The organism is Flavivirga amylovorans (assembly GCF_030540875.1).
Taxonomy (GTDB): Bacteria; Bacteroidota; Bacteroidia; order Flavobacteriales; family Flavobacteriaceae; genus Flavivirga; species Flavivirga amylovorans.
Genome location: NZ_JAUOEM010000001.1, coordinates 1,152,781 through 1,210,451 on the forward strand (window position 1 = coordinate 1,152,781; position 57,671 = coordinate 1,210,451).

General features: G+C 32.9%; 55 protein-coding genes (1 of these 55 running past the window's edge). 35 read left to right on the plus strand and 20 right to left on the minus strand.

What is annotated here, in order from left to right:
• A protein-coding gene (locus Q4Q39_RS04615; protein ID WP_303281204.1) for an STAS domain-containing protein crosses the window boundary here: on the minus strand, positions 1–164 show its 5' portion. It extends 115 nt beyond the left edge of the window; the window shows 164 of its 279 coding nt (coding positions 1–164); the start codon lies at positions 162–164; its stop codon lies off the left edge, out of view.
• Positions 165–301: 137 nt separating this feature from the next.
• Positions 302–1,432: a response regulator gene (locus Q4Q39_RS04620; RefSeq protein ID WP_303281311.1), complete on the minus strand. Its 1,131-nt coding sequence runs from the start codon at positions 1,430–1,432 to the stop codon at positions 302–304.
• A gap of 328 nt (positions 1,433–1,760) precedes the next feature.
• On the opposite strand from Q4Q39_RS04620, the gene Q4Q39_RS04625 reads away from it, so the two are divergent.
• The 8 genes from Q4Q39_RS04625 (at position 1,761) to Q4Q39_RS04660 (ending at position 8,887) form a co-directional block, all read left to right on the plus strand.
• A complete protein-coding gene (locus tag Q4Q39_RS04625; RefSeq protein WP_303281205.1) occupies positions 1,761–3,005 on the plus strand; it encodes an oligosaccharide flippase family protein in 1,245 nt (414 codons plus the stop codon).
• A 43-nt stretch (positions 3,006–3,048) separates the two neighbouring features.
• On the plus strand, positions 3,049–4,254 hold the full coding sequence (locus Q4Q39_RS04630; RefSeq protein ID WP_303281206.1) for a glycosyltransferase: 1,206 nt from the start codon (positions 3,049–3,051) through the stop codon (positions 4,252–4,254).
• A 196-nt stretch (positions 4,255–4,450) separates the two neighbouring features.
• Positions 4,451–5,554: an AbiH family protein gene (locus Q4Q39_RS04635; RefSeq protein ID WP_303281207.1), complete on the plus strand. Its 1,104-nt coding sequence runs from the start codon at positions 4,451–4,453 to the stop codon at positions 5,552–5,554.
• A 426-nt stretch (positions 5,555–5,980) separates the two neighbouring features.
• Positions 5,981–6,382 (plus strand): hypothetical protein, encoded by a 402-nt coding sequence (locus tag Q4Q39_RS04640; RefSeq protein WP_303281208.1) that lies wholly within the window; start codon positions 5,981–5,983, stop codon positions 6,380–6,382.
• Between the two features lie 482 nt (positions 6,383–6,864).
• Entirely contained in the window at positions 6,865–7,083 is a 219-nt protein-coding gene (locus Q4Q39_RS04645; RefSeq protein ID WP_303281209.1) for a hypothetical protein, read from the plus strand.
• The gene (locus Q4Q39_RS04650) at positions 7,083–7,385 is read left to right on the plus strand and encodes a type II toxin-antitoxin system RelE/ParE family toxin (protein WP_303276762.1); all 303 of its coding nucleotides are present in this window, start codon (positions 7,083–7,085) and stop codon (positions 7,383–7,385) included. Before Q4Q39_RS04645 ends, Q4Q39_RS04650 begins: the two co-directional genes overlap by 1 nt.
• Before the next feature lie 8 nt (positions 7,386–7,393).
• The gene (locus Q4Q39_RS04655; protein WP_303281210.1) at positions 7,394–7,582 is read left to right on the plus strand and encodes a hypothetical protein; all 189 of its coding nucleotides are present in this window, start codon (positions 7,394–7,396) and stop codon (positions 7,580–7,582) included.
• A gap of 357 nt (positions 7,583–7,939) precedes the next feature.
• Positions 7,940–8,887 (plus strand): hypothetical protein, encoded by a 948-nt coding sequence (locus tag Q4Q39_RS04660; protein WP_303281211.1) that lies wholly within the window; start codon positions 7,940–7,942, stop codon positions 8,885–8,887.
• A 253-nt stretch (positions 8,888–9,140) separates the two neighbouring features.
• Here the strand turns inward: Q4Q39_RS04660 and Q4Q39_RS04665 are convergent, their stop codons facing one another.
• From Q4Q39_RS04665 to Q4Q39_RS04675, 3 genes are read right to left on the minus strand one after another with little or no spacing between them, the layout of a single operon-like run.
• Positions 9,141–10,658, minus strand: a complete 1,518-nt coding sequence (locus Q4Q39_RS04665) for a glycoside hydrolase family 2 TIM barrel-domain containing protein (RefSeq protein ID WP_425555738.1) — start codon at positions 10,656–10,658, stop codon at positions 9,141–9,143.
• Positions 10,655–11,884, minus strand: coding sequence for a hypothetical protein (locus Q4Q39_RS04670; protein WP_303281213.1), 1,230 nt, complete (start codon positions 11,882–11,884; stop codon positions 10,655–10,657). Before Q4Q39_RS04670 ends, Q4Q39_RS04665 begins: the two co-directional genes overlap by 4 nt.
• Positions 11,884–14,973 carry a putative glycosyltransferase family protein gene (locus Q4Q39_RS04675; RefSeq protein WP_303281214.1) on the minus strand — a complete coding sequence of 1,030 codons (3,090 nt, stop codon included), beginning with the start codon at positions 14,971–14,973 and terminating at the stop codon, positions 11,884–11,886. The genes Q4Q39_RS04670 and Q4Q39_RS04675 overlap by 1 nt, the downstream gene beginning before the upstream one ends.
• A gap of 181 nt (positions 14,974–15,154) precedes the next feature.
• Here Q4Q39_RS04675 and Q4Q39_RS04680 point away from each other — a divergent pair, with 181 nt between their 5' ends.
• Positions 15,155–16,339, plus strand: coding sequence for a response regulator (locus Q4Q39_RS04680; protein WP_303281215.1), 1,185 nt, complete (start codon positions 15,155–15,157; stop codon positions 16,337–16,339).
• A 13-nt stretch (positions 16,340–16,352) separates the two neighbouring features.
• Positions 16,353–16,841 carry a glycosyltransferase gene (locus Q4Q39_RS04685; protein WP_303281216.1) on the plus strand — a complete coding sequence of 163 codons (489 nt, stop codon included), beginning with the start codon at positions 16,353–16,355 and terminating at the stop codon, positions 16,839–16,841.
• Between the two features lie 64 nt (positions 16,842–16,905).
• Here Q4Q39_RS04685 and Q4Q39_RS04690 read toward each other — a convergent pair whose 3' ends face one another.
• The 5 genes from Q4Q39_RS04690 to Q4Q39_RS04710 form a co-directional block, all read right to left on the minus strand.
• Positions 16,906–17,466, minus strand: a complete 561-nt coding sequence (locus Q4Q39_RS04690; protein WP_303281217.1) for a hypothetical protein — start codon at positions 17,464–17,466, stop codon at positions 16,906–16,908.
• Between the two features lie 158 nt (positions 17,467–17,624).
• Positions 17,625–18,449, minus strand: coding sequence for a carcinine hydrolase/isopenicillin-N N-acyltransferase family protein (locus Q4Q39_RS04695; protein ID WP_303281218.1), 825 nt, complete (start codon positions 18,447–18,449; stop codon positions 17,625–17,627).
• Positions 18,450–18,645: 196 nt separating this feature from the next.
• Positions 18,646–19,041, minus strand: coding sequence for a hypothetical protein (locus Q4Q39_RS04700; RefSeq protein ID WP_303281219.1), 396 nt, complete (start codon positions 19,039–19,041; stop codon positions 18,646–18,648).
• A 2-nt stretch (positions 19,042–19,043) separates the two neighbouring features.
• A complete protein-coding gene (locus tag Q4Q39_RS04705; RefSeq protein ID WP_303281220.1) occupies positions 19,044–19,319 on the minus strand; it encodes a hypothetical protein in 276 nt (91 codons plus the stop codon).
• 583 nt (positions 19,320–19,902) lie between these two features.
• Entirely contained in the window at positions 19,903–20,697 is a 795-nt protein-coding gene (locus Q4Q39_RS04710; protein WP_303281221.1) for a universal stress protein, read from the minus strand.
• Positions 20,698–21,110: 413 nt separating this feature from the next.
• Between Q4Q39_RS04710 and Q4Q39_RS04715 the strand changes: the two genes are divergently transcribed.
• The 13 genes from Q4Q39_RS04715 to Q4Q39_RS04775 all read left to right on the plus strand — a co-directional run bounded on the left by Q4Q39_RS04715 (position 21,111) and on the right by Q4Q39_RS04775 (position 34,087).
• Positions 21,111–22,253, plus strand: coding sequence for a universal stress protein (locus Q4Q39_RS04715; protein WP_303281222.1), 1,143 nt, complete (start codon positions 21,111–21,113; stop codon positions 22,251–22,253).
• A 30-nt stretch (positions 22,254–22,283) separates the two neighbouring features.
• Positions 22,284–24,029 (plus strand): V-type ATP synthase subunit A, encoded by a 1,746-nt coding sequence (locus tag Q4Q39_RS04720; protein ID WP_303281223.1) that lies wholly within the window; start codon positions 22,284–22,286, stop codon positions 24,027–24,029.
• Positions 24,010–25,341 carry a V-type ATP synthase subunit B gene (locus Q4Q39_RS04725; protein WP_303281224.1) on the plus strand — a complete coding sequence of 444 codons (1,332 nt, stop codon included), beginning with the start codon at positions 24,010–24,012 and terminating at the stop codon, positions 25,339–25,341. Before Q4Q39_RS04720 ends, Q4Q39_RS04725 begins: the two co-directional genes overlap by 20 nt.
• Positions 25,334–25,933, plus strand: a complete 600-nt coding sequence (locus tag Q4Q39_RS04730) for an HrpE/YscL family type III secretion apparatus protein (RefSeq protein ID WP_303281225.1) — start codon at positions 25,334–25,336, stop codon at positions 25,931–25,933. The genes Q4Q39_RS04725 and Q4Q39_RS04730 overlap by 8 nt, the downstream gene beginning before the upstream one ends.
• Positions 25,930–26,511 (plus strand): DUF2764 family protein, encoded by a 582-nt coding sequence (locus tag Q4Q39_RS04735; protein ID WP_303281226.1) that lies wholly within the window; start codon positions 25,930–25,932, stop codon positions 26,509–26,511. Before Q4Q39_RS04730 ends, Q4Q39_RS04735 begins: the two co-directional genes overlap by 4 nt.
• A complete protein-coding gene (locus Q4Q39_RS04740; RefSeq protein WP_303281227.1) occupies positions 26,501–27,112 on the plus strand; it encodes a V-type ATP synthase subunit D in 612 nt (203 codons plus the stop codon). Before Q4Q39_RS04735 ends, Q4Q39_RS04740 begins: the two co-directional genes overlap by 11 nt.
• Positions 27,113–27,120: 8 nt before the next feature.
• Entirely contained in the window at positions 27,121–28,956 is a 1,836-nt protein-coding gene (locus tag Q4Q39_RS04745) for a V-type ATP synthase subunit I (protein WP_303281228.1), read from the plus strand.
• A 30-nt stretch (positions 28,957–28,986) separates the two neighbouring features.
• Positions 28,987–29,454: an ATP synthase subunit C-like protein gene (locus Q4Q39_RS04750; RefSeq protein ID WP_303281229.1), complete on the plus strand. Its 468-nt coding sequence runs from the start codon at positions 28,987–28,989 to the stop codon at positions 29,452–29,454.
• A 78-nt stretch (positions 29,455–29,532) separates the two neighbouring features.
• Positions 29,533–30,795 (plus strand): hypothetical protein, encoded by a 1,263-nt coding sequence (locus Q4Q39_RS04755; protein ID WP_303281230.1) that lies wholly within the window; start codon positions 29,533–29,535, stop codon positions 30,793–30,795.
• Between the two features lie 73 nt (positions 30,796–30,868).
• Positions 30,869–31,474, plus strand: a complete 606-nt coding sequence (locus Q4Q39_RS04760) for a YceI family protein (protein ID WP_303281231.1) — start codon at positions 30,869–30,871, stop codon at positions 31,472–31,474.
• A gap of 88 nt (positions 31,475–31,562) precedes the next feature.
• Complete coding sequence (locus Q4Q39_RS04765) at positions 31,563–32,147, plus strand: YceI family protein (RefSeq protein ID WP_303281232.1); 585 nt, start codon at positions 31,563–31,565, stop codon at positions 32,145–32,147.
• Between the two features lie 12 nt (positions 32,148–32,159).
• Positions 32,160–32,834 (plus strand): response regulator transcription factor, encoded by a 675-nt coding sequence (locus Q4Q39_RS04770; RefSeq protein WP_303281233.1) that lies wholly within the window; start codon positions 32,160–32,162, stop codon positions 32,832–32,834.
• 2 nt (positions 32,835–32,836) lie between these two features.
• Positions 32,837–34,087, plus strand: a complete 1,251-nt coding sequence (locus Q4Q39_RS04775) for a sensor histidine kinase (RefSeq protein WP_303281234.1) — start codon at positions 32,837–32,839, stop codon at positions 34,085–34,087.
• 296 nt (positions 34,088–34,383) lie between these two features.
• Here the strand turns inward: Q4Q39_RS04775 and Q4Q39_RS04780 are convergent, their stop codons facing one another.
• The 3 genes from Q4Q39_RS04780 to Q4Q39_RS04790 form a co-directional block, all read right to left on the minus strand.
• Complete coding sequence (locus Q4Q39_RS04780) at positions 34,384–36,840, minus strand: leucine-rich repeat domain-containing protein (RefSeq protein WP_303281235.1); 2,457 nt, start codon at positions 36,838–36,840, stop codon at positions 34,384–34,386.
• Positions 36,841–37,008: 168 nt separating this feature from the next.
• Entirely contained in the window at positions 37,009–37,923 is a 915-nt protein-coding gene (locus Q4Q39_RS04785) for a helix-turn-helix domain-containing protein (RefSeq protein WP_303281236.1), read from the minus strand.
• A 52-nt stretch (positions 37,924–37,975) separates the two neighbouring features.
• The gene (locus Q4Q39_RS04790) at positions 37,976–39,013 is read right to left on the minus strand and encodes a LacI family DNA-binding transcriptional regulator (protein ID WP_303281237.1); all 1,038 of its coding nucleotides are present in this window, start codon (positions 39,011–39,013) and stop codon (positions 37,976–37,978) included.
• A 272-nt stretch (positions 39,014–39,285) separates the two neighbouring features.
• On the opposite strand from Q4Q39_RS04790, the gene Q4Q39_RS04795 reads away from it, so the two are divergent.
• The 10 genes from Q4Q39_RS04795 (at position 39,286) to Q4Q39_RS04840 (ending at position 49,572) form a co-directional block, all read left to right on the plus strand.
• Positions 39,286–40,101 (plus strand): SDR family oxidoreductase, encoded by an 816-nt coding sequence (locus Q4Q39_RS04795; protein ID WP_303281238.1) that lies wholly within the window; start codon positions 39,286–39,288, stop codon positions 40,099–40,101.
• A 24-nt stretch (positions 40,102–40,125) separates the two neighbouring features.
• Entirely contained in the window at positions 40,126–41,307 is a 1,182-nt protein-coding gene (uxuA, locus tag Q4Q39_RS04800) for a mannonate dehydratase (protein ID WP_303281239.1), read from the plus strand.
• Positions 41,307–42,722, plus strand: coding sequence for a glucuronate isomerase (gene uxaC / locus Q4Q39_RS04805; protein WP_303281240.1), 1,416 nt, complete (start codon positions 41,307–41,309; stop codon positions 42,720–42,722). The genes uxuA and uxaC overlap by 1 nt, the downstream gene beginning before the upstream one ends.
• Before the next feature lie 3 nt (positions 42,723–42,725).
• Positions 42,726–43,700: a TRAP transporter substrate-binding protein gene (locus Q4Q39_RS04810; protein ID WP_303281241.1), complete on the plus strand. Its 975-nt coding sequence runs from the start codon at positions 42,726–42,728 to the stop codon at positions 43,698–43,700.
• Between the two features lie 2 nt (positions 43,701–43,702).
• Positions 43,703–44,194, plus strand: a complete 492-nt coding sequence (locus Q4Q39_RS04815) for a TRAP transporter small permease (RefSeq protein ID WP_303281242.1) — start codon at positions 43,703–43,705, stop codon at positions 44,192–44,194.
• A 2-nt stretch (positions 44,195–44,196) separates the two neighbouring features.
• Positions 44,197–45,501 carry a TRAP transporter large permease gene (locus Q4Q39_RS04820; protein WP_303281243.1) on the plus strand — a complete coding sequence of 435 codons (1,305 nt, stop codon included), beginning with the start codon at positions 44,197–44,199 and terminating at the stop codon, positions 45,499–45,501.
• A gap of 523 nt (positions 45,502–46,024) precedes the next feature.
• Positions 46,025–47,254, plus strand: coding sequence for an Nramp family divalent metal transporter (locus Q4Q39_RS04825; protein WP_303281312.1), 1,230 nt, complete (start codon positions 46,025–46,027; stop codon positions 47,252–47,254).
• Complete coding sequence (gene pxpA, locus Q4Q39_RS04830; RefSeq protein ID WP_303281244.1) at positions 47,254–47,994, plus strand: 5-oxoprolinase subunit PxpA; 741 nt, start codon at positions 47,254–47,256, stop codon at positions 47,992–47,994. The genes Q4Q39_RS04825 and pxpA overlap by 1 nt, the downstream gene beginning before the upstream one ends.
• On the plus strand, positions 47,991–48,722 hold the full coding sequence (pxpB, locus tag Q4Q39_RS04835; protein ID WP_303281245.1) for a 5-oxoprolinase subunit PxpB: 732 nt from the start codon (positions 47,991–47,993) through the stop codon (positions 48,720–48,722). Before pxpA ends, pxpB begins: the two co-directional genes overlap by 4 nt.
• Positions 48,715–49,572, plus strand: a complete 858-nt coding sequence (locus Q4Q39_RS04840) for a 5-oxoprolinase subunit C family protein (protein ID WP_303281246.1) — start codon at positions 48,715–48,717, stop codon at positions 49,570–49,572. Before pxpB ends, Q4Q39_RS04840 begins: the two co-directional genes overlap by 8 nt.
• Before the next feature lie 54 nt (positions 49,573–49,626).
• Here the strand turns inward: Q4Q39_RS04840 and deoD are convergent, their stop codons facing one another.
• The 7 genes from deoD to clpB all read right to left on the minus strand — a co-directional run bounded on the left by deoD (position 49,627) and on the right by clpB (position 56,389).
• Positions 49,627–50,325: a purine-nucleoside phosphorylase gene (gene deoD, locus Q4Q39_RS04845; RefSeq protein WP_303281247.1), complete on the minus strand. Its 699-nt coding sequence runs from the start codon at positions 50,323–50,325 to the stop codon at positions 49,627–49,629.
• A 1-nt stretch (position 50,326) separates the two neighbouring features.
• Complete coding sequence (gene deoC, locus Q4Q39_RS04850; RefSeq protein WP_303281248.1) at positions 50,327–50,992, minus strand: deoxyribose-phosphate aldolase; 666 nt, start codon at positions 50,990–50,992, stop codon at positions 50,327–50,329.
• A 205-nt stretch (positions 50,993–51,197) separates the two neighbouring features.
• Positions 51,198–51,842, minus strand: coding sequence for a deoxyribose-phosphate aldolase (gene deoC, locus Q4Q39_RS04855; protein WP_303281249.1), 645 nt, complete (start codon positions 51,840–51,842; stop codon positions 51,198–51,200).
• Positions 51,843–52,043: 201 nt separating this feature from the next.
• On the minus strand, positions 52,044–52,538 hold the full coding sequence (locus Q4Q39_RS04860; RefSeq protein WP_303281250.1) for an acyl-CoA thioesterase: 495 nt from the start codon (positions 52,536–52,538) through the stop codon (positions 52,044–52,046).
• Positions 52,539–52,588: 50 nt separating this feature from the next.
• Positions 52,589–53,185 (minus strand): TetR/AcrR family transcriptional regulator, encoded by a 597-nt coding sequence (locus Q4Q39_RS04865; protein ID WP_303281251.1) that lies wholly within the window; start codon positions 53,183–53,185, stop codon positions 52,589–52,591.
• A 93-nt stretch (positions 53,186–53,278) separates the two neighbouring features.
• A complete protein-coding gene (locus Q4Q39_RS04870) occupies positions 53,279–53,662 on the minus strand; it encodes a hypothetical protein (RefSeq protein WP_303281252.1) in 384 nt (127 codons plus the stop codon).
• Positions 53,663–53,785: 123 nt separating this feature from the next.
• Entirely contained in the window at positions 53,786–56,389 is a 2,604-nt protein-coding gene (gene clpB / locus Q4Q39_RS04875; RefSeq protein ID WP_303281253.1) for an ATP-dependent chaperone ClpB, read from the minus strand.
• 202 nt (positions 56,390–56,591) lie between these two features.
• Between clpB and ytxJ the strand changes: the two genes are divergently transcribed.
• Positions 56,592–56,981, plus strand: coding sequence for a bacillithiol system redox-active protein YtxJ (ytxJ, locus tag Q4Q39_RS04880; RefSeq protein WP_303281254.1), 390 nt, complete (start codon positions 56,592–56,594; stop codon positions 56,979–56,981).
• 27 nt (positions 56,982–57,008) lie between these two features.
• Positions 57,009–57,620 (plus strand): methyltransferase domain-containing protein, encoded by a 612-nt coding sequence (locus Q4Q39_RS04885; protein ID WP_303281255.1) that lies wholly within the window; start codon positions 57,009–57,011, stop codon positions 57,618–57,620.
• The last annotated feature ends 51 nt before the right edge of the window (positions 57,621–57,671 follow it).

Below are 57,671 nucleotides of genomic sequence, written 5' to 3' on the forward strand. Positions count from 1 at the left end.
ATGCCACTGGCATCTATTTCTGTGACATTCTCAATATCAATAGTCAATGTTTCTTGTAAATTTAATATGGATTCTAAATGCTCTTGAAAATTTAATGCTGTAGAAGCGTTAATAGTTCCTTCAACTAAAAATGTTCCGTTTTGATTGGTAATTCTAAATGCCATAATTTTGATTTTTTATGTGTTAGTAATTAAAAGCAATCTTTTTGCTCCATTTTATTAATGAAACAAAAATATTTTCTTGAATATTTTTGTTAGAGAAGTTTCTTTAGTTTTTAATATATGTATAATGATTTAGACCATTATCTATAGTGTACAGCTATTTGTCCTAGTTGTCCAACAATCTTAATAGAGTCTTTCATAGACAATTTAGAACCGTCGGCATGGATCCATCTTTTAAGTGGTTGTTCGCAGATATAAGAAATGGCTTTTTTCTTTCCGTAATGTTTTCGCATTCTTATAAAAATCTCAACATCAAAGAGCCAACGAGTAATAAATTTGTCTTTAAACATATGTTTTGTAATGTCTTTATCCATAATTTTTGCACCACATTGAGTATCATTAAACGGCATACCTAAAATGGTTCTTATAATCAGGTTTATTGTTTTACTAATGATTTTACGAGCAGATTCTTTCGTAATATTGGCGCCCATTCTACTCATTCTGGAACCACTAATAATTTTAAAATCGGAAGTCTCTATGGTTTTAACCAAATCATCAAAATCCCTAAAATCTGTAGATAAATCAGCATCTAAATAGCCTATATAATCTAATTGGGGGTCTTTTGCTAAATGCAACACACCCTGTCTAACAGCTTCACCTTTCCCACCATTCTTTTCACAATTAAATACACTAATATTAGCTTCTCTATTCTTGCATAAGTTGTTTAACACTTCTAAGGTATTATCTGTACTACCATCATTTACAAAACACAAATGATAGCCTAAGTTACTATCAACAAAATCAAAAAACTCTTTACTTAAAAGCCTTTCCTCTTCATTATAACAAGGAATAACAACGCCAACACAGCGTTTTTGAAGCATTTGTGCTTTTTTGTTCTCTGATTTAGCTGTTTTTATTCCAAATATTCTGGAGATTCTAACAGTTACTTCGCTAAGAGATACCGGTTTTTTCATGTAATCATCGATGCCCAAATCGAATCCATCAATAATGGTATCTTCATCTGTATTTCCAGAAAGCACTAAGATTTTGGTTTTAGACTTTTTTTCTAATCTAATGGATTTTACGACTTCTAATCCAGACATACCACTCATGTTTATATCTACAATAACGATGTCCGGTTTAAATGTGTCAAAAAGATCTAGGCCTTCTTTTCCATTGTTAGCACATTTTATATCATAACCTAAATCGGTTAAATGTTTTTCTAATGATAACAGTATTAACTGTTGGTCATCTATTGCTAAAATTTTTATCATAACTAGCGTGTTTTGATGTCTGATTTTTTTTTGAAAAAACACCTTAAAAGGTAAGTTTTTTTGAATTGTTTTGTAGTAAATATATTCTTTTTTTTGAAAGAAATGTAATATTTTTAATAAAAAAACAAGATAAAGTGTTATATTTATCCGATATAATGCAATATTTTATGAGGTAATATGGCTAATAATGCATTTTTCAAAATTATAGCTTAACCCTTAGTGTCATTAGATTAAATAGTATAAAAAAATGCGTTTTTTTTACAAAATAGACAAGTCCGTTTGATACAAAAATTATGTAGGCGAAATGTTATTAAATTATTAACCAATGCAAATAAAATCGTTTATTATACCAAAAAAAGTTAGCCCAGAGCAGTTATTTATGCTAAGTGTATTACTAGTTAATGGCGGGAATTATTTATATAATTTAATTCTTGGACGACTTTTAGGACCAACACAATTTGCAGATGCCGCTGTATTGGTCACATTTTTACTCGTATTATCCTTTGTAGCGATGACGTTTCAATTAGCAACAGCAAAATTTTCCGTGCTTTTTGAGTCTAACTTATTTACAACCTTTATTATAAGGGTTTATAAAAATGCTGTTTTAATAGGGATACTCTTAGGAATAACGATTATAATATGTGCACCTCAGTTACAAATCGTATTTAATACTTCAACATCACACATGTTTGTCATCTTTGGTATTGGTGTGCCTTTTTATTTTTTGATGAGTGTTAACAGGGGCATCTTTCAAGGAAAAAAAGAATTAAAATCACTTTCTATTACGTATCAGGCAGAAATGCTTAGTAGGCTTATAATAACACTGGCTTTAATTTTTATACTATCCGATATAGCAAGTTCCACACTAATTGCCTTAGGGATCTCCATATCCTTTCTATTTGGTTTAATACCCTTCAGATATAAAGACATATCATTTAAAACAAAAACAGTCATTGGTAAAACAGAGCTTAAATCAATACGAAGTTTTTTTTTATTAACCGCATTTTATGAACTCACCCAAATTATCATTAATAACAGTGATATCTTATTAGTGAAGCATTATTTTGAACCTTATGAAGCAGGTTTATATGCCTCGTTAGCACTCATCGGCCGTATTGTATATTTTGTTGCCTGGATGTTTGTGATGTTATTATTACCAAAGGTCGTACAACTAAAAAAGGAAAATAAAGACACATCAAAAGTGCTATTTAATTATGTGTTATATATAATTATTATTTCCTTGACAATAATACTAGGTTGTTCTTTATTTCCTGAAACAATTATTATCATTCTTTTTGGAGAAAGCTATATATCAATGGCTGGTTTGCTTTGGAAATATGCATTAGCAACCTCCATGTTTGCCATATCAAACATATTTGCCTACTACTATTTGTCTTTAGATAGATATGTACCAGTCATCATATCTGGAGTATTTGGGATGTTGCAAATGGCATTAGTCATATTTTTTCATGATAGCTTAAAACAAGTCGTTTATATGCAAATAATAGCGATGGTTTTATTGCTATGCATCCAGCTTATATTTTACAAATTTGATTATAAAAACAGATAAACCCATTATTTAATGAGTACAATAATTATTTAACCCCAATATTATGAAATTAGCCATCGTAACTGCATATCCGCCTAGTAAAGTCACATTAAATGAATATGCATATCATTTAGTAAAGCACTTTAGACAAAGGGACGCATTAACAGAAGTTGTATTATTAACAGATAAAACCGAAGAAGACAAAGAGTTACAATTTGTAGAAGCAGGTTGTAAAGTCACTGTTAAAGAATGTTGGTCATTTAATAGTTATACTAATATAATAAATGTGACCAAAGCCATTAATAAAACACAACCTGACGCTGTATTATTCAATTTACAGTTTATGAAGTTTGGCGACAAAAAGATTGCTGCAGCCTTGGGCTTGATGTTACCTTGGGTTTGTAAACTAAAAAAGATCCCGACAATAGCTTTATTACACAATATAATGGAAGAAGTCGATTTAGAAAGTGCTGGTTTTACATCGAATAAAATCATGCAAAAGATTTACGGGTTTATAGGATCGACTTTAACCAGATTAATTCTTCAGGCTGATGTTGTTGCTGTTACCATGGAAAAATATGTCGGTATTTTAGAAGCAAAATATAAAACTAAAAATGTGAAACTCATACCACACGGTACGTTTGAAATTCCCGAAAAACCAGATTCTAAAATAGCAACAGACCCTATGCAAATTATGACCTTCGGAAAGTTTGGTACTTATAAAAAGGTAGAGGAAATGATTGAAGCAGTCGAAAAGGTAAGACAATTTACAGGATTAAATCTAGAGGTTGTAATTGCAGGAACCGATAACCCCAATGTACCTGGCTATTTAGAAAAAGTGAAAACCGATTATAAACATATAAAACAAGTGCGTTTTACTGGCTATGTAGAAGAAAGTGACGTGCCCGTACTATTTAATGAAAGTGCCGTTGTTGTATTTCCGTATACATCCACAACAGGAAGTTCTGGAGTATTACATCAAGCAGGTAGTTACGGTAAAGCCGTTATTATGCCTGATTTAGGGGATTTAGCCTTACTTGTTAAAGATGAAGGCTATCGAGGCGAATTTTTTGAACCTACTTCTGTGGATAGTTTAGCAAAAGCTATCGAAAAGATCGTGACAGACGATGATTATAGAAAAGAACTTGGACATGCCAATTATAAAGCAGCAACCGCATACCCCATGTCTAAAATCACAGAAATTTATTTAGATACGTTTAAAGAGATAAACAACGGAGATACTAAAAAAGTCATACTGTATAAAAGTTGATACGGATTTTACTAATTTTTAAAAGGTGGTTAAAACAACTAAAATTACAATTCCTTGTTGCTAAAAGTAGTTTTGGCTTTATTAAAAATGATCTAGATTTGTAAGTATTATTGTATATTTGGTATATATGATATGAGTATATACACCAGAGTATATATCCGTACATTGTAGATAATTATCAAAGAACATTTCATATATGAATCAATACAATAGAGTCGTCATAATAGGAAATGGTTTTGACAAAGCTGCTGGACTTAAAACTAGCTATAAAGACTTTATTGATTATTATATAAAAAATGCTGTCGGATATTTTTTTTCTGAAAATGAATATGATTCAGAATTATTATCTATAAGAGAAGTAAAGGTAAATTACAGAGAGCCTTTAATGGATCGTCTTAAAGCTCTTGAAAACAAAGAAAGTGCAATTGCCGCTTTAAAATTCATAGAAGGTGTTAGTAAGATTACATATAAGCATACTTATTTCGAAGAAATAATAAAAAACAATAATGAAAGATGGGTAGATATTGAACAATACTATTTTGATAAGCTAATGAGTATTTATAATCTAAGAGGTCATGGTAACTCAATAGCTCACAAAGTAAGTAGGATAAAACAGCTTAATAGTTTTATGGATATATTAACCTTTAAACTAAACGATTATATATCATATATAGACTCAAACGCTAAAATTTCTTATTCAAACTCACCACTTAGCTCTTTAATTGAGAAATCGCAAACAAGTTTAAGTAATGAAATATCTAGTTTAGTTACTAGACATAGCCGAATAGAAGATCCAAATAATGTCATTTTTCTTAACTTCAATTATACCAATACTGTTAGATCATTAACAAATAATAGTTTTGTTAAACCAAATATAAAACATATCAATATACACGGTCAAATAAACAACTCTAACAATCCAATAATATTTGGCTATGGAGATGATACAAATGAATCATATTATAAATTGGAATATGAAGATAATAACGAATTAATAAGAAAAATTAAATCATTCCAATATCCTCGAACAAGAAATTATCATCATTTACTGAATATTTTGGAATCAAAAGAATTTGATGTTTTTATAGTTGGCCATTCTTGTGGACTGTCGGACAGAACACTGTTAAAGACGATTTTTGAGCATAATAACTGCCTAGCAATTCAAAATTTTCATTATAAAGGAGAGTCTGATGATTTTAATAAAAGAATGCAGATTTCAAGACATTTTAGTGATAAGGCATTAATGAGAGAAAGAGTCTTGCCATTTGATTCTAATGCCACAATACCACAAACCCAATAACGATCTACAACAACGGTAATCGTTGCACAAGGCTCTAAAAAACATAAAATTTAACTCGAAAGCCCCCGCTGCTCCATAGTATGCGCTACCGCTAGTATTTACTAGTGGCGTACTGAGTAAGTTTTAAGTGTAAGAAAGAAAAAGAGAAAGCTATTACAGAGAAGCAAAAGCTTTTCTAAATTATTTTTTATCGGACGAGACAAGGCTTACCGTTACTGGTAAATACTAACGGTAGCAGGGGTGTACTTACAAAGTTGCTTACTAAATCATGCAATTACTCATGGTTGAGAGCATTGGTCCAAAAGTAATTCTAACTCTATAAAAACGATCTATACTTGTAATCATTATTGTATATTTGAGTGTATATATACGCCAGTATATATACCTTTATGTTGTAGATGATTAATGATGAACTCAGAAAAAAAATTGGAAAAACAAGAAAAAGATATCAAGAAAGCCGTACTCAAGGTTTTCATCCTAATAATTGCCATTCTAGCCCCAATTATTTATTACCAAGAAAATGACGTTGACCGTGTAAAGAAAGAATATGAGAAAATAAAAAATGAAGAATATTACGGTCATGTAATAAAAAAGAAAGAAGATGGAGATTACCTTAGGGCGTCTAGATATATATTCTTGAAAGACTATAGGAAAATTTATGTATCAAATGACCTCTACTCGAGAATTTCGGTAGATGATTCAGTTTCAAAAGTTAAAGGTTGTGATTCTATATATTTCTATTTAAAAAGTGGAGAAATCGTAATTGAAGATAATAATGAATTTAAAAGAGAAAAATATTTTAATCTTTTGGAAAAGAAAAAAGAATAACGACATGTAAAATCATATATAACAAAAAAAGCATTAAATAGAATCTAATCGTACTATTTATAAACACTGTCAAATCGTTGATTTGGCTTTTAGGAATGAAAAAATTAGAAATAAAAGCCAGCAATAACAATTTATATATTGCATATCCCCGCTGCTCCATAGTATGCGCTACCGCTAGTATTTACTAGTGGCGTACTGAGTAAGTTTTAAGTGTAAGAAGGAAAAAGAGAAAGCTTTTACAGAGAAGCAAGAGCTTTTCTAAATCATTTTTTATTGGACGGGACAAGGCTTACCACCACTAGGAAATACTAGCGGGAGTGTTACCAAGAAGTAGTTTTGGCTCTATTAAAAACGATCTAGATTTATAAGTATTATTGTATGTTAGAGTGTATAAATATATACTCAGGTACGTTATACTTCATACGCACTCAGGCGATTGAATGAAACTCTTTTTGTATATTTGTTTTATTAATTTAAAGATTATGGATATTCAATCAACAAAAATAGAATTAGTAAAGGCTATTTTAGCTATAGACAACAATGATTTTATTCAAAAAGTTGCTGAATTCATTAAGAAAGAAAAAGTTGACTTTTGGACAGAATTAAGTGTTTCTGAGCAAAATGAAATCAGAGAAGGAATTAATGAACTTGATAAAGGAAAAAGAGTCTCTTATGATTCATTTTTGAAGAAAATTTCTTAATGAAAGTGTTTTTATCAGAACTAACTGAAAACAAACTTCTAAAATTGTCAGACTATATTTTAGAAAATTGGAATTTAAAAGCACGTGATAAGTTTATTGAAAAACTGACAGAAAAAATCAAACAGATTTCAAAACAACCAGAAAGCTGTCCTCAATCTTCTGAATTTAAAGGTCTTTATAAGTGTGTCGTAACAAAGCAAACTACTTTTTATTATCGAATATCAACAGAATTAAACGAAATTGAAATAATTACAATTTTTGACACAAGACAAAATCCTAATAGGTTGAAAAAAGACATTTAACCTAAAATATGAGACAAACAGTTCAAAATAAGATTACTAACCTTAAAGCTTTAGCTAAAGGTAGTAGTACTAATTCTTCTGCTAAAAGTTCTAATAGAATGGTTAATGATAACTTATCTAAATCTATTCGAACTGAAAGAGATGCAAAAGTTTTTAGAAAAGAACTTTCTATTGCTTTTAAACTAGCGAAAGAATAAATATTAAATATATCTTTATAATATATGTAGCTCACTTTTTTAAGTGGGCTTTTTTTATAAATAATTACTGCCAATAAAGGGACTAAGATTAATCAAGGACTATAATATACTTATAAGCTTCTTTCGAAAGACCGTTCTATTAAAACAACTAAAATTACAAACCTTTGTTATCAAAAGTAGTTTTGGGGCTATTAAAAAGTAAGTATTATTGTATATTTGGGGTATATATAATATGGATATATTCATTAGTGTGTGTCCGTACGTTGACTACAACTATAAATTATAGAAACTCAAATAAATGCTATGAAACAAACAGGGTTAAAAAGATTAAAATCCCATTTTAAAATTGTAATCTTAATGACATTAACTCTATTACAATTTAGTTGTAGCGATAATGATGGAAATGAAAACACTCCAAGTCGGGCAACAACAAAGTTATTTGCGATTGCTGGAGTAGGTAGTAATTTAAAAATTGTTGAAGTAGACCCTACAAGCGGGCTTTCAATTTCTACATTTTTAGACTTTGAACCAATGCAGGCTAGTGTAAATTTTGATTTCACGTATTTTAATAGTGCCAATCAATTATTGATTAGAAGAAATGTTTATGAAAACGGAATAGGGCCTCAAATAATAAAAGTTAATATTGATACCAAAGAAGAAAATATCATTAGTTCTGAAGACTTTAGTACAATAATTGCCGGAAATGGAAAATTATTTGGTTTCAAACGAATAGTTGTCAATACTTCACTTCAATCAATTGATCTCGTTGAGATTAACCCAGAAAATGCTTCAACAATTTCCACAATAGAAATATTTGAAGCTATAGAGGATGCTCCAAGTAATGACAAAACGGGTGTATCAAGTGTTTTTTATTCTTATGATACAAATGAATTATTAATTCCGAGAAGGACTTCGTTTTTATCAAATGCAATTGACAAATTAATAAAAATTGATGCTAATTCAGGTGCAAAAGCTATTGTTAATATAAGTCATTACGAATCTATTGCAGTTGGGAGAAATGGACGTTTATTTGCTGTTAAGAGGATTTATGACTCTAATTTAGGAGAAATTACTTTTTATGGAGTTGTTGAAGTCGATATCAATAATGGAGAAGAAATAGGGATCTTAAAAGCGTTTGATAATCCGAATTCATTTTCTGATTCAGAAATTATTTTTTTAAGTGAAACCAACGAAATATTAGTAGATACAGGAACTATATATAAAATAAATGTTGATACTAAAAGTGAATCTATCTTGAGCAATACTAGTGGGTTTTATAGTTATAGAAGTGTAAATATTTACTAAAAATAACAAACAATATTAGTAAATATCTATGTTATTAATTCTAAAATTAAATTTGACTTGTAATGTTAAATATTAACCAAAATGATAACATTTGGTATTATTATTGTAAATTTATTCTCTGAAAGTGCCCGTCTATACACTCCGCTATATGTGAGCACTATAAAATAAGAAAAATCGACCTAGACGTTTTTACGCTCTAGGTTTTTTTTGCTTCCGACTGTCAGCAATTTGCCTTCCTTAGAGAAATAAAGTTTCAAGGATGGTTAATATACTCATAAGCCTCTTTTTCAACCCCATGTTCATCTATAAAACCAAAACGCTTTTGAGCATTTTTACGCCAAGGCAGTCTACCAACAACTTCTTTTGGTATCTCTGTAAAGTCGTATAAAGTCCAGGACATAAAAGGGATGTTATTTTCAGAGAAGATGGTTTGGGCGTCTTTATGATAGTCGGCTTGGTCTGTTTCCGAGTTTCCAAACGGATTCCATAAACCACTGTAGGATGACATACCAAATTCGGTAATAGCAATGGGTTTGTCTGGTATGTCCGTTTTTAAGGTCTTGTATGTCACTTCTAAATCGTCCAACGCTTCATAATAGTGAAAAGATACAACATCAACCTTGTCTTTTAAAAGTGTTGCACTTTCTGCATTAGACCAACCAATGGTTACAGGGTGTTCCGAATCTAAGGACTTTACCAAGTTAATCATATGGTCCAACCACGCCATCACATTGACCTGGTTACGCGATTCAAAATCTAAATTGGGCTCATTTTTAATATCCCAGGCAAACAAGGCGTTATGGTTTTTTAATGCCGAAACGATGGTTTCTGCGTGACGCTGGTTTAAAGTCCAGTCTAAAACTGCATAATCGCCATAAAAATCAAAAAGTGTGACCATGACTTTTATGTGCTCCGCTTCAGCGACATCCATAACCTGTACTAACTTTTTAAGTTTTTCAGAATCGACATTCGCTTTACCAAACGCTTCATAAGGCACAAAAATACGAATGCTATTTAGGCCTGCGTCTTTAATGCGTTTAAAGTCTTTAGAAATGATGTCCGCATCAAACTGCTCACCAAACATATCCCAGGGCGAGGCTTGGGGATAATAATTAATACCTTTAATATCTAAGTTTTCATTTGAAACCGTCTTATTATCAGGTTTAAAATCTGCACTTGATTCTTTTACCATATGCCGAATGCGCCAAAAACCATCTTCTAAGAGCAAAATAACCTTATAGGTGGATACATCGGTGGTTTCTAAAATCAAGGTCTCATTTTTGTAAATACGTTTGTATTCAACCACATTTTTATCAGTAAGAACCACTAATTGACCATCCTCACTAAAAAACTCTAAATTAAGATCGTGTTGCAATGTGGTACTTTCAATCGTGATACCAGCATCAAGGTTTTCATCAATAATAGCATAGATGTTTTTACGTGCATTTTCTGTGTAATAATCATCAATGCCTTTTTTAGTATTAGTTTGATACCCTAAATGTTTTACATACCAGGCATCTAAATAATTAGTTTCAATACACCCTAAAGTTTGTTCGTCCATGGGCCTGCCTTCATTTTTAAGGGTTTCCCAAGTGATTTTTGGTAGGTATTGATCGATTTTTTTCACATCGGTATGTAGCATGCTACTTCTATCTGCACCAGTATTCAGATAGCTATATAAGGCACTAAAACCATAGATAATAAAGCCAATAACGAGTACATAAGAAAGTACTAGAATACTACGCAATATGTTTCTGTTAATGTTCATTATAGCTTTATGTTTTCAAATGATTTTTCAATACGGGCGGTCTCTATGATGATTTTAAAGGTGTCATTTATAGCGTTTGGTACAGGGATAATAGCTTCGTTTAATTTGAAGGTTACATACCCTTCAAAAGAACTTTTAGAAAGGGTTTTAATTTTTGTGTCGTTTTGGTAAAAATGCAGTTTTACTTGTAAGCCATCTGGTATCATTTGTTTCATAAAACTTTGCAAAGGGCCAACAGTGATGGTTCTGGAATTATCTGAGAAAACCACCTCAAAATCGGTAATCACTTGTTTAAAATTAAGAGCTAGGGGAGCGCTTTCTGCCATACCTTCAATAAATGCTTTCACAGTCCATGCGTCTTCATGGTCTGGGTGAATCATTTTAGCGGTTGCAATACCATTAATGGTTGTACCAGATGTTTTAAGAATGTTGTTGTCTTTGTTTGTAATAAAGACATCGACATAGGTACCATCGCTAACGATGTTATCATATTTATCCCGAATTACGGAGGTTGTAAATGTTGTAATTTGATTGCCGTCAGCATAATTATGATGTTGTTGATACGAGATCTCAAAATTAGTAGGGATAGCAGGCAATACATTAAGAGTATACTCTTTAGAATGGGTGCCTAAAGCTTCCGAACTAATAAGCATGCGACCAGATTTAGTCTCAGAATACAGGTTTTTATAAGCTATTAAATAATTAGTATACAAAACGTTATTGTATTCTGAAGTCAAAAACTGATGTTTTATGTTAACCTGTGTGCTGTCTTGTAATGGATTATCGAGGGGGTCTGTTGGAATCACGACCAGCATCGCATAATCGGTTCCTCCAGCTTCAATACTTGGTGGTCCCAGATAGGTTTCCATGGTAATGACCTCTTGTTTAGGAGTGATATAAAATTTACCAGATAGGTTAGTACCCTTAGTCAATAGTTTCCAATTGACGAATCCCGTTTTGTTTGCTATACTTTTAGGCATTTCAAACGTTAAGATGGTGTTCTTATTCGTGCCCTGAATGACAACAGAACCATAACTATTGGAACAATATAATAAAGGGTTCGTTTCGCTGTACCCAGAAAATTTTAATAGGATGTTTTGACCAGCTTCAAATTCAGTTTCATGGGTTAAAAGCTTGAAAGGATCCTTTATTTCAGATTGCGCTATAAGTAAAAAAGACGCTATAAACATCAAAACAGAGACTAGTATGTATGTGTGTTTATGCATCATTAATTCGGATTTCCTATATATGTGTTAACTTCAATTTTCACATAACTATAATCAGGGTGCGATATGGGTTGTAAAACAGATTGTGTCTGATTTTCAATCCTATTAGGTACCACTTTATTTGAAATAGCTTCATTTGGTAAGCCGTTTACAAAACAGTTTTTCATATCGCTATTAATGAGTTTTATGGTATTATTTTGAAGTAATTTGTATTCAAAAGGTTGCTGTCTTTGTTGTCTGATGCCTTCTTTAAGAAATAAATGGTCTACCCAAATCATGGTTTTATCAGCATCGTAAAACGAAATAATCAACTGTGGAATGGTGACTTCTTCTAATCCTGAATTAAACAGACTTCCACTGATAGCTTCTGAAGTGATGTTTAATGCACTTAGTGTCGTTGCCTTATATAAATCGGATCCTGAGACATTACCAGCAACTTGCAAATTGAATTTTGTGGGTTGTTCTTCAAACGCTACTGGTGTAAATTCATCTGGATTAAAAGTTTTTGGAATAGAATCTTGTGTTTTAGACCATGCGATGCCTTCAAAATTAATTCTAAACGAACTCACTTCTTTAGGCATTAATTTATGTTTTACCTGATGTTTGGCGTTATAGGTCGCTAATTCTTTATTAGCATCATTATAAAGCGTTCCTTTAAGGACCACATCTGCAGGAACATTATCTACATTCTGTACCTCTCCAATAATAGTATAGTGATTGTTCTGTTTTACTAATTTAGCCGAAAGGATTTCTAAAACAGGCTGTTTTAAAACATCCTCGTGGTGAGTTTGCTCGGTGGTGACGCGTCGTCTGCCTTGGTTGAAATAACGTGTCGAATTATCTGAATATAACTGATCTGGAGGCAAGTCCAGATTAATGTCTTCGGGTTGAATAAACCATTTGCCATTCCTTTTTACAAGCGATTTATAATCCACTTTATTAATTCTCTCTAAAGGAGTAATCCAATCAGTGATCACTTTGACACTAGCCAAACTATCCGTTTTACTGGTTACAATCGTTTTAAGCGCATCTAATTTTGCATAGGAACTTAATACACCGTCTGTGACCGATATTTCAAGCATGTATTGCGCTATGGGTAAATTGCTTTCGGGATTGATCAGACTATGTGCTTTTTCAAATGCTTTAAAATCTAAGGCATCGTAATAGGCCATGATCACATTTTCGGGAGACCGATGTGAATCATTCTTGATGTAGAACAGATAAATACCATAACTAACGCATATGGCAAGAATAACAGACCAAATATGAGTGATTTTTAAAACGCCTTTAGAAAAGCCTGTGTAATTGTTTTTAAAATTTAAATATGCTGGAATTAGCTTTTCTTTGGTTTTTAAAGCACGGAGCCATAACATTTGAATGTTCAGCATAAAAGCAATAAGTACCGTTAAAAAATGCATAATACCCCAAAGAATTTTTAGCCATAGTGCAACATCGTCTTTTGGTAATATGGAAGGCATGGGAGGAACATTCAATTTTTCCCAAACCATAATACCATTTTCTAATTGCCGTAAGCGCTGCCAGCCACAGAAATATAAAATAGGATCGTAAAATTTATCATTAGAGAAAATATATTTTAAATGATATTTTTCGGGTGTCGTTAAAAACTGCTGCAAAGAACCAATACCTTCAACCCCTTTAAATTTTGAGTTTTCTAAGCGTTCAATAGGGCGTGTAGTAAGTTCGGGCAATCGTCTTGCAGAATGATAATTACCATCCACAGACTTGGCCTTAGTTTGTGCCGATAGCCATGCCATCTGGTCTCCAAAACCTAAAGTCATATACCGCCAAAGGTCATGCTGATCCTGATTAAGGAAATTAACAATAGGAAGCATCTTTATTTTCTGCGGTTGCGATGGTCTAAAATAGCCCAGACTCATTGTGAAGATGGTCATAAATAAAAATAGACTAGCAAGAATACCCCCTATAATTCTATGATATATAGCCCCAAATGTATCTTGAATAAGCGTTTTTAGATCCCCTTCAATAAAACGATAGGCAAATTCACCAAAAAGGGGCAAAGACATAATAGAGGCCCATAGTGTGAACCGATCTAATGTCAATATATTAAAAGCAGTATCTCCCAATGCCATTTTAGGAATAGGAGTTGTACCTCCTGTACCTAAAATAGTTAAAAGCGTTATGGACAGTCCGAAAAATAGATAACGTTTGCTATAATATCTATAAAATATATAGGGTAATAGAATGAGTAAAATGCCCCAAGGGATTAAAAAGAAGACCAATCCGGACGAGGTGACCTCAAGGAAGTTATCTCTGGAACCATGAGGAATTGGAACTTGTGTAATCGGGTTATTCTTGGAATTAATCCAGTAGGGAAGGATGCACCCCACAATAATAACGAGTGAAAGGAATCCAAAATTAACAATGCGTTTAAAAAGTTTAAAGAAGCTTCTTAGGAACACCTTAAATGTGACGTCTTTCATGGTATTTACCTGCTCTCTTGACGCATCCATAATTACCATACCTATTAATGGGAATATAAAAAAGATCATTCCGAAAATAGGAGTGACATGATGCGAGGTGACTGTTACAGCTATTAGAGACAAACTTGTAAGCAAGTAGCGGTATTTACCAGTCTTTAACCATAAGTAAATTTCTGGTAAAGCATGCATTAATATGGAGATTCCTATAATACTGGGTAATTGACCAAACACATGCAGCGTTTCTACAAAAGACGATGATAATACGGCTAAAATTGCAGCATAACCCGCTGCGGTTCTATTCGAAGTAATTAATAGTGAGAACCTATAGACGCCCGTTATAAATAATACAATGCTGATAAGCGCAACGGTGAATAATCCAAACTTTAAACCTCCTATAAATGATAAAGCTGCGATGGCTTGATGCACTAGCGGCGGATAACTCATAACCGTAAAGCCAGTATACCATTTATAGTTCCAGGGTTCAAACCAACTAGTAGAATAATGCTCTGCAAAAAACAAATGAATTAATGCGTCATAGGTACTCTCTAAAGTAAAAAAGATGGCTGTACCATGAAATGCTATACCTATAAGTAAAGCCGCAATTAAGTATTTATTAGACGTTTCTTTCATTAATTTTTGTAGTAACAATCTTATAATGTAAATATATATAATTAAAGTAAAGGTTCCATTTTTAATTATCTACAGAAAATGACCATTCGTCTAAACAACTCTTGTGGTTTATCTAAATATCAATTTTAACAAGCGTTAGCTACATACATTTGTTATATAAATAATCACAAAATATTTAGTTATGAAGGTGTTAGCTATAGATGATCAACAACTCGTATTGTTACCATTACAAAAAAGATTAGAGGAGTTAGGTTATGATGTGAGAATCGAAACAGATGCAAATAAAGGCATAAAACTATATGATGCTTTTAATCCGGATTTAGTCATTGTTGATATTAACATGCCTGAAATTTCAGGGTTGGAAATTGTAAAGTATATACGCGCTTCAAAAAAACCAACAACGTCAGTTATGGTATTGTCGGGTAATACAAATGATACTGTAATCACAGCAGGTTTCGATTTAGGAATTAATGATTACATGAAAAAACCACTAAGCTTAAATGAAATTTGTGCCAGAGTAAAACGCTTAATCGGAGCTCCAGAAATTAGTAATCCAAACACTAAAAGTAATGTTATGATTCAGCAACGTTGTGTTGGCGTGGTAATACCATGTTATAATGAGGAAGAGCGCTTGTTAAGTAAAGAATTTATAGATTATATAGATAAAAATACGGGTTACCATTTATGCTTTGTAAACGATGGCAGTAAAGACAAAACGTTAGAAGTTTTAGAAACATTACAAAAAGGGAGAGACCATTTTATAACAGTTTACAATTGTAAGAAAAATGGCGGAAAAGCAGAAGCTGTACGTTTAGGTATGTTGCATATGGCTAAAAAATCAGACTTAGATTATATAGGGTTTTTAGATGCCGATTTATCTACAGATTTATCCGATTTTGACGATTTAGTTAAAACTATTGAAACCTCAGATTTTAAAATAGTTAGTGGATCTCGTATTGCAAGAATGGGTGCCAATATTACTAAAGAATCCGCAAGAAAAATAATTAGTTTAACAATCAATTTTATCATCAGAAAGATTCTAAAAATGGATTTTAAAGACACACAGTGTGGTGCTAAAATTTTCCACAAAGAGGTTATAGAAATTGCTTTTAGTAAAAAGTTTGTTACACAATGGATTTTTGATGTAGAAATCTTTAAAAGAGTATCGCAGTATTATGGTTTAAAAAAAGCTAAAACAATGCTTTGCGAACAACCACTAAAACGATGGATTCATGCTGATGGGTCTAAACTATCTATGAAAGATTCAATTAAAATCGTTGGTAAGTTAGCACAAATAGCCTGGGTTTATAGAGGGAATAAGACTCCTGTTAAATATGAAAAAGAAGGTAAGTTAAAAATCGTATAATCAAAATAATAAGATGAAAATTGGAATTATAATAATATGTTATAACAATGCTGTAGATATAGGTAAAAGCTTATTTAGTGGGGTTTCTAACCTTACCGATGTTGATTTGTGTCTTGTGAATAACGGCAGTAAAGATGCAACCCTAGAAAAATTACAAGAATTAAAAGAGGCATCGGGATTAAAAAGTACCATTATAGATATTAAACACAACAAAGGATATACTGTAGCTATTAAAGCAGGAGCAAGATATCTCTCCAATCATAACGATTTAAAACTTATAGGCTATATTAATGTTAATAAAATGAATGATGTTATGTCTTTGTTAGATTTGTTAAATGCAGTACAGCATCATAAAGAAGCAATTATTCAGCATCACCTGAACGTTATTAATAAGCATTTTGAGCAAAGGGCTCTTTTAAAAAATACATTCTCGGTAATAGACTATTTAAATCGTTTGAATATTAAATTGGGGCATACACAAATAAATGTGATTGGTCATTAATTGTAACTATTAAATATTACATTTCTAGAACCAAGCAATTACTTTTCGTATTCGTTATGCAACGTTATATATTTTCATTTATACAGGTTGCTCCTTTTTTGATTGCTTTTATTTTCTGTCTTGTTCTTCCTTTTGCTTTTAAGTCGACATGTTCTCCTTCATCTGTGTCAGGAATTCTAATAATGTCAATTTTAGATTCTGTCAAACTTTTCAATTCCGTTTTGTTTAGTAAAAAAGTAAAGGAATAAGCTGTAAAGTTTTCAGAACTTGTTGTGTTAAATCCACCACCAAATCCAGGGAAGAATGGACCGTTCGATGAAGATGTTATACTTTCAATTTTAGGTTTAGCCTTTTTAATTGTTTTTAAATTAATCTTAGAACCATTTTCAAGTTTTATTAATATTTCTGCTCCCTCGTCAAACTCATGTTCTCTTTCTCCCCAATAATTAAATTTGATATCAAATCTTATTGTGTCATTTTTTATTTCAAAATAGACAGTTTTATTATAAAAATCGAATGATGTTATTTTTTCATTTGTAAATGGGTCTTTATCAGTTTTACACTTTTGAGAATATGTTTTTATTGATATTAAGATTAACAAAATAATGATTGTTTTTTTTTGCATGTCTGTTTTTCATAATGTTGCACAATGGTCTCGGCTATGAGTAGTTGTGTTGCTTAGTGGTTAACTTAGCAAGTACGCACCAAACTGAAAATCCGCAAGGATTTTCAGAAATAGGAGAGAACAAGCAATTACTTAGAGCCATTGTTGGCAGTTCGTTGTTATTCCTTAAGTTTAATTTTCTGTTGTTTAGATTTTTCAAATTCTGTGTTCAAGTCAAGTTGTATTACATTTTTATTGCTCAATTTATAGGATAGAAAAAATTTGTTGTCAGTAATGTCAATAAATGAAGTGTAAACTGTTCCTCCAACTCGTCCATTTTCAAGCTCTCTTGCTGGTTGCCCAGCTTGTCCGAAAGTATTTCCAACTTTTAAAAGGTTGATTTCAGCTTCATTATTTTCCAATTCAAGAATTCTGTTTTCAATGCTTTCATAGCGATTACAAGGATAGTTCCCAGCTTCTGGTTCAGACAAAAGATAGTTGGTCATAATTAATTTGTTGTCCTCAATCCAGTGAAGCATTCTTTCTCCATTTATCCATTCTACCACAACTGCTTTTCCTGTTTTATCGCCAAACATCATATGACTTTTATTCAAAGCTATTTTTTCTTTTTCTAAAAATACCAAGGCTTCTTCTACTGTTGAGCAATGAGCTAAAATTTTATCTCCCAAATTGTTTTTTGGGTTCCTATAGCCTTTTATTTTTTTTTTTTCAGGTGTTACGGCAGCATCAAAAAAAAGTCCTTTATCATTGATTCCTCCTTGTGCAAAATTATCCCATCCGTACCACAGTCGGGCAAACTCATTTTTTGATCTGGGTTCAATTTGGATATATGCATCAACATCCAACCAATAATCTTCACTATTGACGACATATATTTTACCCGTTTTTGAGTCAACATAGTAAAGCACTGAACAAGCAGTTGATTCCATGGGTGTCATTAAGAACCCGAAAAATGCCACCAGTAAAAGTTTAATCTTTTTCATTCCTTGTATTTTAATTTCTTCATAATGAATGCCAACGGTTTTATATAAGAATAGTAGAGTGGAAAAACGCTGTTACTATTCTGTTTAACACAAGCCAAATTTTTAAATTTAGCGACTTAGCAAAAGTACCCAAATATTGGGTTAAGCACTAATTGCACTATTATTTTTATACGTCTTAGTTAGAAACTGGCAATCTTCAATCATAGCTCCATCCCTTGTCAATTTTCGTAACTTTATCTTTTGAGTCAAAGTAAACATTTGAACGATACCAAGCAAAATCATTTATATCATATTCTCTATTGCTTTTTCGTCTTAGAAAGCCATCATTTGTATAATGAAATTCAGTTCGATTTGTAATCGTATCGGTAAAAATAAATAAGGGTTTTCCAATAGTATTTATAACTTCTTCTTTTGTTAAACCCATTGTAATTGAGTCAAATTTATTCGGCGTATAATTTTCGGCAAATTCAGTATCGATATATGGGTCAAAAATATTGTACCCTTCCATTAAAGAAAGACCTCCAAACATAAAAACAAAATATATAGTTGGTATCATTAAAGCTAAAGTCAATATTTTATATACTAATCTCATTTTTATATTAATGGCTGAAGTGAGGTAAATAAATATCCACAGATAAAAATTATTGAAATCAATCCGAATGAAATTGGAAGATTATTTAAAAATGAATTTTTCCTGTTTTGTTTTGACCAAACAGCAATGGTAAATGATGTTATTAAGCCTCCTAAAATAATTAAGATTAGCGAAAAAATAAGAAGTTTTCCGTTATTTGTTGGATGTGAAACTGCGGACAAAATTAATGCCGAAACAAAAGCAATTATGCTTAAAATCAGTTTTATCTTTTTGGTCATATATTCACGAAGTTTTTTTCTTGCTTGTTGCTAACGTGTTTGTATAAGATTAATTGCGTGTTTAAGCACTAAAGTTAGCAAATAAATCACAGATAGAAAGTCCACGAGGACTTTCGTAAGTAGACTATAACTAGCAATGAATTATAGGTATCGTTGCCAAAAGTAGTTTTATGTCGCAAGCTTAAGCAAGTGAGCCAAAAAAGCGAAAACTGCTTGTGTTCTGTTTGGTTTTTCTAGCACGTTCACTTTTTTTATTAGGCAGTTGCTTAGTTTAGCAAAATTGCACGAGTCCAAAAGTCCGATGTAACTTTTTTGAGAAAACTTGTATTTGGAAAAACTTGAAAAAATCAAATAGGGGATGTGCCATTTGTCCGAAGTCCATTTAGTTTTTGTTGATAAGCAAGCAACTTTTTTAATTTCCATAAAATCGTAGAAAGAGAAAATCCGTTGGATTTGTTTTTTATAAAACTATTTTTGGTAACTATTAAGTAAACACATTTTATTGCGTTTATTTAATATTATACCATAAACCCTGAATTTATCTAGTTTTCATACTTGTAAAGCGATCTTCTATACCCAATATTTAATCATGGAGAATGAGTAACGGAACGGTGCTATTGAAAGTTTGTTTTAGAGTAACGCTATCGTTTAATATCCAATCAAAAAAACCTTTCTTACTACGGATTAGGCAAAGCAAACCAACATCGTTTTTCTCCAAATAATCATTTAAATCCCGATTAGTATTTCCGGTTCCAAATGCATAAGTCACAGAATGATTGAGATCTCCAATATGATCTAAAGCCTCTTGTATGTTTGGTTTTTGGTCTTCTGAAATATGAAGAACTTTGAGTTTACTGTCGTGTATCGAAGCAATTTTGCGCAAAGGTTCAATGACCTTGGCATTAGAGAACGTATTGTCGCTAATGGCAAAAACAATTTCATTAAGAGGACGATAAAAATAAAATGTTGGAACAACTACTACCGGAATGGAGGTTTTAGAAATAACACCTCCAGCAATACTTCCAATAAACACCTCTTTTAATCCACTGGCTCCTTTAGTGCCCATGACGATAAAATCGTATATACCGCTATTACCTAGAGATGTGATGGCAGAAACAGCATAGTTCTTGATTAATTTAGTTTTAAATGTTACTTCCGGAGCTTGTTTCTGTAACTTTTCTATTAATTGATTCATGCTACTTTGCGCGTCTTCATGGAGCAAGCCGTCTATCGATTTCATAAGAAGTGCTGTTGACTTTGTCCCATAAACGTGTAAAATAGTTATTTCTAAGGAGGCCCTTTTAAATAATTCAACAGCATAAAATAAAGCATTCAGAGATGTATCTGAAAAGTCAATGGGAACGAGGATTTTATTCATTTTTCAAACTAATTTAATATTAAGTGATTTTTTTGATTTAAAGTCTTGATTTCGTCATGTTGGATTTGAAAAATTTTAAGAATACTAACTGTTTCATCATCCAAATTGTGGCTCCTAACTTTATCTATTCTACACAAACCTATGAACAAAATCTTTAGACAAACTTTAGAAAACAGAAAATGATTAGTTAGAGGTTGTAAAATGTGGCTACAATTTAAATATAGATATGAATATATGGAACGTAGATTTATTTTTAGTAGCATCAATTTCTTAAACTTTTCTAAAGAATCGCATGATAGTTTTGTGAAAATTAAGAGAAATAAAGAAATACACGTTTGTGCTAAGCAAAGCTGAAGAACTTGTGCTGAGTGCAGTTGAAGTTCGATATTCAAAAAATAATAAAATTAGAATACATGAAACTATTAGAAAATATTTTATTAGCAGACGATTTTAGTAAATCTTCTGAAAATGTTGTAGAAACGGCAATTGAACTCGCAAAAGTATTACAAGCTAAGATCATTCCGATTCATGTACTTCCTGATGATATTGTGAACGAAAAAGTGAAATCATTACTACATGAAACGGCAGTCGCGAAGTTAGAGGAAACAGCAAATAAGATAGAAAAAGCAGGTGTGCAAGCAGGAAAGCCAATTCTTGAATTTGGATCAATAAATGATCGTATTGTTCGAGCAGCAGTAAATGTAAATACCAATCTAATTTTAATTGGTTCTGGAGAAAGCCAAAAAGGAGACCGATTTCGATTAGGAACAACAGCCGAAAGGATTATTCAAAAAAGTGAAAAACCTGTTTTTGTAGTAAAAGAAGGAGTCCCACTTAATATTCAAAATATACTTTGTCCAATTGATTTTTCTGAAACATCAAAACGTGCTCTTAAAGATGCCATCACGATGGCTCACAAATTTAAGGCTGAATTAACGATTCTTGGTGTTTGTGAAACCCAATATTCTACCTGGCCTATAGCAGAAGAGAATAAGGATGAAGAGAACTATATAAGGAGTGCTCAACATAAAGAAAAGTTCAATACTTTTTTGAAAGAATTCAATCTAACAGGCCTGAACTGGGTTAAAGAAACCCCTAAAGGAAATCCTGCTAAAGAAATACTCAGTACCATTTCAAGAAAAATGATTGATTTACTTGTTATGGGAACAGCAGGAAGAACGGGCTTGAACCGCCTTATTATTGGTAGTGTAACCGAAAAGGTAGTGAGGGAAGTTCCCTGTTCTTTTTTAACGCTGAAGTCTGAGAATGTTATCAATCTACAATTAGAAGTTAATATTCGTGATATAGAAAATCTATATAAAACAGCGGTTCAACTGGTAGAAGATGGTTTTTATGAAGATGCCATAGACCAATTAAAAGCTTGTTTGAAAATAAACAATATGCATATACCTGCTTATTTAGGTATAGCCAAGATTTACGAAAAATTGGATGAACCAGAAAAAGCCAAAAAATTTAGAGATAGCGGAAATGGAATAAAGGAAAAAATATGGTATACAAAAATAGAAGAAGAAGTTCGTAAGCTACGAGGAAGTTAAGAAATATTCAATAACAATGAATTATAACGCATGAAAAAAGCAAAAGGGAAAGTGGCGAGTGTTAACGAGTCACTGGTTGGTGTCAAAACTACCGAAGGCGCTGTAATGAACGGCGAAGTGGCTTATATTATTATTGAGAATGGTAAACGTCTTAAATCTGAAGTTATTGATGTAAAACCAGGGAAAATGGTTTATCTACAGGTTTTTGAGGATACCAGTTGGATGAAAGTAGGTGACCTTGTAGAATTCACTGGACTGCCTTTAGCTGTAAAATTAGGACCGGGCATATTGGGGGCGGTAACAGATGGGCTTCAAAACCCCTTGTACGAACTAGCAAAAAAGGAATGGTTTCTCGAAAGAGGGTTAGAGGTAGAGCCTTTGGATACTAACGTAAAATGGCATTTTACACCTTCAGTAAAAAAAGGTGATATTGTAACCGGTGGTAGTGTGTTGGGATCTGTTCCTGAAAAGTTATTTCAACATAAGATTTTCGTGCCTTTTTCACTACAAGGTGATTATACTGTTGAGGATATGGTAGCAGAAGGCGATTACACTATTGATAAAGATATCACCGTCGTTCGAGATACTAATGGAGTAACTCTTAATCTGAAAATGGCATTTGATTGGCCAGTGAAAAAACCCATGCCTTTCCATGAACGTTCCGTTCCCGTTGAACCTATGCCAACTGGTATTAGGGTACTAGATGCGCTTTTTCCCATAGCATATGGAGGGACAGCATGTAATCCAGGACCTTTTGGAGCGGGTAAGACTGTATTACAGCACAGTCTGGCCAGGCATTCGCGAGCAGATGTTGTTATTATAGCAGCATGTGGAGAACGAGCAGGCGAAGCAGTAGAAGTATTCAAAGACTTTCCGGAACTGATAGATCCTAGAACAGGAAAATCTCTTATGGACCGTACATTTATTGTAGGGAATACATCTTCGATGCCTGTAGCTGCTAGAGAAGCGTCGGTATATATGGCTACAACAGTAGGTGAGTATTATCGGAAACAAGGCTTAGATGTTCTTATTTTGGCAGATTCCACTTCACGTTGGGCGCAGGCGCTTAGAGAAACTTCAGGTAGAAAGGAAGAAATTCCGGGACCAGAAGCTTTTCCAATGTATATCTCTACATTAATTTCAGCATTTTATGACCGAGCTGGTGTTGACATTCTAGCAGATGGAAACATAGGGTCGTTAAGTATTATAGGTACCGTATCTCCCGCCGGAGGAAACTTTGATGAACCGGTTACGCAAGCCACGCTATTGAGTACAGGCGCTTTTTGGGGATTGTCAAGAGCCCTGTCCGATGCACGTAAATATCCCGCCATTGACCGTATAGATAGTCATTCCAAATATCCTTCACTCCTTAAAGAAGAAGAAGTGTCCTTCTTATTAGAATTGTTGCGTGATGGTAAAACCATAGCCTCAAACATTATTCTAATGGGTGAAAAGGGAATCACAGATGAAGCCTACATTCGGTATCAAAAAGCAGAATTGCTTGATGCCGTATTTCTACAGCAAAATAGTTTTCATGATGTAGATGGGGTGACGCCGTCCGATAGATTGCGGTTAATGTTCAATGTGGTCAAGGAAATTATTGATACTCCAATAGCCATTAAAGGAAAAGATGCTATTCGATCACATTTTAACTTTATCAGACAGGCCTACATTGATTGGAATGCTATACGGATTGATGATATAGGGTTCGAAAAACAAAAGTCTCAAATATTGAATTTGGTTAAAAAAAGAGCCTATGTTAAAGAAAACGTATGAGAATATAGATAGTATCGGGAGAGCCATCCTGAGCATTAAAGCAGAAGGTGTACATAATAAGGAATTGGCAGAAGTAATATACCCAAATGGTAATAAAGCATTTGCGCAAGTCATTGCGCTAAATGGTGATCAAGTGACGCTTCAGTTGTTTGGTGGAGGGTTTGGAGTTTCAACAGATTGTAAGATTCGTTTTCTCGGAAAACCTGTCCAGATCGGGTTTTCTGATGATATGTTGGGAAGAGTGTATTCAGGTAATGGCCAACCTATAGATAATGGCCCGGAACTATTATCAGATATGGTTCGGGTAGCAGGCCCCTCAATCAATCCTGTAAAACGGTTGATACCAAAAGAAATGATTCGTACCGGAGTACCAATGATTGATGTTTTTAATACGCTGGTACGATCTCAAAAGATACCCATTTTTGCCAAGGCAGGAGAACCTTACAATCGTTTGTTGGCTAATATTGCTACCCAGACTGATGCAGATATCATCATTATTGGTGGCGTAGGACTAAAATATGATGAATACCATTTTTTCAAGCAGCGTATAGAAGAGGCTGGAAGCAAGAGTAAAACGATTATGTTTATACACACGCATAGAGACTCCATCGTTGAAGGGTTAATGGTGCCAGATTTAGCCCTGGCAGTTGGAGAACGCTTTGCTCTTCAAGGGAAAAACGTATTTGTATTGTTGTCAGATATGACGCAATGGTCTGACTACCTCCGGCAAGTTGCTAACGCCCAAGATCAGATCCCCGCAAACCAAGGCTATCCAGGAGACTTATATTCTCAATTAGCGAGCAGATATGAAAAAGCAGCAGATATTGACGGTGCAGGTAGTTTGACCATTCTTGGTGTAACAACTATGGATGACGTTACCCATCCCGTACCAGATAATACAGGATATATTACAGAAGGTCAGTTCTATATGAAGGATGGTTATTTGGAATTGTTTGGTTCGCTAAGCCGTCTTAAACAACAGGTTAATGATAAGACAAGACACGACCATAGAAGTATTATGAATGCCATGGCGAGACTGTTATCTGAATCTGAAGAAAGGGTTAAAGCACAGAAATTTGGGTCGGTTAAAGATGATTATTCTCTTAGGCTATTGGATTATCGCAAAACATTTCAAAAAGAATTAATGGATCCATTCCTATTCCTTGAATTAGAAGATGCCCTTGATCTATGTTGGGATATTTTGGCAAAGCATTTTAAAAAAGAAGAAGTCGGACTATCATCTAAACTTATAGAAACTTATTGGCCAGAAAAAGGAACGTTTAAAATTTTAAAAAATATGACTGATGAGTGATAAAACGTTGGATAAATTAATTGCTACGCTAAAATATGAAGCTATTGAAGCTGCTGAAAAATCTGCAAAAATAATATTGGAAGAGGCGCATTCACAAGCCCGAAAAATTATAAAAGAGGCAGAAGAAAAAAAGAAACAAGTTCTTATAGAGGCTAATAAAAAGGCAGAATCTATCCTCAATAAAGGAGAAAGTGCACTGCAACAAGCTGCCAGAGACCTAAACATTAGAGTACAAAATGATTTAATTAAGCTTTTTGATGAGGTATTGAAAAAAGAAGTTAGTGAAGTTTTTACGCCAGACCTCATGAAAACAGCAGTTTTAAAGGTTATTGAGAATTTAGATCATGGAGCAGAATTAAAACTTCCGAATGATTTCGAACAAAAATTGATAGATCATGTCCACCTACGTATACAAATATCCGATGACCTCATATTCTTCAATAAAGATGATAGTATACTAGGTGGATTATCAATTTATAAAATGGATGAAGGCTGGAGTTACCATATTACACCAGAAGAAGTTGCAACATTAATAAATAACCAACTTAGTACCAAGTGGTCGAATATCTTAAAAAAGACTAAGAACGCATGATTACAGGAAATCTGGAATATTTAATAAGTAGCTTACCATACTTGTCCTTTCAGGATTCAGAAGAAGAGCGTTTAAAGGTAGCCTCTCTACTTAGAAAATATGCTGGAGTTTCAGAAAAAGAAAAATCGTTAATTACTATCTTGGATGATGAAGCAGCAAAGTTTTTAACACCTACTGCGAGTCATCTTCTATCACAGATCAATCTAAATACTATTCATGAGGTAGCATTTTGGGAAAATGGAAATAAGGTATTAGCTGCTTTTTCAGAATATGTTTTTCTCATAAAGGAGCACATCAGAGAAGTGAGAATATCACGAAGAAAACACTCCGACCAAACGACATCTAAAAAGCAATCTTCACTAATAATAAGTGGAGACCCATTGAATGAAGAAATACAACTTCTTAAGTTGAAATGGAACAAACTGGAAACGCTTTCAATTGGTCATTATACAGACTTTGGAGCTTTGATCATTTATAAACTAAAGTTATTGCTATTGCTTCGATGGTGGAGTTTTGACATGGATAAAGGTTTTGAGGTTTTTTTACAAACGATAAAAAAGGCGGAATATGGCAGATAAAATTTTAATGAACAAGAATGCCTTGGCTGCCTTAAAAACAGAACTTAAGGAGTATAATATCGCTCTACCGGTTTTTGAGATGAAAGAACAGCAGTTAAAAGAAGTTGTTCAGTCCATAGAACATAGTATAAACCGTTTGGAAAAAGCTATAGAACAAACCAATAAAGAAATAAAAACGTGGGTTGCTGTAATGGCTGAGGATACAGTTGATTTATCCGATTTAATAAAGGTAGACCATGTCAATACTGAGAAACGAGAAATAGCAGGAGTCGGTATTGAAGCATTTGTAGATGTGATTTTTGAAAACATAGAAGTAGATCTTCTAGCGACACCATTATGGGTAGATACAGCTATTAATGTTGTAAAAGACCAAAAAACCAATCATATCATATTAGAGATAGAAAAGAAAAATATAGAACTGTTACGAGAAGAATTGACAGAAGCCCGTCGGATGAAAAATGCACTCAAGGAAGTATTCATACCAGAAGCCATAGAGAGCATCAGAAAAATTGAAATTTATTTAGGCGATGTGGAGCGCTTGGCTATAGGCTGTGCCAAATTGGTAAAAAAGAAAAAATTGGATAAAAAGGCTGTGTCATGATCGTTAGAATGAAGGAAATATTACTTTTTACCACATCAAGTTCAGTAGACGAGACCGTCCATAAACTTGGTGGGCTTGGCGTTGTAGATATTAAAGAAATCCATCAGCCTAAAGGTGAATTGATAGAACGGTGTGTAAAAGAGATTAATCGTACTGAGAGTGCTATCGACATGCTTAAAAATTATAAAAGTGATGAAGATGCAACCAAGTTACAATACAGGATAAAGGATCCCAAACGCACTGTAAGCCGTGTATTGAAAACAGTTCATATTAAACAAAAATGCAAAAGCAAACTGGATGATCTTAATAAGCAGTTAGCCTGGTATCAAACTTGGGGAGAAGACATTAAAATAGAAGATTTTAAGTATCTACAAGAAAAGGGGCTATATATTCATCTGTACCTGGTAGACAAACCGTTTTTAAAATCATTGACCAAGAGTCATTGTATAGAAGTTTTTGCAGAGCAGAATGGTAACATACCAATCGCTTTTTTTACTAGAGATGCCTCTGAAAAATTGAACTTGAAAGCCGTTTCATTGCCCGAATTGTCATTAAAAAGCATCAAACAACAAATTAAAAGGAAAGAACGACAGCTTGTAGAAATAGAATTGTTTTTGGAAGATCAAACTAATAGTACGATGTCTTTAGATGATTATCTCATTGTTTTGAAGGATCGATTAGGAGTCGAAGAAACTTTAAAGGGTATGGGAGATGTAGAAGGCAAAGTTAAATATTTAAAAGGATACATTCCACAACATACTATTGAGCTGTTTAAATCTGCTGCACAACAATATAATTGGGGATACAATATATCAGATCCAGATAATCCAGAAGACGTTCCCGTCTATATTAAGAACCCCAAATGGATCAGTATTATAAATCCAGTGATGAAGTTTATAGACATTGTGCCCGGATATAAAGAAGTAGATGTCTCTATTTATTTTTTAGTAGCCTTTGCACTGTTTTTTGCTATGCTTGTAGGTGATGCAGGCTATGGTGCTATTTTTTTGTTGACCACGATTTTGTTCCGCAAAAAAATGGCTTCCCAAATGCGTTTGCTAATGTATGTACTCAGTGGTACAACTGTGATTTGGGGAGTACTTAGCGGTACCTATTTTGGAGCTGAAGAAATTGCAGCTATACCGTTTTTTAACAATTTAATAATCGAAGACATATCAAGTTTTGGAGTAGACAATATTGCGTTTATGATGCACCTTTCCTTCCTCATTGGCACAATACATCTCACGATTGCTCATGGTGTCCGCTTTTTTCAATTTATAAATTCCATAAAAGCACTAAGCGAACTGGGGTGGATTTGTTTGGTTTGGGGATTGTTTTTTCTAACGGAACAATTGGTGTTGTCTAAAACTTCCCCAGATTGGAGTCATTGGTTGTTCCTGGTGGGGGCATTATTGGTTGCTTTGTTCTCTGTAGAAAGCAAAAACTTTTTTAAAAGCATGGGTGTTTCCGTGGCTAATTTGCCATTAAGCCTTATTAGTGGCTTTTCTGATATCGTTTCTTATGTTAGACTTTTTGCAGTTGGTATGGCTACAGCAGCAGTAGCTTCAAGTTTTAATAATATGGTATTACCCAATGGGATTTCAGATATGGGAATTTTAAATTTAATTATGGCTGCAATCGCATTATTATTAGGCCATGGATTGAACGTTGCTTTAGCGTTGATGGCTGTTATGGTGCATGGTATACGGTTAAACATGTTAGAGTTTGCAGGGCATCTAGGTGTGCAATTTTCAGGAGAAGCCTATAAGCCATTTAAATTGATAGCACCTTCGCGTGCGTTTGAGGCCCAGAATACAAATCCACTAACTCAGAATAATATATAACAGACTATTGAAAATTATAAAAATTAAATCATGATAAGTATAGCATTAATTGAAACAACAGTAAAAGGATTGGGAGACATGGGAATGTCTTTAAGTATTGCAGCAATAGGATCAGCGATAGGAACAGGAATAGCAGGTATGGCTGCTATAGGCGCCTGGAAAAAAATGATAACCAGTGGACAAAAAGCGGCGACAGCCTTACTTATTTTTGTTGGTGCGCCGCTATCTCAGGTTATATATGGTATGATTCTAAAAAATGCCATTGCTGATGCTAACTTAAATCCCGATTCATACTTCTGGCAAATACTCATCGGACTTTTTGCAGGAGCAGCCATGGCGGGATCAGCAATATTTCAGGGGAAAGCTGGAGCAAGAGCCTGTGATGCTATTGCTTCTGGTGCAAACGATACCGCAAAATATATTATGATTATTGGAGTCGTAGAGACAGTTGCATTGTTCGTTATGATATTCACTATGACAGGATTACCAACTGTTTAATTACAAGGAACACCTTATTTTTTTACTTAATAATCAAGTCCAACATATTTTTCTAATAGTAATAAATAATAAAAAATTATGAAAACAATTTTTAAAAATGTCATGTTAACAGGTATATTATTAATAGGGTTTAGTTTCTACGCTCAAAACAGAAACCTTGATAATTTTAGGCAACCAGATAAAAGTGGTATAAATGTATTTGAAAGCCCCAAAGACGATATATCAACTTTCGATAATGTAAAAGTAAGAATTGGTGGTTCTTCCACATTACAATTTCAAGCTCTGGGTCATGAAAATTCAGGAGTCGTACCTTTAAAAGAAATTGGCAATAATTTCAACCTCGCTACTGCAAACTTGGATTTGGATGTTGCTTTGTACGACGGTGTTAGAATGCATTTACGTACATATTTATCGTCTCGTCACCATCCAGAGCCTTATGTTAAAGGGGGGTATCTTCAAATCGATAAATTAGATTTTATAAGTGAGGGGTTTATGGAGGGATTTATGAAGTATGCTACCTTAAAAATCGGGCATATGGAAAACAATTATGGTGATGCTCACTTTAGACGTAGTGATAATTCCCAAACAATATATAATCCGTTTGTTGGTAATTTAATTATGGATGCTTTTACTACAGAAGTTGGTGCAGAGCTTTATTATAGAAGACATGGATTTATTGGTATGCTAGGTTTTACCAATGGTAAACTAAATCAGGCCGTTGATAACCCAGATACGGGAGGAGCTTCTTTATTGGCTAAGTTAGGGTATGATAAACAATATAGTAACGATTTAAGAGTAAGATTAACGGGCTCTATTTATAATACAGGAGCAGTAAGGACTTCTTATTTATATAGTGCAGATAGAACAGGTTCCAGATATTATCTTGTTTTAGAGCCTGAGGATGCCCGTGCTTCAAGTAATTTTAGGTCTGGGCGTTATAACCCTAATTTAAGAAACAAAATTACTGCTATCATGGTTAATCCGTTTATAAAATATAAAGGATTGGAGTTTTTTGGAACGATAGAAACAGCAACTGGCAAGGCAAATGATGAAATCGAAGAACGCACTGCAAAACAATTTGCAGGAGAGTTCATTTATAGGTTTGGAAACGAGGAAAACTTTTATTTAGGTACCCGTTATAACAAAGTTGATTCTGAGGAATCAAATGGAGACAACATTGAAATTTCAAGATTTCAATTAAGTGCAGGTTGGTTTATGACCAAAAATATTTTAATGAAGTTAGAGTACGTAAGTCAAGAACACGATGGCTATAATACAAGTAGTATTTTTAATGATGGAGCATTTGATGGTTTATTGGCAGAAGCTGTGATAAGTTTCTAACAAGGAAACAAGTAATTATTGAGTCTTTTTTGATTTATGAGTCTTTCTTCCTGTTGGATCTGAAATAGGGGTTATGAAAAAGATAGTATTTTTTAATTCAATTATGCTAATGTTAGCTTTTACTAACAAAGACATTGTAAAGGATAATACATCTGTATTAATAGCCCCGGAAAGTGAATTGATGGTAAAAGGAAAAACGAATATCAATACCTTTAAATGTTATTTTGATGTTCAGAAGTTGAAAGACCCTATCCCGGTTTTTTTCGAGACAAGAGGACGTAAAATGATTTTTGAAAAAACGAAACTTATTTTAGAAAATACGTGTTTCGATTGTGGTAGCAGAGGTATTAACAAAGATTTTCAAAAGGTATTAAATTCAAAAGCACACCCTCAAATAATTCTTGAATTAAAAGCGCTTGAAAGGCTTAATGGGGAAGACGCCGTTGTGAAGGCAACATTAGATTTAGAAATTGCAGGAACTATTAAATCATATAAGTTTCCTGTAGAATTAAAAGGCAAAAAAAATGTATTTGTTAAAGGTGTTTTGATTTTGAATATCCGTGATTTTAATATAGATCCTCCTGAAAAGCTATTAGGTATTATTGCTGTTGAAGAGACTATTGAAATTAGTTTTCAACTATTGATAAAGGAGTTTGTTGTATGTCATGATAAAAATTAAAAACACCTTTAAAAATTAGAGATTTACCTTGATAAAAATCATGTTTTAACATTTATTTTCTATGGAACTTTGTATAAAATTAAAAGCTATGCTGCTATTTAGAAAAACACATATTATTTTTTTGAGTTTTTTAATGCTAGCTGTTTTCATGCCGCAATGGTGTTTCGCTCAAACATTCAATTTGAATAACCAGGAGTCTTCATTGGTTATTTCGGGCACTTCCAGTTTACATGATTGGGAGGTTATTGTTGAAGATAAATCTGGAGAGATTGTATTTAATGACCTGAAGACTAGAGATATTGATGAATGCAGTTTGGTCATTATGGCGGAGAGCTTAAAGAGTGGAAAGAAATCTATGGATAAAAATACCTATAAAGCTATAAAAACCAATGCCTACAAAAAGATAACTTTTCAACTAATTGAAGTTAAGGAAATCGTAAATAAAGAATCTGGTAAATTTCATGTAACATGTTTTGGAAACTTATTTGTTGCTGGAGTTGAAAAACGTATTTCCTTGGATTTTGAAGGTCATGTTTTTGAGGATAAGATAATATTGAACGGAGAAAAGAATATTAAAATGACAGATTTTAATATAGACCCTCCAAAGGCTTTATTTGGTACTATAAAAACAGGAAATGATATAAGAATAAAATTCTCAGCAACTTTTGAATAGCTAATTAATATTATGAAAATACTTGTTATCGAAGATAATATAGAACTTCTAAAAGACATCAAGAATTTTCTGGAGGAACAAGGAAATATTTGTGAAATTGCGACCGATTATAAATCGGCTTTTATGAAGGCTGTTATTTTTCCTTATGATATTTTAGTTGTAGATATTACGCTACCAGATGGAACAGGGCTTGATATCATTAAAGAAGTCAAGAAAGAAAATATTGATGTAGGTATTATCATTATTTCTGCTAAAAATGCCATAGGGGACAAGGTGAATGGTCTGGAAATAGGAGCAGATGATTATTTAACCAAACCTTTTTATATGGCAGAGCTTAATGCAAGAATTAAAGCACTTTACAGAAGGAAAGCATATAAAGGAAGTAAAGAAATAATTTTCAATGAAATTAAAATAAGGCCTGATAATCATGAAGTTTTTATAAATGATCGTTTAATGAATCTAACCAAAAAGGAATTTGATATCCTCCATTTTTTTGTAGCGAATAGAAATAGGTTGTTAACAAAAGAAGCTATAGCCGAACACCTTTGGGGAGATCACATTGAAATGGCCGATTCTTTTAATTTTATCTATACACATTTGGCTAATTTGAGAAAAAAGATTACCAAATTTGGAGGAAGAGATTATATTAAATCGATCTATAGTGTCGGATATAAATTTAGCGATTAGAAATGAATTTAGTTACCAAAACCAATAAGTACTATCTCATATTTTTTATATTTCTTTTTCCGCTTATGGTTGCGGCAGACTATTTTCTTATTCAATATGTTGTAAACAAGGAGGTTGACGATATATTGAAACATGAAAGCGAGCGAATAAGCTTTAACCTTAAGGAAAATGAAACGTTTCCATCTTCTAACTATATATTTAGTACAACACCTGTAACCGAAGACTTTCCTGTATCGAATAAATATAGAGACACTTTAATTTATGAAGCTTATGCGGATAAATTGATGCCTTATCGTATGTATGAGTTTACGGCTTTAATAGATGCCCAAAAAATGAAGATTTCCCTCAAACATGTTCTTTTAGACATGAATGAATTGATTGTATGGCTTTTTGTAACGACCACTTTGGTTATACTGTTGCTGGTAACAGGTTTATTTTTTATCAATCAAGGCATATATAGGTGGGCATGGAAACCTTTTTTTGAAAACTTATCAAAACTTACAAATTACGATATCACTAAAAAAAATCCGGTAAATCTCGAAACTTCTAATATTAGCGAATTTAAAGAGCTCAATAGAATTGTAACAGCTTTGATGAACCAAGTAAAAAAGGATTTTCAAAACCTTAAAGAATTCAATGAGAATATTTCTCATGAAATACAAACACCTCTCGCTATTATTCGCAACAAAATGGTGTTGCTTTTAGAAAGTCAAGACCTTAAGGAAAAAGAACTTCATTGGGTACAGGCTGTTTATCAGGAGGCAAATAAACTATCAAAAATTGGTAAGTCTTTGACTTTGATTTCCAGAATAGAAAATCAAGAATTTACAAGACTGGATAGTGTAGACATCAGTGTTATAGTTGACAATATTATCGGCAATATGGAAGAGATGATTGCATTTAAAAATCTCGAAATAACGGTTAAATTAAACCCTGTTAAGGTAAAATGTGATCAGATTTTAGCCAATATCCTCTTTACTAATTTGATAAAAAATGCTGTACAGCATAATCTAGAGGGCGGATATATAGAAATACTTCTAAATGAAGAAAAATTTGAAATTGTAAATACAGGCAAGATTTCAGAAATAGAAACAGAGCAGTTGTTCAAGCGTTTTCAAAGAGGAAACAAAGAAACAGAATCATTAGGCTTGGGTCTGGCTATTAACCAGAAAATATGTGAAATGTATGGGTTTTTGCTTGATTATAGTTTGCAATCGGGCAAACATAAGCTTTCTTTATATTTTAATAATTAACGTAAGTTTCTATAGAAATATGATAATCATGTGTTTGCAAAATTTTAAAGATAAAACAGTGTCATTTCGAACGCTATCGAAAACAAAATATATTTTGTTTGAAGATATAAGCGAAGCTTACGAGGAGAAATCCCATTATGATGGGATGTCTCGTCACTCATACTTCGTTCTGTCGACATGACAAAGAATTGTATTTCAAAGTGCTAAGATGATTGTTTCCAGTTTAATTTAAATCGACTCATGTTAATTAGAATTAAATATATTAAACAAGTAAAAATATTCAGTAAGTAGAGTTGTTAACTTTTTAACAGTTTTAAAACACTGGAAGTACCATCGTCCATCATGATTTTTACAAAGAGCATCTTATCTTGAGTTTTACTTAAAAGCTTTTTCAAATAAGGACTTAAATCCATAGTATTGGAGTTATTTTGAAACGGAAATGATATGAGGCTTTTTCCTGTAATATTAAAAACAGTAATGGCACCTTCAGAGTTTAAACGGTTCGTGAATTTTAGGAAAATATCACCATCTTTCGTCGGATTAGGGTATAAAACAATTCTTTGATTTGAATTGCTGTCAACGTCTATTGTTTCAAGCGTTTCAGATAACACATATTTTACATCGATGCTAGTATTATTGTATAAATTAGTTTTCTCGATAGCCTCATAATTCATTAAAGTAGTAAACCCAGTATCTCGATTGGATGGTTTTACATTTGCCAAACTGTCTATGAGATTAACCGTTAACAATGGGTTGTACGTACTTCTCCAAAGTAAATCCTTGCTATCTTCATAATCATTAGTTGTATATTGGTTGAGGTCGAGTTGGGGAAAAGACGCTGCTTCTGATGTTATAATCTGATCGGGAATCTCAGAAATTACCGGTGCTTTTCCAGGATTCGTTGTAGAACATATAAATTGTACAGGATGTTCTGTTGTTAAGCCTTCTCGGTCTTTTACCTGTAAAGTAATATTAACTATGGTGTCTTTATTAGCAATAATAAATGTGTTCATAGAATTACCAATCCAACCTGGTTGATTGATCATACTAACGTATGCTTTATCATTCAAACTGGTATTATCAGACCTCCATTCTTTTATGGTATATTCCAGACGGTCTTTATCATCTAAATCATCTTTAATATAATAATCCAGTAGCGTCCACGCATCCCAAATATAGAAAGCGTTGCAACCATTAGTTCCAGGTTCGCATGGAAGCGGCAATACAGTACTTACATCTATTGCAGGATAAATTATATTGGGAAGCGTAACCATTGGAGCACTATTTTCTGTGGGTAATATAGTTATGGGTATGGTTTTGTCGGTTTTTGCATTTTGTTCATCTGTAGCAGATACAGAAAGTAAATCTGTACCTATCCAGTTGGGATCTTTAGGAACGATCTTTCCAGATGCAAATTGTAAATTTGTAGTTTCCGAAGGGTAGCTGATATTTAATGATTCAGAATAGGTGAAATCGTCACTAATCTTTATGATTAGATTTGGGGTTTCACCTTTTCTAAATGTAATATGATCGGTTTCTATAACAGGTGGTTTATTTGATATAATAAAACGGACTGGCTCACTGGTAATTTTGTAATTATCCGGCAAAGCGGGATTTGTTACTACACAATAGTAATATCCTTGATTTGATAGATTGTTGCTCTTGTTTAGAGGATACCCGTTTCCCGCTGGCTTCGTATTGAAGCCTATATTAAAACGTGTAGGGTATGTAAACCATTGGACTTGATTTGAAGGTACAGATTGGTAGCCTTCGATAAAAATATCCGTGGTTGCTTCCATGGTATTAGGGAGAATGGTTTGCAGTATGTTTCCAAACTTATTTTGTGGCATAAAAGTAACCCTGGCTCCAAATGTTTTCAAATCGTCGAAATCTGGCAATAAATCTTGTAATAGAAACTTATTGTAGCTTATATCCAAAATATCGACTAAAGCCTCATCTGTATTTTCACCCAATACCCTTCCAGATAGGTTATTGTGATCTACATGTAGAGATAGTTTTAATGGCACAACAACATTATTGTCGCGATCCCAGAGCGTCTCAGGTATTTCTCCAGACATGTCGTTATAACTGGCTTTAATCTCTCTTAAGGATCGTATTTCTGAGATAGAAAGCGGAAAAGCTTCCAATTCGTTATTAGAGACATCCAAATTAACCAGTTTTTTCAATTTCGAAAGGTTATTTGGTAAGCTCTTCAGGCGATTATATTGAAGCGTTAAGTTGGCTAAGTCTTCCAAATCACCTAAGGTTGATGGTAAGGATACAAGCCTGTTATAACTTACGTCGAGCGTTTTTAAACGCTGTAAACTCCCTACAGAAGCCGGTAGTGCTGAAATATAGTTAAAATACAATCGTAAAGTTTCGAGGCTTGATAACTTGCCTATTTCGGGGGAAATGGTTTCCAATAAAACGTTAAAAATGGTCAAATTCTTTAAATCCTGTAAATCTTGTAGATATTGAATGCCATCCGGTAAATGACTTGACTCTATACCTAGCGCTCTGCCGTTAATTGAAATTTGACTTATTCTACCTGAGGCATTAACTGTTACACCAAGAAAAGAACTTACAGGTTTGTTAACATCCCAAAACACAGGCCAGCCTTCGTCAACCATAGCATTGTGAAAATTAATAATAGCAGTAGAATCTTGAAGGACAACCTTGTTTTGACTATGTATATTGTATATATTTAGTGCAATACATAAGATAGTAACTAGATGAAGGAGGTATTTTTTCATGATATTTTGGATTTGTTCGCTTTTTCGATTGAAAAATCAAATTTTCAAAATTACTAAGGGGTTTTTAAGTTGATTTGTCAAAAAGTCAATTTTTAAGTTTTGATTTGGATAAACTTGACTTTTAAAGTGTGACATGTTGTTTATATACCATACCATTAGACTACTTTTTTATGTTTGATAATAAGAAGGCGGGTGGCCATATGCCTTTTTAAAAACCTTGCTGAATACAGATAGATCGCTAAATCCAAAAAGATCAGATACTTCGCTTATGGAAAGTTGCCCTTTTTTAAGATACTCCTTGGATTTGGTCACTTTAAGCCTGTTTATATATTGATGAGGGGTCTTACCATATATTGTTTTAAAAGATTCGTAAAGATGATGTTTAGATAGGGAAGCCTGAATTGAAAGCTCTTGTAAGGATATTGGGTTGGTTATATTGTCATGTATATACTCGTTTGCAATTAATAACCTTTTGAAAGTCTCTAATTGGGTCGCTTTCTTTTTTACATCAATTTTACTGGCCAATGAATAGGCTTTGATTTGTTCTTTAGATATTTGCTTCAAAACCTCTATAGCCAATTCTTCGGGAGCAAGAAACTTAAATTCAAATCTTTCACTTTGAGTGTGGATTTTTTTCAATAACTCTCCAGATTTATAACAATTCGCATTTAATGGACTTTCTATAAAAAAAGAGTTTTCATTAATTTGCTCAAATGGAGATTCAAGTAATTGACTTTCTGTAGATTTATTATAGAAATTGAGCTGCTTCCTAAATTCATCAGAAATAACAATACTAAAAACATCGATATATTCTTGACGCTCATTTATATATTCCCAACCAACACCTGGATTAAGAACAATAAATTTATTTTTTCCTACTTTAACTCTTTTGCCATTCCATATTATTTCTCCACTACCTTCTTTAAAAAAAATAATGGTTAAGTTATTATTATCAAAAGTGTAACTATTTAATGGCGCAATAAAGCGCATCATGTAGTTTTTATCTTGACAGAAATCAGGAGCCTGCTTGAATTCTTTTTGAGAAAAATGATCGTAATATTTGTCTTTGTATTTAGTATTCATGATATTAAGAGTACTAAAATAATAAAAGGTTGCGTTGGATAATGTTAAAAAATCACAAATACTTTACATTCTCTTTAGTTAACAATTTAATAGGTAGATACCTGTTTTTTTCAGGAATAACATCATTTATAATAAAGTTAAATAATATTTTTGTGCTTTCGTAACCTTGATAGAATGGACTCTGGTCAATCAGAAAATCAATAGTTTCATTTTTAACAAAATCAATGTTTTCTTCACTCAAATCAAAACCAATCAATTTAAGGCCTTCTAATTTATATGTTTCCAGGTAATTGGCAACTATGGTGACTTTACTGGACGGGACGAACAGACCTTTAATTTTATGATTAGTTAACTCTTTAAAAATTAATGTGTTAATGGCTTCCTGGTTTTTGATGTTAGGTAAGATAACTTCATGAATTTTAATAGGTGGGGTATAACTCTTAAAATACGATTTAAAACCCGAAATTCTATCATCAATAGCTGAGTGATGATTTCTGTTTTTTCTAACTTTTATAATAAGAATTTCGTTTTCATTGTCTATTAATAAAGACATGAGTTTAGCGGCTAGTGTTCCACTATCAAATGAATGTTGTCCGATATAAGAAATATAGTTTGTTTCCTGTAATTCAACATTAAAGAACACATAAGGCGTCTTTCTTTTGTCTAATTGTATAAGTCGCTCTTTAGCTTCGTTTAAAAATATAGGAGTTAGCAATACGGCATCAAAAGAATTGTCTAGCAATTTATCAAATGCTGTTTTAAAAGAATTAAAGTCTAATGGTTTGAAATGGAAGTAGCTTATAGAAATTCGATGCATTTCAAATTCTTCAGATGCTTTTTCAATACCCATTTTTGGCAGATACCAAAAATCTGATGAAGATTCAATACCAGGCATCAAAACTGCAATGTCATATTTTTTATTTAACGCAAGTGTTCTGGCGGTTTTATTTATCTGGAAATTATGCTCCTTAATTATTTTTTCTATACGTTCCTTCGTTTTTTTGGAAACACCAGATCTATTATGAATAACACGATCTACTGTTCCTATAGAAACATTGGCTAAGGCTGCTATGTCTTTAATTGTTTTCAATATATATATATCTAATATTTTTTAAAAAGGGAAACAAGCTGTATCGTTTTTAGCAAAGAAAAGCAGAATTAACGAAAATATAAAAAACTAGATTGTTTATATTAACATTTTGTGCAGTTTTTCAAAGCAAAATCAAATAAAATATTTAAATTTGCGTGTACGCACACGTTTTTTATTGTTAAACATACTTTTTGGGGTAATAAAAAAGTAGTCGATTATATAATAAGAATTCAATTTTGAGAGATTAATTAATTTAAAACAAATAAAAAAGAATGAATTTATTTAACGTAGAAGGTAAAATAATACTTATAACGGGAGGCTGTGGAGTACTAGGAGGGTCTATGTCCGAATATTTATTAAAACAAGGGGCTACTGTCATTTTATTGGATTTTAATGAAAATGTTTTAGAAGAAACTATTACTAAATTTAAAAGCATTAGCAAACATATAGATGGTTTTTTATGTAACGTAACAGATGAAAAAAATTTGCAAAAAGTATCTGATAAAATAGTTGAAAAATATGGCCGTATTGATGTTTTAATTAATGGAGCCGGGGGAAACATGCCGGGAGCGACTATTGGTCCTACACAGACCATATTTGACGTAAATATGGACCATTTTAAAAAAGTGGTAGATCTTAACTTGTTTGGGAGTATCTTACCTTCAATAATTTTTGGAAAAGTAATGGCAAAAAATAAAAGTGGAGTCATTTTAAATATTTCTTCTATGACCGCCCAAAGTGCCATCACTAGAGTTGTAGGATATTCGGCTTCTAAAGCAGCTATTGATAATTTCACAAAGTGGATGTCTGTTGAATTAGCATTGAAATATGGAGACGGATTGCGTGTAAATGCGATTGCACCAGGATTCTTTATTGGAAATCAAAATAGGGATTTACTCATTGATAAAGAAACAGGAAACTATACAGATAGAGGACATACCATTATACAAAACACACCAATGAAAAGGTTTGGAGAAACGGAGGAATTGAACGGGTCTGTACATTACTTATGTTCGGATGCTTCAAAATTTGTTACAGGAATTGTAGTTCCAATCGATGGTGGGTTTAGTGCTTTTAGCGGTGTATAATATATAATAATTAAGAAAGAGAAAATGAAACAAACATGGCGATGGTACGGACCTAATGATCCTGTACAATTATCAGATATTAGACAAGCAGGTGCAACAGGAGTTGTTTCGGCATTACACCAAATTCCAAACGGAGACGTTTGGACCGTTGAGGCAATTAAAGAAAGAAAACAACTTATTGAAGTTGCTGGTTTAGAATGGTCTGTAGTAGAAAGCATTCCTGTACATGAAAATATAAAAACCCGTTCAGGGAATTTCAATACATACATTGAAAACTATAAGAAAAGTATAGAAAATTTAGCGGCTTGTGGTATTAATATTGTTTGTTACAACTTTATGCCCGTTTTAGACTGGACACGAACATCTCTTGATTATGAAGTTGCCGATGGCTCCAAAGCATTACGTTTTGATGTGGTAGCTTTTGCTGCTTTTGAGTTGTATTTGTTAAAACGACCAGGAGCAGAAGCGATATATTCTGATGTTGAAAAAATTGAAGCTAAAGCATACGTAGACGGGCTATCTGAAGACGGAAAAAAAGCATTGGTAAACAATATCATTGCTGGTTTACCAGGAGCAGAGGAGGGGTATACTTTAGAGCAATTTCAAACCATTTTAGATACCTATGCAGATATTGATGCTCAGAAATTAAAAGAAAATCTGGTAGCTTTCTTAAAAGAGATTATACCAGTAGCTGCTCAAAATAATGTTTTGATGTGCATTCATCCAGATGATCCACCGTATGCTATTTTAGGATTACCGAGAGTCGTGAGTACCGAAGCAGATTATGCCTATCTATTTGAACAAGTACCCCATAGATCTAATGGTATTACGTTTTGCACAGGATCTTTGGGCGTGAGAGCAGATAATCATCTGGTACAAATTTTTAAACGTTTTGCAGACCGTGTGCACTTTTTACATTTAAGAAGTACTAAAAGAGATGAAAAAGGAAACTTTTACGAAGCCAATCATTTAGAAGGTGATGTCGATATGTTTAGTATTGTAAAAGAAGTTATAGCTGAAGAAGCGAAAAGAAAAGAAGCTGGAAGAGTAGATGCTTTGATTCCGGTACGCCCAGATCACGGTCATCAAATGTTGGATGACTTACATAAAAAAACAAATCCTGGCTATTCAGGAATCGGACGTTTACGAGGATTGGCAGAATTAAGAGGACTGGAACTAGGAATTTCTAAAAGTGTAGGGTTGTGATGTTGACAAATTCAAAAGCCTTTATAACAGATAATTTTTTACTACGATCTAAAGAAGCAGAAATCTTGTATCATGATTATGCTAAAGATATGCCGATTGTAGATTATCATAATCATTTATCAGCTAAACAAATTGCTGAAAATAAACCCGTTGAGAATATTACAAAAGCTTGGTTAAGTGAAGATCACTACAAATGGCGAGGGATGAGAGCTCATGGCATTGATGAAGCTTTTGTTACAGGTTCTGCTTCCTTAAAAGATAAGTTTACAAAATGGGCCGAAACGGTTCCATATACCTTAAGAAACCCATTATTCCATTGGACGCAATTAGAGTTGAAGCGCTATTTTGATATAGATACCATTCTACAACCCGATACGGCTGATGCCATTTATGAGAAAACAAATGCAATTCTGGCTAAAAAGACACCGGCACAGTTGTTAGAGCAAATGAAAGTAGAATTGGTTTGCACTACGGATGATCCTACGGATTCTTTGGAATATCACAAGCAAATTGCAGAAGGTAATTTTTATACAAAAGTATTGCCTACATTCCGACCAGATAATTTATTTTTTATTGAAAATGCTGTTGCGTACAAAGCCTATTTAGATAAGCTAGCTGCTTGTGTTCGTTTTTCTATTGATAGCCTTGACAGTTTATTTAAAGCTATTGATACAAGAATCGATTTCTTTGACGAGCATGGCTGTAAATTATCTGATTATGGGATTACAGGCCCTTTATATATTGTGGATTACACAGAAGACGAGGTTACTGAAATCTTTCAGAAATTTTTGAATAACATTGAGTTAACGGAAACTGAAGTAGCAAAATACAGAACTTATCTTTTATTCTATTTATCTCGCAAATATCATGAAAAAGGATGGACACAGCAATTTCACTTAGGTCCTATTAGAAATAATAATAAAAGACTGGCAGAAAAGTGTGGTGCTGATGCTGGATGTGATTCTATAGGAGATTATTCATTTGCTGAGGGGATGTCAAAATTCTTTGGACAGTTAGATTATGAAAATAAATTAGCTAAGACTATTAGTTATAATCTAAATCCAGCACATAATGAAGTATTCGCCAGTATGATGGGTAATTTCAATACAGGGGAATTACCAGGTAAGATGCAATGGGGATCCGGCTGGTGGTATTTAGATCAAAAAGATGGTATAGAAAAACAGTTAAATACGCTATCGAATATTGGTTTGTTAGCCCATTTTGTTGGTATGCTAACAGACAGCCGTAGTTTTTTATCATTCCCTAGGCATGAATATTTTAGACGTATCTTATGTGATTTAATAGCCGAAGATGTGCAAAAAGGATTGGTTCCTAATGATATTGATTTCTTGGGTAAAATAATACAAGATATTTGTTATAATAATGCAGTAAATTATTTTGAATTTAAACAATAAATTATGAGGTACTATGCCATTTTATTAGTTATTCTATGTTTCGGATTGGTTTCTTGTAAACAGGAGTCCGATAGTAAGGTGCTTTATTTAGCACATACTTTACCTCAAACCCACCCTGTTCATAAAGGGATCTTAACATTTCAAGAAGCTTTAGAAAAAAAGTCCAAAGGCAGTTTGAAGATCAAAATATTTCCAGATGGACAATTAGGTTCCGAAAGAGAGGTTTTAGAATTATTGCAAATTGGAAGTGTGGCCGTAACCAAAGTAAGTGCCGCTACGATGTCTAATTTTGTTCCAGAATATCATGTATTAGGGATTCCGTATTTGTTTAAAAGTAAAGAACATCAATTTAATGTTTTAGAAGGTGAAGTTGGTAAATCTATATTAGAGAAAGGGAGTAAGTTTTGGTTACGTGGACTCTGTTATTATGATGCAGGGAGTCGAAGTTTTTATACGAGCTCAAAAGCTATTAGAACACCAGATGATTTAAAGGGACTAAAAATACGCGTTATGAACAATCAAATGGCAATAAATATGGTAAATGCTATGGGAGGTTCTGCCACTCCAATGGCTTATGGAGAATTATATACTGCAATTCAGCAAGGGGTAGTAGATGGTGCAGAAAATAATCCACCGTCGTTTGTATCTTCCAATCATTATGAGGTTAGTAAATATTACACGCTAGATCAGCACTCATCTGTACCCGATGTTTTACTTATTGGCACTAAATTCTGGGAAAAGCTATCTGCTCAGGAACGCTTATGGGTTCAGGAAGCGGCAGATGAATCTGCTCAAGCGCAGAAAATATTTTGGAATGAGTCTGTAAAAGCTTCTATGGAAACCGCTAAAGCTGCTGGCGTAGAAATTATTATTCCTGAAAAAGCATTATTTGCAGAAAAGTCAAAATCAGTTTTGGAAGAATTTGTAAAGGAACACCCAGAAATGACAGAATTAGTAAATAAAATTAAAGCAGAATAATTATGAAACTATCTGATATTGTTTTTAAAAAAGTTGTCCGATTTATGGAAATTTTTTTAGTATTTATTTTTGCACTTTTAGTATTGGATGTCCTTTGGCAGGTTTTCTCAAGGTATATTTTAAACACGTCTTTTTCATGGACAGAAGAACTAGCACGATTCTCTTTAATCTGGCTATCCATTTTAGGAGCAGCTTATCTAAATGCTAGGAGGGAACATCTATCAATGGATTTTCTGTATCGAAAATTCTCTGATGCTACAAAGAAAAAGGTATCTATACTTATCGAGATATTAATTTTTCTATTTGCTTTAATAGTGATGGTAATAGGTGGCGTGAATTTAGTTTATACGACACTACATTTAGAACAGCTTTCAGGAACCTTAAGAATCCCATTGGGGTATATTTACGCTATTTTACCATTTAGTGGCTTCCTAATTATGTGTTTTTCTATATATCACATACCAAAAATTTATAAAAATCAAATAACCGACTAATTATGAGTATTGAAGTTTTAAGTATCTTAGTATTATTTGTTAGTTTTTTCGTTTTACTTATGTTAAAAGTACCTGTAGCATATTCTATAGGTATCTCAACAACGCTTAGTCTGTTATTAAATATAGATAAGTTACCTGGGTTAACAACCATAGCACAACGCATGACTACTGGTATTGATAGTTTTGCATTATTAGCCATTCCGTTCTTTGTATTGGCAGGAGAGATTATGAAACGAGGTGGTATAGCAAACCGGCTCATAAATTTTGCTAAATCTTTGGTAGCTAGTCTTCCAGGAGGATTGGCTTATGTGAATGTTTTGGCTTCTATGCTTTTTGGTGCTATTTCTGGTTCTGCTATTGCAGCAACATCAGCTATAGGAAGTATTATGACAGATAGAATGGAAGAAGAAGGTTATCCAAGAGAGTTTAGCGCCTCTGTAAATATCACATCATCTACTACAGGATTGTTAATCCCTCCAAGTAATATTTTAATTGTTTATGCTTTAGCCAGCGGCGGAACAGCTTCGGTAGCAGCTTTATTTATTGCAGGTTATTTACCTGGAATCTTATTAGGAGTTGCCTTAATGGGATATATTGCTTATGTGGCGATTAAAAGAAAATTTAAAAAAGGAAAAAGAGCGCCTTTATCTCAAATATGGTCGCATTTTAGAAAAGCATTTTTTAGCTTATTATTATTGTTTATTGTGGTAGGAGGTATTGTGGCAGGGATATTTACAGCCACAGAAGCATCAGCTATAGCCGTATTATATGCAGCTATATTAGCTTTGATCTATGGAGATATGAAAATTAAAGATTTCCCAGATATATTATTGACCAGTGCTAGAACAACTGGAGTCGTTATGTTTTTAATTTGTACCTCTATGGCGATGTCTTGGTTGTTTTCTTTTGAAAGTATTCCTGAACTTATGAGTGGTTTCTTATTAGAACAGTTTAGTAATAAATTTGTGATTTTTTTGGTTATTAATTTAACATTGTTAATTATTGGAACTTTTATGGACATGACGCCAGCGGTTTTAATTTTCACACCAATTTTCTTGCCTGTGGTGGTAGCATTAGGAATGCATCCTGTACATTTTGGAATTGTACTCGTTTTAAATCTGTGTATAGGTTTATGTACGCCTCCTGTTGGCACTATTTTGTTTGTGGGTAGTGGTATAGCCAAGGTTTCGGTCACCCAAGTTATAAAACCCTTATTGCCCTTTTTGGCTATTATGATAACTGTTTTAATGCTGATAAGCTATATTCCAGAAATCTCTATGTTTTTGCCAAGATTATTTGGATTATAATTTCGTGAGATAAGATTCAATGCAAAAAAACGATAACCAATTAATAATAAATTGAAATAACTCGAGTTTCGACGTAAGCTTTGTTGAAGATATCTTGTATCACCTAGTTTTTCATGTCACAGATCGTGGCCGAAGCACTCAGGATAAACTTTCGAGACATCATATTATAATGGGATTCCCTGGCTGCTGGCAGGCCAATGTCATTAAGTTAAGGCTGTGATGTCAGTCTGAGCATTACTGAATAACAAAACATGTTTTGTTATGAAAGTAGCAAGCATAGCTTGTCGAAGACCTATTGGAGTTCTAGTTTTTATTGGCCTTTCGACTGCGCTCAATGTGACAAAAAGGGAACAAATTTCCTTAACTTAATGATATTGACTGACAGGCTCCTTATTCCTCGGAATGATATGATGTCTTCTATGGTGTCTTTTAAGTGTTTGATTATCAGTTTTTAATATGCCTAACTGACGTTACTTAAATAAATAATGAATTCAATGAATAAGATTTCTTATTTTTGAGTAATTTGAAGACACTTTTTAAAAATATAGGACCAGGGCCATTAGTTGCAGCCGCATTTATTGGACCAGGCACAGTAACTGTTTGCACACTTTCAGGTGTCAATTTTGGTTATTCATTGTTATGGGCTATGTTGTTGTCTATAATAGCTACCATAGTTCTTCAGGAAATGTCTGCACGCTTAGGTATTATTTCACAGAAAGGCTTATCTGAGATTATCAGAACAGAGATTAAAAACCCTATTTTAAAAGGATTTACCATTGTATTAATACTATCGGCTATCGTTATTGGTAACGCTGCTTATGAAGCTGGCAATATTAGCGGAGGTGTTTTGGGACTAGAGACTATTGTTGGAAACCCAAATATAGAAATTGCTGGATTTCCTGTTAATACTTTAAGTATTGTTATAGGAGCAATAGCCTTTATTTTGTTGTATATAGGAAATTATAAACTGCTTGAAAAAGTATTAGTTGGTTTAGTGATATTAATGAGCTTAGCTTTTTTGATTACTGCTATTATGACGAAGCCTAATATATCAGAAATTTTTAAAGGTCTTTTAATTCCAAAATTTTCAAATGATAGTATATTAACTGTTATTGGATTAATAGGAACAACCGTTGTTCCATATAACTTGTTTTTGCATGCGTCTTTAGTTAAAGAAAAGTGGCATAAAACCAGTGATTTAAAATATGCTCGAAAAGATACCGTAATTGCTATTGTTTTAGGAGGTTTGGTGTCTATGTGTATTATTATATCTGCGGCAGCTATTCAGTCTCAGGATATAAATAGTGCTTCAGATTTAGCTAAAGGATTAGAACCTTTATTCGGAAGTTTTTCTAAATATTTTTTAGCTATTGGTTTATTTGCAGCGGGTATTACCAGTGCTATTACCGCTCCTTTAGCAGCAGCTTATGTTGCAAGTGGTTGTTTAGGCTGGAATTCTAATTTAAAATCGAAAAAGTTTAAAAGTGTATGGATCTTCATTTTGTTACTAGGTGTTTTGTTTTCATCTTTAGCAATAAAACCTATCGACATTATTAAATTTGCTCAAGTGGCTAATGGTATTCTATTGCCTGTAATTGCTGGTTTTTTGATCTGGATCATGAATAAAACATCCGTTTTAGGAATACATAAAAATACTATTAAACAGAATATTTTCGGATTTATAATTCTAGGAATTAGTATTTTACTATCTGTAGCAACGCTTAATAAAGTTTTTCATTTAAATATTTTCTAGTGATACCAAATGCTATAGATATTAATGTAGATGTGGGTGAAGGGGTAGGTAATGAGCCTGAACTTATGCCATACATTTCTTCTTGTAATATTGCTTGTGGAGGACATGCAGGAGATACAGATACGATGCGTCAGGTTATTAAACTAGCAAAGGAGTATCGTGTAAAAATAGGAGCACATCCGTCGTTTCCTGATAGGGTAAACTTTGGTCGTATAAATATGGACATGCCTTGTGCGGCTTTATTTAAAAGTATAAAAGGGCAGGTTGATGATTTAATAGCGATTCTTCGTGAAGAACATAGAGTTTTACATCATATAAAACCACATGGCGCTTTATATAACTTAGCTGCAGTTGATGAAAAGGTAGCCAATGTTATTATAGAAGTATTGAAAACCATCATATTACCAATAAAACTTTATGTACCCTATCAATCGGTTATAGAAAAGATAGCCATATCTCAAAACATTCCAATTATTTATGAAGCCTTTGCAGATAGAAATTATAATGACGATTTAACATTGGTTTCAAGAAAAGAAATAGGAGCATCGATACATGATGATGATGAATTATTTAATCATATTTTTCGTATGATTTCAAAACAAAGCGTTAAAACGATTACGGGCAAAATAGTTGGAATAAAAGCACAAACATTTTGTATTCATGGAGACAATCCTAATGCAGTAAATTTGATTAAAAATTTAGGAACTCGTTTAAAGCAACATGGCATTCAAATAAGATGATTTATAAGCTTACATATAAGCCTTTTGGTGAGCGATCTATTTTAATTGAATGGCCGTCGGTAATTGATGAAAATATCCTTTCAGATATCGTCATTTTTAAAGAAAAAATTAAAAGTAATCATGTTAAAAATATAGTTGAATTGAGATTTGCATACAATTCATTATTAATTGTTTATAATGATACTGTTGTGTTAATTGAAGATGCTGTAAATGAACTTGATAAGTTATATCATCGAAAAAAAAGTATAACTGGGTTTACATCTAAACAATGGAAAATACCTGTATGCTATGATGATACTTTTGCTATTGATTTAGTAGAGATTGCTTCTAAGAAAGGGATGTCTAAAGAATCCATTATTAAACTCCATTCTAAAACTGTTTACACCGTTTATTTTATTGGTTTTTTACCGGGGTTTATGTATCTGGGAGGATTAAATGAAAAACTTTATACGCCACGAAAATCAACGCCTAGACTAAGGATATTAAAAGGTGCTGTGGCTATAGGAGGTGAGCAAACTGGTATTTATCCTAGTGATAGTCCTGGAGGGTGGAATATTATAGGTAATTCACCTCTAGAATTTTTTAATCCAAAAAAGGAATTACCATGTTTTGTGAATGCAGGGGATAAAATAGTTTTTAAACCAGTATCTCTTAAAGAGTATAACGATATTAAGATGCTAGTAGAGGCTGGTGTTTATCAATTAGAAAGCGAAACAATTGATGGTTAAGGTTTTAAAAACAGGCTTGTTTTCTACAATTCAAGATTTAGGTCGTCATGGATACCAAGACTATGGAGTGCCTTATTCTGGAGTTATGGACATGTATTCGGCATCAGTTGCTAATGTATTGTTAGGAAATGATGAATATGCTGCAGTTCTTGAAATAACGATGACTGGACCAACTCTTGAATTTGGTTGTGATACTAGTATTTGTGTGTCTGGAGCAAACATATCTCCAAAAATAAATGACACCTTAATAAAATTAAATAAGCCAATTTCAGTAAAAAATGGAGATATCATATCTTTTGGCAATCTTGTTTGGGGATTTAGGGCTTATTTAGCTGTTTTAGGAGGTTTTAAGACTGAAAACGTTATGAATAGTTATAGTATGTATCAAGGTGTGACAAAACAATCTATGTTGTTTAAAAACGATACGTTATTAATTGATGTGCCATTGAAAGATTTTGCTAGGAAACATGCGACTATTAAAATAAGGGAGACTCATTTTACTACTGAGTACATTGAAGTTTTTAGAGGGCCAGAATTTGAAAAGCTTTCAAAAGGGCAGCAAGATTCATTATTTGAACAAGGTTTTACTATTTCAAAAGAAAATAATAGAATGGCTTACCAATTAGAAGAACCTTTAATGAATGACTTAGAACCCATCATTACATCATCAGTCTTGCCAGGAACCGTACAATTAACACCTTCAGGGAAACTTATTATTTTAATGAGAGATTGTCAAACTACAGGTGGATATCCAAGAGTTTTACAATTAAAAGAAACTTCAATTAATATTTTATCACAAAAATTTACAGGAAATCCTATACGGTTCATGAGTTCAACCAATTCCGAATGATTTTCAAATGTGATATTCTGAAGTAGGAGGTTTTCTGAAATAGATACCATAAAGTTAAGCGAGTTCTAATGCTATTTCTATCATCTCTTTAAAAGTAGTTTCCCTTGCTTCACTTGATATACTTTCTTTTGTCACCAAAGAATCAGAAATGGTTAAAATAGTTAAAGCATTTACTTGGTGCTTTGCTGCTATAGTATATAAACCAGCTGTTTCCATTTCTACACATAATATTCCAAACTCAGACCATTTTTTATAAGCATTGAAGTCATCTTCATAAAACTCATCAGAAGTGAAAATATTTCCAGCTTTTAAAGGGATGCCTTTGCTTTTAGCAACTCCTAATGCTTTCTGAAACAGATAAAAACTAGCAGTGGGAGCATAATCTGCGCCTCCAAAGCGTAATTTATTAACACCAGAACTTGAAGAAGCAGCCATGGCTAAAACAATATCTCTAATTTTTACATGGTTTTGGTATGATCCAGCGCTACCAACACGTATTAAGTTTTTTACGCCATATTCTGTAATAAGCTCATGTGCATAAATAGAAGTAGAAGGGACGCCCATACCCGTTCCCATTACAGAAATGCGTTTACCGTTATAAGTACCGGTATAGCCATACATATTTCTTATTTTATTAAAACATACAGGGTTTTCAAAAAAAGTTTCTGCAATCCATTTTGCTCTTAAAGGATCTCCAGGAAGTAATATGGTTTCTGCAATATCTCCTTTTTTTGCTCCTATATGTAAACTCATTTTAATAGTTTGAATTTGAAGGTGTGCCTTTTAGTATGCTTATTCCAGATGAAGTGCCTAAACGGTCAACGCCTAAATTGATATATTTTAAGGCTGTTTTGTAATCTTTTATGCCTCCTGAAGCTTTAATTTTTGTATAATTAAAGCAGGCATTTTTTATAAGTTTTACATCATTTAATGTCGCTCCGCTAGTTCCAAAACCTGTTGATGTTTTTATAAAATCTGCACCAGCTTTTATTGCTAACTCACTAGCTTTGGTTATTTCTAACTCCTGAAGGTAGCATGTTTCTAAAATAACTTTTAAAGTATTGTTAGGCATGCATTTTTTCACAGCCTCAATATCTTTTAAAACACCATCAAAATTTTTACTTTTTAATAAACCAATATTAATAACCATATCAATCTCGTCTGCTCCATCTTTTAAAGCTAAAGTAGCTTCTGTTACTTTGGCTTTAGTACTGGTATTTCCTAAAGGAAAACCGACAACAGAACAAATTTTAACGTCACTGTTTTGTAGTTCCTCTTTGGCTAAAGTCACATAGCAACTATTTACACAAACAGAGAAAAATTGGTGTTCTTTTGCTTCTTCGCACAGTTTAATAATATCCTTTATTGTTGCTGTTGCTTTTAAGAGTGTATGATCTATATATTTATTTAAAGGTTTCATAAGTAGGTTAAAGTTAATATTAATTTTTAAATCAAATGTTTATTCAAATTAAGTAGGATGCTTTATGTATTTACGAGCAATACCCTTAATTAGTTTTTAAGATTTGATGAAGTTTTGCTTTTTACAATTTGTTTGATAAAAAAAGGCTTTTAAAAACAATACGTCTTTAAAAGCCTTTTCTTATTAGTCATACTACAAATTATTTTTACACAGTTTGTTTTATCTTAAAATCTGATGAAACATTAATTCTGCTAACACCTATATCAATATATTTCTTTGCGGTTTCAACATCTTTAATATCTCCAGATGCACATATTTTAATTCGATCTTTTACTGTCTTTTTTATAATTTTAACGACAGTTAATGTTGCTCCACCTTTTGAAAATCCGCTAGATGTTTTAATATAATCTATATTGGCATCTAGAGAAATCTCGCAGGCCTTTATAATTTCATTTTTATTTAACTCGGAAACTTCAACAATAACTTTTAAAGGTTTGGTTCCTATGGCGAGTTTGACGTCACTGATATCTTTAAAAACAGATACGTAGTTTTTACTCTTAAGAAATCCAAGATTAATAACCATATCGATTTCATCGGCGCCATCATCAATTGCTTGTTTAGCTTCGTAAACTTTTGATGCTGTAGCCATAGACCCTAGAGGAAACCCAATAACCGAACAAATTTTAACATCTGTTTTCTCTAGTAACTGTTTAGCTAATGCAACATAAGAACTGCTAACACATACAGAATAAAAACCATTTCTTTTCGCTGTATGACATAAATCTATGATATTACGTTCTGTTGAAGTAGGGTTTAAAAGTGTATAATCAATATACTTGGGAATATCCATCACTATTAGTAGGTTTTAGAGTTTATTAAGGGGATAAACTTGAATTATGTTATGTTTATGATAAATCTCGGGGCTCACGCAAGGACAAATTTACGTATTTATAATGATATAAAATTTACATAAAAGCATATTTTTTATTAACAATAACCATACCATAGAGTTAACTAATTTGTTTACAAATTAATGTAATCAAAATTTATTTCAAGAATTTTTGATAAGATTAGGCTTCATTTGTGTAAGACGTTCTTCAAATGTAAATGCACTTACTGGATTATTAATATTTTCAAAAAGTTGCATTAAGTCTTCAGTATGAATGTCTCGTTTTTGTTTTAATAGGTTAAAATGAACAAAACCGCACCAAATAATGGCTTTTAAATGACTTTTATCTTCATTATACATACGCATTTCTACATGTAACTCACTTTCTGTAAAACGTATTAACTGAGATTCTAAAACAACTATTTCCATCAAAAAAGCGGGTTTTAGGTAAGCAATTTGATTACTGCTTGACACCCAGCTTTTTCCTTGTTGTTTTGCCATTTTGTATATATCGATATCATAATGTTCAATGAGAACATCCTCACGATGATTCATAAAATAATTAATATAACTCCCATTATTTAAATGATTGAAGGGATCGCAGTCTTGAAATCTTATCTTTGTTTTGCTCTGTAAAATTTTTAATAATTGGTTCATATGTAATGTATTTAATATACCAATCGGTATATTTTAGGTTAAAAAATATATTATATTTTAAGTTCTTTTTTTATCATATTGTCTATCAGATCCATAGTGTCTTGAATATAAAAATCATCCTCCATGGTATATGTCATAAATATGGCGCCTTGTATCATAGTATCTAATCGTTTAGCGAAATACAAAGCATTTATTTCTGATGAGATTTCTCCAGCTTCAATACCATCCTCGATTAAGGTTGCTACTTGATCTTGTATACGTTCTATAACTTCTTTTACCTTTTGTAGTAAAAGCGTATTTTGATTATTGGCATCGACCCCAATATTTAAAATTGGACAACCGCCCAGTTCTTTACTGTAATCGTAATAATTTCTATAAAAATCGGTAATGAGATATAATTTTTCAATAGGAGAATTACTATTAGATAAATGATCAGTAATTCGCTTCATCATGTTTTTAACGGTAAATTTAAAAGCGGCTATGGCTAGATCCTCTTTATTTTTAAAATTACCGTATATGGCGCCTTTTGTTAAACCAGTAGCATTGGTTACATCGCTCAAACTAGTTGCAGCATAGCCATTTTTATTGAAAATAGGAGCGACTATTTCCAATATATATTGTGATGTGAGTTCAGCTTTTGTAGTCATGATTTTTCAAATATACTAAAAATATACCAATTGGTATATTTTTAGTAAGCTCTATTGAATAAATAAGTTGATTTGTACTGTTCTATGAACTTATTACATGTCTTTGTTTTTATTCTGAATAATTTTTGATACCCATAGTATGGAAGCACTTAAGTTGTCAAAAATTTCAAAAGGACGATTATAAAACTTTTTTTCGAATTGCGCGCTCGCAAGCATTTTAGGATTACTGGGAATAACTGCTATGGCAACTAAGTTTGATATTTTTTCAATTTCTTTGTATACCAATGGATTTACAGAAAAAGAGGTCACTCGATTTGATATGTAGGCCATATTCTTTTTGCTGAAGTGTTTTTTTAAAATGGCCTGCAATTCTTTTGTTTCTTTTAGATCAATGACATGGCCCTCTTTAACCTGCTTTATAAGAAAATCATCAAAGACAAAAATTTCAGCGTGGTCAATATCATAATAATGGAACATTCCCATAGGTTGTAGTATTTTGAGTTCAAAATACGGTTAAATACCCAATTAAAAAAAACAACGTGAGTTTTAATAATAAAACTCACGTTGCTTTTCATCCTACCAACCTAAATGGATTATATTTTAAACATTTTCAACTATGTTGTTTTGATTTCTAAAAACCAACGAATTATCGAAGCAGTCAAGTAAAATGATACTATCTGTTGTTACTTTTCCTGCTAAAATCTCTTTACTTAAAGCATTGAGAACTTCCTTTTGAATAACGCGTTTTACAGGTCTGGCACCGTATTCAGGATGATATCCTTTTTCGGCTAAATAGTCTATGGCTTCCTGTGTAGCATCAAAAGTAATACCTTGCTGGCCTATCATTTTTGTTAGCGCTTTTATTTGCAAACTAACTATAGCGGAAATATCTTCTTTGCTAAGGGGCGTAAACATAATGATGTCGTCAATCCTATTTATAAATTCTGGACGTACACTTTGCTTTAATAAACCTAAGACATCTGTTTTTGCCGATTCCATTGCGGAATCAATATGCTTTGTGGCTTCAAAGCGTTCTTGTATTAAATGGCTTCCTATATTTGAGGTCATTATAATAATCGTATTTTTAAAATCTGCTATACGCCCTTTATTATCGGTTAGATGCCCTTCATCTAGTACTTGTAATAAAATATTAAACGTATCTGGATGTGCTTTTTCTATTTCATCCAAAAGCACTACGGAATAAGGCTTACGTCTAACAGCTTCTGTTAACTGACCGCCCTCATCGTACCCAACGTAGCCTGGAGGGGCGCCAACTAGTCTGCTTACAGCATGCCGTTCTTGATATTCACTCATATCGATACGAGTCATGGCATTTTCATCATCAAAAAGATAATCAGCCAGGGCTTTAGCCAATTCCGTTTTCCCTACCCCTGTTGTTCCTAAAAAAAGAAATGTGCCGATTGGTTTTTTAGAATTTTGTAAACCTGCTCGACTTCTTCTAACGGCATCACTAACAGCGACAATAGCTTCTTCTTGACCTACAACACGTTTATGCAATTCTGTTTCAAGTTTAAGCAGTTTTTCACGCTCACTTTGAACCATTTTTGTTACTGGAATTCCTGTCCATTTAGCAACTACTTCTGCAATATCATCATAGGTTACCTCTTCTTTTATTAATGAATTCTCGGATTGTGCTTGTAATTGTTTTTGATAAGCCTCCAGTTGCTCTTGAGCGTCTTTAATTTTTCCATACCGTAGTTCTGCTACCTTACCGTAGTCTCCATCACGTTCGGCACGTTCTGCTTCTAGTTTATAGTTTTCAATATCTTGTTTTGTGTTTTGGATATTGTCAACCACTTCTTTTTCACTTTTCCATTTCGCATTAATTTCATTTCTGGTTTCTTTTATGTTTGCCAGGTCAGATCTAAGTGATTTTAGTTTAGATTCATCTTTTTCACGCTTAATAGCTTCAATTTCAATTTCTAATTGCATGATTTTTCTATCTAAAACATCTAGTTCTTCTGGTTTAGAATTGATTTCCATACGCAGTTTAGAAGCAGCTTCATCCATTAAATCAATGGCTTTATCTGGAAGAAAACGATTGGTTATATAGCGTTCGGATAATTCTACAGCTCCAATAATAGCTTCGTCTTTAATACGAACTTTATGATGCGTTTCGTATTTTTCTTTAATACCACGTAATATAGAAATAGCACTTTCTGTATCTGGTTCGTCAACGATCACTTTTTGAAAACGACGCTCTAAGGCTTTGTCTTTTTCAAAGTATTTTTGATACTCATCTAAAGTGGTTGCTCCAATGGCTCGTAATTCGCCTCGTGCTAAAGCAGGTTTCAATATATTGGCTGCATCCATAGCACCTTGTCCGCCACCAGCACCTACCAGTGTATGAATTTCATCTATAAACAAAACAATGTCACCTTCACTTGTGGTTACTTCTTTAATGACGGCTTTTAAACGTTCTTCAAACTCGCCTTTATATTTTGCGCCAGCAATAAGAGCGCCCATATCTAAAGCAAAAATTTGTTTGTCTTTAAGGTTTTCAGGAATATCACCATCAATAATTCTATGAGCCAGACCTTCAGCAATGGCTGTTTTACCAGTTCCGGGCTCTCCAACAAGTATCGGGTTGTTTTTGGTTCTGCGCGATAAAATTTGAAGAATACGTCGTATTTCTTCATCACGACCAATAACAGGATCTAATTTTCCATCTTTTGCTAATTGGTTTAGATTTTTCGCGTATTTATTTAATGAGTTATAGGTGTCTTCCTGGCTTTGAGAGGTTACACTTTCTCCTTTACGCAATTCTTCAATAGCAGCTTTTAAACCTTTTTCATTAACGCCTTGGTCTTTCAACATCTGTGCTATTTTACTGTTTGATTTAAAAACAGCTAGAATAAGATGTTCAATAGAAACGAAGTCATCCTTCATCTTTTTAGCAATGATAGAAGCTTCATTAAGGCTTTTTCCCGCTTCTCGGGATACCATAAGCTCACTACCAGTAACTTTCGAAAAGCTTTCTAATTGTTTATCTAAAGCTTGTTTAAGTATGGATATATTTACATTTAATTTTTTTAGGATGAATGGTAATACGTTTTCATCAACTTCAAAAATACCTTTAAATAGGTGTTCATTTTCTATTTGTTGATGCGAGAAACCTTGTGCAATTTGTTGTGCTTGTTGTATGGCTTCTTGAGATTTTATTGTATAATTGTTTAAATTCATAACAGTAATTTTATTTTCTTTACAAGCTATTAGTCAAGAATCTTACCGTTGAGAATTATCAGACAAAATGTCGTTTAAAGCGGTTGTTACGCTGACTTTTAGTCAGTTTGTAAGATTTAAAAAGTATTGCGACTTATTTGTTGAATTAATGATTATAATGAGATGCCCTCCTTCGAGGGAGCGATAAAATATAATATTTGCTATGGGATTATTAAATAAACTTTTTGGAGGGACAAATGAAACAAAAGAAGAGAAGACCATACCTTGGATTCCTTTAAACCAAATCCCTCAATTGGATTTTATAGAAAAAAAGTCGGCTACCAAAACGCAGGTTATCTTTAAACACTCGACCCGTTGTGGTATTAGTAGTATGGTTATGAGGCAGTTTGTAGGTAGTTACAATTTAACCGAAAAAGACTTAGATCTGTATTATTTGGACTTACTAAACTATCGTGATCTTTCTAATGAGGTTGGTTATAAGTTTCAAGTGATTCATGAATCGCCTCAACTACTGGTTATTAAAAATGGGGTAGTGGTTGCTCATGCTTCTCATGGTGCTATTAATGAGATTGATTTAAGTAGATTTGTATAGATATATTTTTTTATAATTTATGTTATAGTGCAAAAAAACAATCAAAAAGAATTAGAGACTTATTGGTCTAAACGATATATTGATGAATCTACAGGATGGGATTTGGGACGCGTTTCCGATCCTATTCGTTGTTATATAGATCAATTAAAAAATAAAGATATTAAGATCTTAGTGCCTGGCGCAGGGAATGCTTATGAGGCTGAATACCTGTATAAATCAGGTTTTAATAATACTTATATTATAGATATTTCTGAACTTCCGCTAAAGAATTTTAAGGATAGAGTTCCCGATTTTCCTGATAATCAAATTTTACATGGTGATTTTTTTAATCTTGATGATACTTTTGATTTAATTATTGAACAAACCTTTATGTGTTCCTTTCCACCTATAGATAATAATAGGGAAATGTATGCAAAGAAAATGCATGAGCTTTTAAAGCCTAAAGGAAAATTGGTTGGTTTATGGTTTAATATGCCTCTTTCCGGTGACAATTTTACAAACCGACCTTTTGGAGGTACAAAACAAGAATATTCAAGCTTATTTTCTAAGTATTTCGAAGCAAAAACATTTGAAGAAGCCTATAATTCGGTCTCTGATAGAGCTGGTCAAGAGCTTTTTGGGGTTTTTGAAAAGAAATAAATCGCTATTATATTAGAGCAGTAATCTTATTTGTATGACATGTTTTTTGTT

What these genes read in the sequence shown, in the direction of transcription:
- Q4Q39_RS04655 (WP_303281210.1), top strand. Translation starts at nt 7,394, where the DNA reads ATGAGACAAACAGTTCAAAATAAGATTACTAACCTTAAAGCTTTAGCT.
- Q4Q39_RS04735 (WP_303281226.1), top strand. Translation starts at nt 25,930, where the DNA reads ATGATTACAGGAAATCTGGAATATTTAATAAGTAGCTTACCATACTTG.
- Q4Q39_RS04780 (WP_303281235.1), bottom strand. Translation starts at nt 36,840, where the DNA reads ATGAAAAAATACCTCCTTCATCTAGTTACTATCTTATGTATTGCACTA.
- Q4Q39_RS04660 (WP_303281211.1), top strand. Translation starts at nt 7,940, where the DNA reads ATGACATTAACTCTATTACAATTTAGTTGTAGCGATAATGATGGAAAT.
- Q4Q39_RS04630 (WP_303281206.1), top strand. Translation starts at nt 3,049, where the DNA reads ATGAAATTAGCCATCGTAACTGCATATCCGCCTAGTAAAGTCACATTA.
- Q4Q39_RS04690 (WP_303281217.1), bottom strand. Translation starts at nt 17,466, where the DNA reads ATGCAAAAAAAAACAATCATTATTTTGTTAATCTTAATATCAATAAAA.
- Q4Q39_RS04720 (WP_303281223.1), top strand. Translation starts at nt 22,284, where the DNA reads ATGAAAAAAGCAAAAGGGAAAGTGGCGAGTGTTAACGAGTCACTGGTT.
- Q4Q39_RS04725 (WP_303281224.1), top strand. Translation starts at nt 24,010, where the DNA reads ATGTTAAAGAAAACGTATGAGAATATAGATAGTATCGGGAGAGCCATC.
- pxpB (WP_303281245.1), top strand. Translation starts at nt 47,991, where the DNA reads ATGATTTATAAGCTTACATATAAGCCTTTTGGTGAGCGATCTATTTTA.
- Q4Q39_RS04860 (WP_303281250.1), bottom strand. Translation starts at nt 52,538, where the DNA reads ATGAACCAATTATTAAAAATTTTACAGAGCAAAACAAAGATAAGATTT.
- deoC (WP_303281249.1), bottom strand. Translation starts at nt 51,842, where the DNA reads ATGGATATTCCCAAGTATATTGATTATACACTTTTAAACCCTACTTCA.
- deoD (WP_303281247.1), bottom strand. Translation starts at nt 50,325, where the DNA reads ATGAGTTTACATATAGGAGCAAAAAAAGGAGATATTGCAGAAACCATA.
- Q4Q39_RS04795 (WP_303281238.1), top strand. Translation starts at nt 39,286, where the DNA reads ATGAATTTATTTAACGTAGAAGGTAAAATAATACTTATAACGGGAGGC.
- Q4Q39_RS04785 (WP_303281236.1), bottom strand. Translation starts at nt 37,923, where the DNA reads ATGAATACTAAATACAAAGACAAATATTACGATCATTTTTCTCAAAAA.
- Q4Q39_RS04865 (WP_303281251.1), bottom strand. Translation starts at nt 53,185, where the DNA reads ATGACTACAAAAGCTGAACTCACATCACAATATATATTGGAAATAGTC.
- Q4Q39_RS04770 (WP_303281233.1), top strand. Translation starts at nt 32,160, where the DNA reads ATGAAAATACTTGTTATCGAAGATAATATAGAACTTCTAAAAGACATC.
- Q4Q39_RS04625 (WP_303281205.1), top strand. Translation starts at nt 1,761, where the DNA reads ATGCAAATAAAATCGTTTATTATACCAAAAAAAGTTAGCCCAGAGCAG.
- Q4Q39_RS04700 (WP_303281219.1), bottom strand. Translation starts at nt 19,041, where the DNA reads ATGAGATTAGTATATAAAATATTGACTTTAGCTTTAATGATACCAACT.
- deoC (WP_303281248.1), bottom strand. Translation starts at nt 50,992, where the DNA reads ATGAAACCTTTAAATAAATATATAGATCATACACTCTTAAAAGCAACA.
- Q4Q39_RS04670 (WP_303281213.1), bottom strand. Translation starts at nt 11,884, where the DNA reads ATGATGCATAAACACACATACATACTAGTCTCTGTTTTGATGTTTATA.
- Q4Q39_RS04645 (WP_303281209.1), top strand. Translation starts at nt 6,865, where the DNA reads ATGGATATTCAATCAACAAAAATAGAATTAGTAAAGGCTATTTTAGCT.
- Q4Q39_RS04760 (WP_303281231.1), top strand. Translation starts at nt 30,869, where the DNA reads ATGAAAAAGATAGTATTTTTTAATTCAATTATGCTAATGTTAGCTTTT.
- uxaC (WP_303281240.1), top strand. Translation starts at nt 41,307, where the DNA reads ATGTTGACAAATTCAAAAGCCTTTATAACAGATAATTTTTTACTACGA.
- Q4Q39_RS04710 (WP_303281221.1), bottom strand. Translation starts at nt 20,697, where the DNA reads ATGAATAAAATCCTCGTTCCCATTGACTTTTCAGATACATCTCTGAAT.
- Q4Q39_RS04870 (WP_303281252.1), bottom strand. Translation starts at nt 53,662, where the DNA reads ATGTTCCATTATTATGATATTGACCACGCTGAAATTTTTGTCTTTGAT.
- Q4Q39_RS04705 (WP_303281220.1), bottom strand. Translation starts at nt 19,319, where the DNA reads ATGACCAAAAAGATAAAACTGATTTTAAGCATAATTGCTTTTGTTTCG.
- Q4Q39_RS04815 (WP_303281242.1), top strand. Translation starts at nt 43,703, where the DNA reads ATGAAACTATCTGATATTGTTTTTAAAAAAGTTGTCCGATTTATGGAA.
- Q4Q39_RS04755 (WP_303281230.1), top strand. Translation starts at nt 29,533, where the DNA reads ATGAAAACAATTTTTAAAAATGTCATGTTAACAGGTATATTATTAATA.
- Q4Q39_RS04775 (WP_303281234.1), top strand. Translation starts at nt 32,837, where the DNA reads ATGAATTTAGTTACCAAAACCAATAAGTACTATCTCATATTTTTTATA.
- Q4Q39_RS04820 (WP_303281243.1), top strand. Translation starts at nt 44,197, where the DNA reads ATGAGTATTGAAGTTTTAAGTATCTTAGTATTATTTGTTAGTTTTTTC.
- Q4Q39_RS04680 (WP_303281215.1), top strand. Translation starts at nt 15,155, where the DNA reads ATGAAGGTGTTAGCTATAGATGATCAACAACTCGTATTGTTACCATTA.
- Q4Q39_RS04810 (WP_303281241.1), top strand. Translation starts at nt 42,726, where the DNA reads ATGAGGTACTATGCCATTTTATTAGTTATTCTATGTTTCGGATTGGTT.
- uxuA (WP_303281239.1), top strand. Translation starts at nt 40,126, where the DNA reads ATGAAACAAACATGGCGATGGTACGGACCTAATGATCCTGTACAATTA.
- Q4Q39_RS04685 (WP_303281216.1), top strand. Translation starts at nt 16,353, where the DNA reads ATGAAAATTGGAATTATAATAATATGTTATAACAATGCTGTAGATATA.
- ytxJ (WP_303281254.1), top strand. Translation starts at nt 56,592, where the DNA reads ATGGGATTATTAAATAAACTTTTTGGAGGGACAAATGAAACAAAAGAA.
- Q4Q39_RS04765 (WP_303281232.1), top strand. Translation starts at nt 31,563, where the DNA reads ATGCTGCTATTTAGAAAAACACATATTATTTTTTTGAGTTTTTTAATG.
- Q4Q39_RS04730 (WP_303281225.1), top strand. Translation starts at nt 25,334, where the DNA reads ATGAGTGATAAAACGTTGGATAAATTAATTGCTACGCTAAAATATGAA.
- Q4Q39_RS04750 (WP_303281229.1), top strand. Translation starts at nt 28,987, where the DNA reads ATGATAAGTATAGCATTAATTGAAACAACAGTAAAAGGATTGGGAGAC.
- Q4Q39_RS04745 (WP_303281228.1), top strand. Translation starts at nt 27,121, where the DNA reads ATGAAGGAAATATTACTTTTTACCACATCAAGTTCAGTAGACGAGACC.
- Q4Q39_RS04675 (WP_303281214.1), bottom strand. Translation starts at nt 14,973, where the DNA reads ATGAAAGAAACGTCTAATAAATACTTAATTGCGGCTTTACTTATAGGT.
- Q4Q39_RS04650 (WP_303276762.1), top strand. Translation starts at nt 7,083, where the DNA reads ATGAAAGTGTTTTTATCAGAACTAACTGAAAACAAACTTCTAAAATTG.
- Q4Q39_RS04695 (WP_303281218.1), bottom strand. Translation starts at nt 18,449, where the DNA reads ATGAAAAAGATTAAACTTTTACTGGTGGCATTTTTCGGGTTCTTAATG.
- Q4Q39_RS04740 (WP_303281227.1), top strand. Translation starts at nt 26,501, where the DNA reads ATGGCAGATAAAATTTTAATGAACAAGAATGCCTTGGCTGCCTTAAAA.
- Q4Q39_RS04635 (WP_303281207.1), top strand. Translation starts at nt 4,451, where the DNA reads ATGAATCAATACAATAGAGTCGTCATAATAGGAAATGGTTTTGACAAA.
- Q4Q39_RS04840 (WP_303281246.1), top strand. Translation starts at nt 48,715, where the DNA reads ATGGTTAAGGTTTTAAAAACAGGCTTGTTTTCTACAATTCAAGATTTA.
- Q4Q39_RS04715 (WP_303281222.1), top strand. Translation starts at nt 21,111, where the DNA reads ATGAAACTATTAGAAAATATTTTATTAGCAGACGATTTTAGTAAATCT.
- clpB (WP_303281253.1), bottom strand. Translation starts at nt 56,389, where the DNA reads ATGAATTTAAACAATTATACAATAAAATCTCAAGAAGCCATACAACAA.